Here is a 57671-nt window from a genome sequence, read left to right on the forward strand (position 1 = left end):
AAGGCACGCTGGGGGCTGGCGCGAACTATTCGATAGCCTTTGTGGGCGGCCAGCTGACGATCACGCCGCGCCCGATTACGATCACGGCGGACAACGTGACGCGCGTCTATGGCAATGCCAACCCAGCGCTGACCTTCACGCTTGGCGGGGCGGAGCTGGTGAACGGCGACCAGCTGAGCGGCGCGCTGACGACCACCGCTGGCGCGACCACCGGGGTCGGCAATGTCGCGATTACGCAAGGCACGCTGGGGGCTGGCGCGAACTATTCGGCGAGCTTCACCAATGGCCAGCTGACGATCACGCCGCGCCCGATCGCTGTGACGGCGGACAGCATCTCCCGCATCTATGGCAATGCCAACCCGGCGCTGACCTTCACGGTCGGCGATTTGGGGCTTGTGAACGGCGATCAGCTGACGGGCGCGCTGTCGACCACGGCTGACGTGACCACCGGCATCGGCAACATCGCGATCACGCAGGGCACTTTGGGTGCCAGCTCCAACTATTCCCTGAGCTTTATCGGCGGCCAGCTGACCATCACGCCGCGCCCGATTCAGATCACGGCGGACAACGTGACGCGCATCTATGGCAATGCCAACCCAGCGCTGACCTTCACGCTTGGCGGGTCGGGTCTGGTGAACGGCGACCAGCTGAGCGGCGCGCTGGCGACCACGGCTGGCGTCACCACCGGGGTCGGCAATGTCGCCATCACGCAAGGCACACTGACGGCCGGCGCGAATTACGCGGTGAGCTTCACCAATGGCCAGCTGACGATCACACCGCGCCCGATCACCATCCGGGCGGATGACAAGGACAAGCTGGTTGGCGAGCCTGATCCGCTGTTCACCTTCACCATCGGCGGGAATGGCCTCGTCAAAAATGACCGGCTGACCGGCAGCCTCTCGCGCGATCCCGGAGAGACCCGCGGCATCTTCGTCATCCGGCAAGGCACGCTTGTGGCCGGACCGAACTACATCACCACCTTCGAGCCCGGGGCGCTGACGATCATTGTCCCGCCAACCCCGCTCGCGCTCAACAACCCCACCCTGCTGGAGCCCCTGAACCTCATTGGCGAACCCCTGCCTGCCTTCAGCGCCGAGGAAGAGGACGCCCGCTTCGGCATCGACTTCCCGCAGCGCGCCGATGCGGCGTTGATCTCGGAGGACGAGATGCTCGATGAACCGGTGACCAGCGGCGGCGATGCCTCGCTCTATGGCGGCGGCCAGACACCCCCGACGGGAGGGAAGTGACATGACCCAGTCCAAGGACAAGGCACGCTTCATTCTGCCCGCGCTGGTGGCACTCGCCATGATGGGGGCTTTGCCAGCCAGCCAGACGACCGCGCGTGAGCCAGGCACGGCCAGCCTCAGCCTGCGGGACACCTTCCCGATCGGCTCCAACGGTTTGTGCGAAGCGCAAATCCTCGCCCCCGAGCCGGGCGCTGGGCTGTTTGACCGGCGTTATTCAGTGATCTGTCGCGATGCCGCCGCGCCGGTTGGTACGCTGTGGGTGGTGAAAACGGGCAGCGCCGTACCCGCACCCGCGCGCTTTGCGGGAGCGGATGCGCGCTGCACCGATGGCGTCGGCGATGCAGGCGCCGTGACGGGAATAGCTACTGCGCAACGCTTCTCCTGCGCCAAGGACAGCAGCGTCTTGCGCAACGATCTGTTGATCGGCAACCGCGGCGGGCGCACCTATGCGGCCAGCGGATTGACGGCCTATGCCAAGGCGCTCGAACTCGGCATGGCATCATTGGTGAGCGATACGGTGGTGCCCGGCATCGTCGAAATCCCGCTCACCAGCACCACTGACGCGGTCGCCTTTGCGCGCCAGCAGGCCGAAGCGATTGCAGCGGACCAAGCACTGATCGAAGCCTACCGCCGCAGCAACGCCGGAGAATTTGCCGAAGCAGCGGAATTTTTCGCGGCATCTTCGGCCGCGCTGGCCGGGCCGGGCGCCGCCGAAGCGCGCCTTAATGAAGCGCTGCAACAATCCAATCTCGGCAATTTCGCCGAAAGCCGCCGCCGTTTTGCCGACCTGCGCAGCGTCAGCGCGACCAGCCCGGTGCTGGCTCGCCTGCAACGCAACTACGAAGCGATGGACGCGCTCAACCAGCGGCAGTCGGCGCGCGCGCTCGCGCTGCTCGATGCGCCGCTGCCGATCGAATTCGCCGATAACGAAGCGCTTGCCAGCCTCCAGATCGGGCCTGCGCTGGCGGGTCAGCTGGCCAGCGAAAGCGGGCGGATTACTGGTGAATACGCGCTGAGCCTGACCCCGTTGGAACGCGCGCAGCTGCTCGATGGGCAGCACGCCTATCTCAAGGCCACGGTGCTGCGGCAAATGGGCCGGGCCGAGGACGCCGCGGGCTTCTTGCGCACGGCCGAAGCGATCTTTGGCGATGTGCGCGGCGGACGCGTGGTGTCGATCATGTGGCTGCGAGCGCAGGTGCTGGGTGAGCTTGCCGACCTTGCCGAACGCTCCGGCAAGCAGGGGGAGGCGGAGCGGCTGCACCAGCAGGGGATCACCTTGCTCGAAGCGACCTATCCCGGCTCGCCCGCGTTGGGGACCGCCCGTGCGCAGCTGGCTGGGCTTTATGCGCGTAGCGGTCGCCGTGACGAGGCGCTTACGCTGTACCGCACGATCATCGCCGATGCCGATGGCCGGGCCATGCCGTCGCTCCGCAGCTTGCTGACGCCCTATTTCGGGCTGCTGATCGACGAGGGCCGCGGCAATGCGAGCGCAGCGGGCGATCTGTTCGCCGCCAGCCAGTTGCTCCAGCGCCCCGGCCTTGCGCAGACCCAGGCTGCTTTGGCGCGCGAGCTTTCAGGCGGGAGTGACGAAGCCTCGCAAATGTTCCGCACCGCCACCAATCTCGGCCGCGGGATCGAACAGCTGCGCACCTTGCTGCTCGAACTGGAGACCATACCTGAACCAGACGCTGCCCAGACGGCGCTGATCGCCGAGAGGGCTGCGCGGCTGGAACTGTTGCGGCAGCAGCAGGCTGAAGTGCTGGATAAGCTCGCCGCCTTTCCGCGCTATCGGGCCGTCACCGAACAGGCGATCACGCTGACCGACCTGCAAGCCACGCTCACCGAGGGCGAGGCCTATGTGAAGCTCGCGACACTCGAGAGCGATGCTTATGTCATTTACGCCACCCGCGATGCTGCGATGGCCTGGCGGGCCGATGCCACCCCGGCGCAGCTCGACAGGCTGGTGAGCCAGATCCGTGAGAGCATCGCGGTGGTCGAAGGCGGGCAGGTGCTGACCTATCCTTTCGATATCGTGCGCGCGCGTGAGCTTTACGTTCGCCTGTTCACCCCGGTCGCAGACGAACTGCCCAAGGCCCGCCACATCGTGTTCGAGCCCGATGGCGCGCTGCTCAAACTGCCGATCAACCTGCTGGTCACCGATGATGCCAGCGTTGCGGCCTATCAGGCGCGGATGAGACAGAAGGGCGCCGACGAATATGACCTGCGCGGCACCAAGTGGCTTGGGCGCACCACCCAGATCAGCACCTCGGTGGCCGCTTCGGCGTTCCGCGATGTGCGGGCGGCACCGCCTTCGGATGGCAAGCGCGCCTATCTCGGGCTGGGCGAAAACGCACCGATCGGCACTTCCACGCCCGGCGCGGCACGCACCCGTGCTGCTATGGAGGCGGGCGAGAAGTGCCTGTGGTCGCCCAATATCTGGGCCAATCCGATCAAGGCCGACGAACTGCGCGGCGCAGCGGCCCGCTTTGGCGAGGGCGCTCGGGTCCTGACCGGCGCTGCCTTCACGGACAACGCGATTGCCGCTCTGCCTGACCTGTCCGAATATCGCATTCTGCACTTTGCCACCCACGGCCTGGTCACCGCGCCGCAGCCGCAATGTCCGCCGCGCCCGGCGCTGCTGACCAGCTTCGATAGCGAGGAAGGTTCGGACGGGCTGCTGAGCTTCGCCGAGATATTCGGCCTGCGCATCGATGCCGACCTTGTAATCCTTTCGGCCTGTGACACCGCTGGCAGCGCGACGGTGGGCGCGACCCGCGAGGCCGGCGTCACCGGCGGCGGCGAGTTCGCGCTTGATGGGCTGGTGCGCGCTTTCGTGGGTGCAGGCGGGCGGACCGTGCTGGCGAGCCATTGGCCAGTGCCCGACGATTTCAACGCGACTGGACGCCTGATTGCGGGCCTGTTTGCCGAGGACGGCCGCGCCACAGCCGAAGCGCTTAAGGCCTCGCAGGAAGCGCTGATGGACGATGCCGAGACCTCGCACCCGTTCTACTGGTCGGCCTTTGCCGTGGTGGGCGACGGCGCGGCCAAGCTGGCGCGTTGAGGCGCTGCTGTTGCAATGAACAACAGCGCTGCCGGTGCCGCTGGCTCTGCCTTGCGCCTCGGTTGGCTGGCGCGCGGTTGGCGCAACGTGCGCGAAGCGGGTGGAATGCAGCTGGCTTTGACCGTCATGCTTCTGTGCGTGGCGCTGTTCATCGCGCGCTATAGCTGGGTTCTGCCCGATGGTTCCGAGCCCACCCCGCTCACCAGCGAAGCTGAGCGCGCGTTTTATGATCTCAGGGCCTATTATTCCGCCGACCTGGTCGAGGAAGACAAGCGGGTGGTGCTTGTCGTCTATACCGACCAGACCCTGATCGCCGCACGTAAACGCTCGCCGCTCGACCGGGGCCTGCTCGCCAAGACGCTGCGCACGCTCGACACCTTCGAACCCAAGGCGATCGGGATCGACATCCTGTTCGATCAGCCGCAGGACGAGGACGAGGAGCTGATCGCCACACTGCGCGGGATGAAGACCCCGGTCGCGGTCGCCTATGCCGCCAAGGCGACCAACCCGGACGATATCGAATTCGAACAGCAACAATATCTCGAAGCGTTCATGGCGCGGCTGAAGGGGAGCAAGGCGCGCCCGGCGAGCATTCGGCTCGACAACACATTCGGGGCAACCAGGCTGTGGCCCGATATCCGCGAGGGTCTGCCGCCGCTGCTCGGTCGCGTGATGCTGGCCGATGCCGGCGAGCCTGCCACCGCCTTTGCCGATTACGAAGGCGCGATCGATTACCGGCGGCCCAAGTTCCAGGATTCGGTGCTGTTCCCCCCGGCCCAGATCGATCTCTTCGTCGATCCCGACCCGGAGATCCTGCCCTTCCTCAAGGAGCAATATGCCGGCAAATACATCCTGATCGGCGGCGATATCGTCGACTACGACCGGGTCGAGACGACCTTCACCTCGATCAACGGCGAAGTGCCCCCAGGGATCTCCGTCCATGCCGAGATCATCGCCCAGATGCTCGATGACCGCGTTCTCACCCCGATCCCGACTTGGGTGCTTTGGGCCATGGCGGTTCTGGTGATTATAGTCGCGGTTTTGACCGCATTGCTCGAATGGCCCGCGCGGCGGCTTGCGCTGTTTGGCGTCGCGCAGCTCGTGATTTTTCAGGGAGTGCCGGTGCTGTTGCAGGTTCGCAATGTTGATACATACGGTTTGCCGGTCGTCGGGTGGTTGATCGGGTGGATCATTGTCTTCACCGCCGTTACCACCGCCGCGCGTGCATCAGGCGCGGTGCAGCGCAATTTCGCCACGGGAGCGCTCGGCAAATACATCCCGCGCGACATCGCCTTGGCGATCATCGACAAGCCCGAATTGTTGTCATTGGGCGGCGAAAAGCGCGAGATTTTCGTGCTGTTCAGCGATCTGGAAGGCTTCACCAAGATGAGCCACGCGATTGAGCCGGAAATGGTGGCAAAGCTGCTCAACCGCTATCTTGATCTGCTGAGCCAAGTGGTGCTCGACCATGGCGGCGTGATCGATAAGTTCGTAGGCGATGCGGTGGTGGCCTTCTGGGGCGCGCCGATCAGCCGTCCGGATGATGGCACGCGCGCGGCGCGCGCGGGCTATGCGATGTGGCAAGCGGGAGAGGCGTTTCGGCGTGAGGTGGCAGCGATGGACGCCAGCCTGCCTCCCATCGGCAAAACCCGCGTGGGCCTGCATTTCGGCGAGGCGGTGATCGGGAACTTTGGCGGCGCGACCCGCATCCAGTATACTGCGCTTGGCGACTCAATGAACACGGCTGCGCGGCTCGAAGCGGCCAACAAGGCGCTCGATTCAGCGGTGATGGCCAGCCGCGAATTCGCCGAGGCTTCGGGGCTCGACTGGTGGCGGCCGATGGGGCGGGTGCAATTGCGCGGGCGGGCGCGGGCAGTGGATCTGTTTGAACCCGCGCCCGATTTCCCGGCCGAAGATCGCGCTGAGCTGGCCGAGGCTTGCAAGCTCGTCGCAACGGACCGCGCAACCGCGCTGCGATTGGCGCAGCAGGTGGCCGCGCGCCACCCTAACGATACAGCGCTCAGCAATCTTGCCCGGCGTATGGAAGCAATGGACGAGGGAGGAACCTATGTTCTCGGATAACATCAAATCGCGGCTGACAGCGCTCGCTTTGGCGGGCGCGGCGCTGGCGCTGCCGGTTGCGGCGATGGCCGGGGTGGTGGTGAAGTCCACCGGACCTTCCTCGACCAAGTACCCGGTTGGCACCAAGGTCGATGACAATGCCTCGATCACGCTGAAGGCGGGGGATGTGATCACCGTGCTCACCGCAGACGGCACGCGCGTTATCAAGGGTGCCGGCACCTTCCGCGTGGGCGACCGTCCGCAGGTGGCTACGGACCGCTTCGCCTCCCTCACCCGCAAGCGCGCCGCCACCCGCGTGCGAACCGGGGCCGTGCGCGGCGAGACTGACGAGAACCCAACCAATCCCAGCCTCTGGTATGTCGACGTCACCCGTTCGGGCACGATCTGCCTTTACGACCTCGCCACCGTGCGCCTGTGGCGGCCCGGCACGCCCGGCACCAGCACCTACCGGATGTTCAACCGCGAGAACGGTGCAGCTGTCGATGTCACTTTCGACGACACGGTGATGATCGCCGCACTCGATCCGGCGCGCCTACCTATCGTGGAGGGCGCGCCCTACACCATCACCGGGCCGGACAACGCCACCAGCGCGCAGATCGATTTCGTGTTGCTGCCCGAAGATTACGAGGCGCCCGATGCGCTCGCCGAAGCGCTGATCGCCAAGGGCTGCACGTTGCAGCTCGAAGCGCTGGCCTCCAGCCTTGACGCGTCGGCCGAAGCCAACGGGGGCTGAAACCGCATTGCCTGTTGCATCCCGGCCCCAAGCTTGGGACAAGGGGCAGGGGTCGGCCATACGGGGGAATCGGTAGGCGGACGATCAAACCTGACGCAGGGTTACAAGCATCGCGTGGGGGCGGGGTGCTAGCCTGTTATGGTTTAGGGCAATCCGGCTCTCGGGCATCTCGGGGGGGATGGGATGAGGCGATTTTGGGCGGATGTGATCACAGGCCTAGCGCAGCGGCGTGGAGCCTTGCGCGTCGCGGCGGTGGTGGCATTGGCCGCGCTCTACCCAGCCTCTGGCGCTATCGGTAACGGAACATTCGAAGGCGTCGCCAGCTGCGCCGGATCCACCTGCCACGGCCGGGCCGAAGGCAATGGCGCGGTTGTCCGGCAGGACGAGATCGCGACTTGGCAGGAACCTTCATCCCCCAGCGGCGCCCATTCCCGCGCCTATGCCGTGCTCGGCGGCCGGCGCGGCCAGCAGATCGCAGCGAGCCTCGGGCTAGGTAACGCGCAATCGGCCCCGGCGTGCCTCGGATGCCATTCCACCAACGTTCCCGCCGGCCAGCGCGGTGCGAAGTTCACTGTGACCGACGGGGTCGGGTGCGAAAGCTGCCACGGGCCTTCGGGCGGAACATGGCTGGCAGAGCACTATGCGCTGCCCGCCACCCACGCCTCGAACGTCGCGGCCGGACTCACGCCGCTCGACAATCCCAAGGCGCGGGCCAATGTCTGCCTCGATTGCCATTACGGATCATCGAAGCCGGGTCAGTTCGTCACCCATGCGATGATGGCGGCGGGCCACCCGCGCATCTCATTCGAGCTCGATCTGTTCAGCGCCCTGCAGCAGCACCATAATATCGACGGCGACTACACCGCACGAAAGGCTACGCCCAATTCGGTGCGGTTCTGGGCGGTGGGGCAGGCCGAAGCGGTGCGCCGCGCGACCAGCCTCTTCACGCAGCCCAAATTCGCATACGAGGGCGCCTTCCCGCAGTTCTATTTCTACGATTGCCATTCGTGCCACCGGACGATCACCGATGGTCCGCAGCGCAAGCTCACCTTCGAGACCAATCCCGCGCGGCCGATCCCGTTCGGCAACCCGCCGTTCAATGATGAAAACATGATCATGCTACAGGCGGTCGCAGGCGCGCTGGTGCCGGGTGAGGCGGCGAAGTTCCAGAGCGCTGCGCGCGGCTTCCATGCGGCGATGGGGCAGGGGCCGGGCGAGGCGCTTGCCGCTGCGCAGGCATTGTCAATGCATGCGGGGGTCTTGGCCGATGCATTGTCGGGTCGTGCCTATGCCGATGCGGACGCATTCAAGGTGATCGCGATCATCGCAGGCGAGGCGACGGCGCCGCGCTTCACCGACTATGCCGGATCGGTGCAGGCGGTGATGGCGGTCGATACGCTGCTGAATGCGCTGGTGCGCGAAGGCCGGCTGACGCAGGGCGCAGCTGCGGGCATCCGCGGCGATATCGCCCGGGCATACAAGGCGGTGGAAGAACCCAATGCCTATCGCCCCGCCGATTTTCGCGCCGCGCTCAAATCGGCCAGCGGCGCGATTGGCAGGCTGCAATAACCATGCGCAAGGGGGGGACATTCTGGGTTGCGGCAAGCGCCTTGGTGCTCGCCTCCTGCGGGGGCGGGGGCAGCAGTTCGGGTGGAGGCGGTGCAACCGGCGGCGGGCCAGCACCGACACCCACGCCGCCGCCTGCCGGACAGGTGTTTTCCGTCCCTGCCGCCGAAAGTCTCACCAGCGCGGAGGTCGGCACGATCATCGCCCAAGCCGCCGCCGAGGCACGGGCGCGCGGCGTCGCGGCGACCATTGCGGTGACGGACCGGGTAGGCAATGTCCTCGGCGTCTTCGCCATGCCGGGAGCCGCACCCACCGCGCGCATTCCGTCAGCGCCCGATGGCAGCAATCAGGACGCGCAGGGGCTCACCATCCCCAGCGCAGGCGCCGCAATCGCCAAGGCGATCACGGGCGCCTATCTTTCGAGCGGCGGGAACGCCTTCTCCAGCCGCACGGCGAGCTTCATCGTGCAGGAGCATTTCCCGCCCGCGCCGACCACCGCAGGCCTTGAAAGCGGCCCGCTGTTCGGGGTGCAGTTCAGCCAACTGCCCTGTTCCGACCTCGCCGCGCGGGCGAGCGACGGGTTCATCGGCCCAAAGCGTTCACCCTTGGGCCTCGCGGCCGACCCCGGGGGCTTCCCGCTCTACCAGAACGGCGTGGTGGTCGGCGGCATCGGGGTGATTGCGGACGGCAGCTACAGCTTCGATCCCAACGTGCTCGATCGTGATCCAGATGTGGACGAGGCGATTGCGCTCGCCGGAACGGTGGGGTTCGAAGCTCCGATCAGCATCCGCGCCGATCGCATCACCGCCGATGGCACATCGCTGCGCTATACCGACGTCGAATACTCGCAGATCAGCAATGTCGCGGGCGCCAGCTTTACCGGGACGGCCGGCGCGCTGGTACCGGTGACCGGCTATTACATGGGAACGGCGCTGCTGGCGGGCGCGGCCTATGGCAGTGAGGCTTCGGGCGTGCGCGCGTCGACTGCGGCGGAGTTTGCCAACCGCGATGCCTTCGTGCTCTCCAACGGCGCGGGGGCGAGCCGTTTTCCGGTGCGCGGCGGAACGGATGCGGGCGATGTGGCGAGCCCGCTCACCGCCGCCGAAGCGCGGGTGATCCTTGACGAAGCCTTCACCGTGATGAGCCGCGCGCGGGCGCAGATCCGTCAGCCGCTCGATAGCCGCGCGCAGGTGACGATCAGTCTGGTCGACACGCGGGGCCAGGTGCTGGGCCTTGTCCGGTCACCCGATGCGCCGATCTTCGGGATCGATGTGAGCTTGCAGAAGGCCCGCACCGCCAATTTCTTCTCGGGCGCGTTCGCCGCCAATGAATTGCTGGCGGCAGGCGGTGAGGTGCCACAGTTCGTTGCCCGGACGCGCGCGTTCCTCGGCGATCCCACGGCGCTGACTGGCGGCTTTGCCTTCTCCGATCGGGCGGGCGGCAACCTGTCGCGGCCCTATTTCCCCGATGGCGAGGTGGGCCAGCCCAACGGCCCGTTGTCGCGCCCGATTGCGCGGTTTAACCCGTTCTCGACCGGACTGCAAAGCGCGTTGATCGTCGGCAATCTGGCGCAGCATCTCGCCTTCGTTACCGGAGCCAGCGCGCAGGATACGCCGCGTAGCTGCACCAGCCTGCCGCAGGTGACGGCGGGCGCGACGCGGCTCGACAATGGCATCCAGATTTTCCCCGGTGCAGTCCCGGTCTATCGCGGCAATGTGCTGGTCGGCGGGATCGGGGTGTCGGGCGATGGGATCGATCAGGACGACATGATCAGCTTCCTCGGCCTCAACAACGGCGCACTGCGGGCCAGTGGCGGCCTCAACAACGCGCCGAATGCCATTCGCGCGGACCGGATCGTGGTCGCGGTGGGCTCTCGGCAAGTGCGGCTGCGCTACGTCAATTGTCCCTTTGCGCCGTTCCTCGATACGGCCGCGCAGAACGTGTGCGAGGGGCTGTAGATGAGCTGGCTGCTCCCTGCGCTGCTGCTGCTCCAGGCGAGCCCGCCGCCAGACGAGGTGCAGGCGCAGCCCGCGCCGCCCGGCGAAGAAGCGTCACAGGACTGGGAACAGGACATCCCCCCGGTCGACCCCGCGATTATCGATGGCCGCCAGCGCCCCGGCTATACCGCCCCGCTGCCCGAGCGGATCGAGCAGAATAACGAAGGCGCCATCCGCGCGCCGCCGCCCAGCGCCTTTCCGACCGACCAACTGCCCATCCCCGATCGCTGGCGACTGATCGAGAGCCTTGGGCTGGTCAAAGAGAACCTGCTCGATCCCTACAACCAGAACACCTACAAGGGCGACCGGCCGATCAATCGCGCCAAGGTGCCGTGGCTGCCGATCAAGGAGGATGACTGGTTCTTCGTCGCGAACCTCATCAGCGATAGCGTCTACGAACCGCGCACCTTCCCTATTCCCGTCGGCGTACAGACCACCGAAGACCCGGACCGTAACGACGTGTTCGGGAACGATTTCAGCCAGGTCTTCAGCCAGACCTTCATCGCCGGGTTCGCGCTGCTGAAGGGGTCGACCACCTTCAAGCCGCCGAGCATCGAATACCGAGTCACGCTGGCTTACAACGTCAACTATGTCGATGTGCCCGAACGGCGCGTGCTGTTTGTCGAACCGTCGCGACCCTCGCACCGGCTCGACCATTTCCTCGGGGTGCAGGAAGCCTTCGTCGATTACCACTTCAGCCAGTTCGACAATGACCGGTTCGACTTCATCTCGATCCGGGCAGGCATCCAGCCGTTCCAGTCGGATTTCCGCGGCTTCCTGTTCAATGATCAGCAATTGGGCGTGCGCCTGTTCGGATCGCGCGACAATAATCGCTTCCAGTTCAACCTCGGCGCGTTCTGGCGGCTGGAGAAGGACACCAATTCCGGCCTCAATGCGATCCTGCGCAGCCCGCGTGACGATTTCGTGTTCGTCGCCAATGCCTACCGGCAGGACTTCCTGATCCCGGCACTGACGAGCCAGATCACCGTGGTCTACAACATGAACCGCGAGGCTGACGACATCCAGATCGACACCAACGGCTTCCCGGTGCGCCCGGCGCTGCTCGGCACGCTGCGGGGCCGGGAATATGACGCAGTCTATCTCGGCTACAATGTCGATGGGCGGCTGGGCCGGGTGAACCTCACCGGCAGTTTCTATTGGGCGCTGGGCGAGGATCGGAACAGCTTCTTCACCGACCGCCCCGCCAACATCAACGCGCAATTCGCCGCTGTCGAAGCGAGTTACGACCGCAACTGGATGCGCTTCCGCCTGTCTGCCGCCTATGCCAGCGGGGATTCTGATCCCTATGACGACACCGAGGGCGGGTTCGATGCGATCTTCGAAAACCCGGTGTTTGCGGGCGCGGATACGTCTTACTGGATCCGCCAGACGATCCCCTTTGCAGGCGGTGGCCGGGCGGTCAGCATCAACGGGCGCAACGGCCTGCTGAATTCGCTGCGCTCCTCGAAGGAGCAGGGGCAGAGCAATTTCAACAACCCCGGCCTGATCCTCGCTGGCATCGGCGCGGATTTCGATCTGACGCCGCAGTTTCGCCTGTCGGCCAATGCCAACCACTTGTGGTTCGAGAACACCGCGACGCTGCAAGTGCTGCGCAACGAAGGCTCAATCCCGCGCGAGATCGGCTTTGACCTCTCCGCCGCCGCGATCTGGCGGCCCAAGGCCAATCAGAACCTCGTCTTCCGCCTGTCTGCCGCGACCTTGGTCGCAGGCGACGGCTTCAAGGACCTGTTCACCGCGCGCGGCGGCGGCGGACAGGAGTTTGTTTCGATCCTCGCCAACGTGGTGCTGACCTACTGATGTTGAAGCTTGGCCAATCTCTCACCCGACACTTCGCGCTGCTGGCAGCGGCGCTGGTGCTTGCCGTCTCGCTGTTCGCAGGCACGGGCATCGCGGCGGACAAGGAAAAGCCGGTCAAGCGCGACTACACCGCCGTCTTCGCGCCGCCCGCACCGCAGCGTCAGTCGGTCGCCGAGATGGAAGCTAAGTCCGAAGGCTGCAACACCTGCCACGTCAAGACCGACGCGCCGACCATGCACGTCTCGCCCGCGGTACGGCTGGGCTGCACCGATTGCCACGGCGGCAACCCCAAGGTGCGCGGCAATTCCGAGCTTCCGCACGATCACCCCGATTACGTCGCCGCCCGCGACACCGCCCACGTGCTGCCGACATATCCCGACAGCTGGCACTTCCCGTCCTCGGCCAACCCGAAGCGGTCCTACGCCTTGCTCAACAAGGAAGCGCCGGAGTTCGTGAAGTTCGTGAACCCCTCCGACTACCGCGTCGCGCGCGAGGCCTGCGGATCGTGCCACATTCAGTCGATCGAGGCGGCCGAACGATCCATCATGGCGTCAGGCGCGATGCTGTGGGGCGGGGCGAGCTACAATAACGGGATTCTGCCGTTCAAGAATTACCTGCTGGGCGAGGCCTACACCCGCGATGGGTTGCCCGCGAAGATCACCTCGCCCGGCGCGGGTCCAGGGGGCGTGTTGTCGGAAGATCAAGTCGCACGCGGCGTCTTGGCCGAGATGTATCCGCTCCCCACCTGGCAGGTGATCCCGCCGGGCGATGTGTTCCGCGTGTTCGAACGCGGCGGGCGCACGATCAATTCGCAGTTCCCCGAGATTGGCCTGCCCAATCCATCCGGCGCGATCCAGCGGCTGGAGGAACCCGGACGGCCAGACTTGAAGCAGTCCAATCGCGGCCCCGGCACCGGGCTTCGGGTGGCCATCCCGGCGCTCAACATTCACAAGACCCGTCTCAATGATCCCTTCACCTGGTTCCTCGGGACCAATGACCAGCCCGGCGATTACCGCCATTCGGGCTGCGCAAGCTGCCATGTGGTCTACGCCAATGACCGCGAACCGCGGCACTCGCTGATCTATGCGCAATATGGGCGGGACGGGCAGACGATCACCGCCGATCCGACCATCGCGGAAAAGATCGAGCACGCGGCAGCAGGCCATGACGAGAAGACTAGCGGTCACGGTGCGCTGAAGCAGCCGGGCCATGACGATCACGATCACGAAGCGGCTCCGGGCAAGCGCGCTGACGACGGGCTGACGGTCGGTGGGCAGTTGAAGGAGAAGGGCCACCCGCTCCAGCACGTCTTCACCCGCGCAATCCCGACCAGCCAGTGCATGAACTGCCACATGCACCAGCCCAACATCTTCCTGAACTCGTTCCTCGGCTACACCATGTGGGATTACGAAAGCGACGCGCCCTCGATGTGGCCCGAAAAGCAGAAATACCCCACCGCCGAGGAAGTGCGCGCGATCAATGACCGCAATCCCGAAGCCGCCGCCGCGCGCGGCAAATGGGGCGACATTGAATTCGTGCGCAACGTCTATGACCTCAACCCGAAGCTCAAGGACACCCAGTTCGCCGATTATCACGGCCACGGCTGGAACTTCCGTGCCATCTTCAAGCGCGACCGCGAAGGCAATCTGCTCGATGCGGAGGGCAAGATCGTTGACCCCGACGATCCGGAGAAGTGGCGCAAGGAAGGCGAAGGCAAGTTTGTCCCCGCTGGTGTGAACCCGGGCAAGGCCGTCCACATGATGGACATCCACGCCGAAGTCGGCCTGCAATGCGCCGATTGCCATTTCGAACAGGACAGCCACGGCAATGGCCTGATCTATGGCGAGGTCGCCAACGCGATCGAGATCACCTGCAAGGACTGCCACGGCACGCCCGATGCCTATCCCACCCTGCGCACCAGCGGCCCCGCTGCGCCGCCCGAAGGTCATGACCTCAGCTTGCTACGCAACCCCGATGGCAAGCGCCGGTTCGAATGGCTGGAGGGGGCAGACGGTAGGCGAAAGCTGATCCAGCGGTCCATCGTCGATCCCAAGCTCGAATGGGAGATGAGCCTCGTCAAGGACTCGGTCGATCCCGCGACCCCGCTGTTCAACGCCAAGGCGGCGCGGGCGAAGCTGGTCAGCCGCTATGGCGCGGAGACCGGCAATTTCGAATTCGGCACCGGCATTGGGATCGACGACCGCGCGCACCGCGATCCCGAAATGGCGTGCTTCACCTGCCACCTATCGTGGACGACCTCGTGCGGCGGGTGTCACCTTCCCATCGAGGCCAACTGGAAGACCAAATCGCACCGCTATGAAGGCGGCGAGACGCGCAATTTCGCGACCTACAATCCACAGGTCGCGCGCGACGAGATGTTCCAGCTCGGCAAGCACCAGACCACCAAGGGCAATCAGGTTGCGCCGGTGCGGTCATCCTCGGCGCTGGTGCTGTCGTCGACCAACATCAACCGCGAACGGATCTATGTGCAGCAGCCACCGATTTCGGCCATCGGCTTCTCCAGCCAAGCCTTCGCGCCGCACTTCCCGCACACCGTGCGCAAGACCGAGACCAAGACCTGCACCGATTGCCACCTGTCGGCCAAGGACGACAACAACGCGATCATGGCGCAGCTTTTCCTGCTGGGCACCAACTACGTCAACTTCGTCGGGCTGAATGCCTGGACCGGCCTTGAAGGTGGCTTCCAAGCCACCCGCGTCACCGAATATGACGAGCCGCAAGCGGTGATCGGGTCCTACCTCCACCGCTATGCCTATCCTGATTGGTGGGGGCTGCACGTCGACCAGAACGGGCGCGAGCTGAAGAACTGGGTGCGCGGCAAGACCTTCGACGCCAAGATGAGCGGCGAGACCCAGCCGCTTGAGGAATTCGTCAACGTTCACGAAGGCACCAGCGACCGCGTCGGCTGCCTGCAACTGCGCGGCGAATATATGTTCGTCGCCAGCGGCAAGGGCGGGTTCACCGCCTATGACGTGGCGAGCATCGCCAACAAGGGCACCTCGGAACGCATCCTGAAGGGTCCGTTCTCGGCGCTGGGGCATGACACCAACGTCAAGACTACCAACGCCACCTGTATGGCGCTGCCCACAAATCAGCCGATCGCCCCGACCCGCAGCACGCCCGAAATGCGCGTGATCAATCAGGAACAAGCCTTCCTGCCGATCTATAACTATGCGGTCGTCACCGATGCGGTCGAGGGCCTGATCCTCGTCAACGTCAACACGCTGGCGGAAGGCGAATTCCGCAACAACAAGCTGACCCGCAAGGTGTTCACCGACGGCTCGGACGCGTGGAACCCCGGCGGCGTGCTGACCGGGGCGCGGCATATCGTGCTGGCGGGCGAGGTTGCCTTCATCACGGCGGACAAGGGGCTGGTGGTGGTCGATCTCGCCAATCCCGACGCGCCCAAGGTTGCAGCCGTGCGTGAGCTTCGCGATGCGCGCGCTTCGGCAGTGCAGTTCCGCTACCTCTGGGTCACGGACGCGGACGGGGTGAAGCTGTTCGACATCACCTCGCTGCGCGCGCCGGTGGCGGTGCCGGAGGGCACCGTGCCGCTCGCCGATGCGCGGCGGATGTATATCGCGCGCACCTACGCCTACGTCGCCGCGAAAGGTGAGGGTCTGGTGATCCTCGACGTGAAGAACCCGCGCAGCCCCCGGATTTTCCAGAAGGTGACGCTGGACGGGACTTTGAATGATGCCGAGGATGTGATCGTCGGCACCACCAACGCCTCGCTGTTCGCCTACGTGGCGGACGGGCGGAACGGGATGAAGGTGTTGCAACTCACCAGCCCGGACAGCCAGCGCAATTTCTACGGCTTCAGCCCCGCACCGGTGCCGCAGATGATTGCGTGGGCCAAGACACCCAGCCCTGCGATTGCGCTCTCCAAGGGCCTCGATCGTGACCGTGCGGTGGACGAGACCGGCGGGCAGATGGCGGTGTTCGGGCGCTTGGGCTCGCGGCCTTTCACCCGGCCCGAGATGGAGCGGCTGTTCATGACCCGCTCCGGCGTGCCGTGGAAGGTCAGCGATGATGTCGACATGAAGCGCTGGGTTGGGGTGGCACCGCGCGGGCCGCAGCGGGCGGCAGTGGGGAAGTAGGGCCACCCCCCGCCCCGGGCCTGACCCGGGGTCCAGCTCTCTTTCTCGGCGATGTTGAGTGAGAAGAACAGCGGGGCCCCGGGTCAAGCCCGGGGCGGGGGAGAGAACTAATCCCGCTCCGCAAACATGCCCTCGATCATCGGTTGCAGGCCAGCATGGAACCGCGCCAGCACCTCCCAATCGCCCACGCGCTCATAGTGCGACACCAACCGCACCCCGTCCCAGCGGTGGAGCGCATAGGTCGGCGGCTCGGTGGTGATGAGCTCCCGGTTGTCGGGCACGTCCTTGTCGATCGGGTTCAGATCCATCGCCACCAGCGGCGCGACCGACGGCGTCACGCCGAGCGGGATACCCGCGACCTGCGTGGTGATCTGGCGGTGCAGGTGCCCGCAATGGATCGCCTGCACCTGATGCTGTCCCTCCAGCACCTCGCGCAACCGGATGATCCACGGCTCGTCCGGCGCGGGGTCCATCCAGTCGATCCCGGCGACCACCGGCGGGTGGTGCATGAAGATCAGCGTCGGCGTGTCGGGAGCTTCGGCAAGCCGCGCGGCCAGCCATTCGGCGCGCGCTTCGCAGAAGGCCCCGCCGTGGCGGCCGTCCTCCAGCGTATCGAGGCAGATGATGCGCAGGCCCAGTGGCGCTTCGACCACATAATGCAGAAACCCGCCTTCAGCCGGAGCGACCTGCGGAAAAGCGCTGAGAAGGCCAGCGCGGCTATCGTGATTGCCGACCAGCGGGATGATCGGGCAGGGGCAGTCCTTCAGCAGCTCTGCCGTCTTGGCGAAGCTCTCCAGATCGCCATGATCGGTAATGTCGCCTGATAGCACCAGCAGATCGGGCCGGTTGGGGCCATTGAGCAGCCGCGCCAAAGTCGCGCGGAAGCGGATAAGGTTCAGCTCCTCAGGCCGTTCGTCAGGGGCAAAGCCGACGTGAATGTCGGTCATTTGTGCGATCAGCACAGCACGCCCGGAGGAAGGGGCCGCCCCGCTCATGGCTTTTGTCTCGCGGTGGCCAAAACCGCCGCAACCTTGGTTTTGGCAGGCGAAGGAGCGGCTTGGGGCCGCGGCTTGTAATGCGGCGCGGGGCCTTTGGGCGACCGCAAACCTTGCCATTGCCCGGCAGGCAGGTGATAGGCGTGGCACATCGCGCAATCGCTCGGCACGATCTTTTTGGTCTTCACTGCGGTCGCTCCGAGGTGACAATCTCGGCAGCTCTTCAGGTCCGGGATCAGCAGATCGCTCGCCACCTTGGAGGTGTCCGCCGCGTGGCAATCGGTGCACTTCTCGCGCTTGTGCGCTTCGTGGTTGAAATAGCCGCTGGAGAGGAAGCGGTCGGGCAGGTTGACCGGGAACAGATCGGCCTGCCCGGTCGGGCCGCGGGTCGGCAGGTGACATTCGGTACAGACCCCGCCCGCCGACAACGCGTTTGACAGCCCGATATAGGCGCGCACCGGGCGGCCGAAATCCGCGCGATAGGGTGAGGCGCTGCCGATCTGGCCGGGCCGCTGGCGGGCCGGGCCGACGCGCGCGCGCGGGCCGGACGAAACCCGGGCGAGATCCTCAGCCAGATCCTTGATATCGCCGTGGCGCAGCTTGCTGAAGCCGCCCGCCGCCGTGCGTCCGGAGACCAGACTGTGGCAGCCCTCGCAGGAGTCCTCCATCTTCACCTCCTTGAACGACAATCGGTCGGATGTCAGGATATGACAATCCTTGCATTCCAAGGGCTTACCATATTGTGAAAGGCTTACCGCCATACGCGCCGCGCCGCCGCGGGCGTTCATGTGGACATCGTGCGGGAAGACGAGGCCGGAGCGTTCGACCGGCTTTGCCCCCGGCGCCGCACGCACAGGCTTGGCCGCGCCGAAGCTGGCGAAATAGACCGGACGGAACTGCGGGTGGCCCTTGCCGAAGTCATGCGCGTTCGCCAGCGCCGTATCGGTCAGTCTGGTGTCGAGTTTATTGTGGCAGTCCGAACAGAACGCCTCACCACCGGCGGGCTGGCGCTTGGGGCCTTCATGTTCGGAATGGCACGCAACGCAGCCCAGCGGGCCTTCCTTGCCGAAGCCTTCCGCGATCCGCCATTGGAGCGCGTCGCCCGGCGACAGTGCGGGGCTGCCTTTGGCAAGGCGCGGCATCGGGGCGTGATCGCCGGTGTCCTTGTGGCAAGAGATGCAGGTTTCATCCTGTACGCTCTCGAAGGCATCGACGTGGCAGCTTTCGCAGTTATCCTTGAGGCTGTGGTGCTTCAGCGACAATTCGCCGCTCGTCCACGCGCTGTCCATCAGCACGGTGCCGGGGGTCTTGCCCGTGGGGTCTGGCTTGGCGGGCGAGCGCAGCAGATGGCTGGCGACCGGCACCAGCAGGAGCAATAGCAGGATCGCGCTCGCGAACGCCCAGCTCATCGCGCGCTTGGACGGCAACACGCTGGCGAGCGCAAAGCCGCGCAGGGCGTCGCCTTTGCCTTCATCGGCCACAACCTGCCGGATGGTGATAATCGTCCGCCCATCCGCTTCGCTGGCAACCGCAAACCGCGCTGCGCCGAGTGAAATCTCTCCCCCGGTGCGCGGGTCGATGGTTCCTTCCGTGACCACCCGGCCATCGAGCGCGAAGCCCAGCGTGCCTAGCGCGGCGACCGCCAGCGTCCCATCGCCTTGCAAGTCGATCCGCACATGGTTCTGCTCGACCGCCAGATCGGGCAGGTGGATGTCGTTTTCGGCGGCGCGGCCGATGGTGAGGCTGTTCTGATCGACCACCCGGTCGCGGATGATCTCGCGCCCGGCGGCGGTGAAATCGATGGTGCGGATCAGGAACGCCATGCCGCCTGCCCCCTCACCAATAGTAGAACACGGAGATCACATGCGCGGTCAGCGCGGCGATCAGGGCGATGGTGAGCGGGATGTGGATGAACAGCCAGATTTCCAGCATCGCCCGAATGCGGAGCGCCCCGCGGATCTGGGCCAGCTGATCGCGCCGCCGTTCCAGTAGCGCGGCCACCCGCGTGGTGGCATCCGAACCGCCGCCCATGCCGTTCAAGGCGCGCGCGGTGGCACACCCCGAATAGCTCCCCGTCATCCGCGCGAGTGGGCCGCCGTAGAACACATTTTGGCCAAGGGCTGCGATCACCAGATCGGCCTCGGACCGGCCCAAGGGCTGGGCGGCGCTCTCCAATTGCCGATCAATCGCGGTCAGCGCGTCCAGCATCTGCGCGCGGGTCATTTCCTTACGGTTGGCGCTGAGGCTGGCGGGCAGGGTCGCATAGACCACCACGCCGTAAATCCCCGTCGCAATCACCAGCAGCATCAGCACATAGGCGAGCGTGTGAACGTTCCAGCCGACCTGGAAGCCTGTGTGCAGCGTCCCCACCACCACCAACGACAGGCCGAGATAGACGTGCGCGGAGGTCCATGCCTTGAGGCTCCATGCCCCCGGATTGATCCGCCGCTTCCTCACACCCAACAACGACAGCCATAGGATCAGCCCCACCCCGATGGTGCCGAGCGTGTAGCCGTACCACGTGCCGCCGTTGGGGCGCGGCTCCTGATCAATCAAGACATAGCCTGCGATACTCGCCGCGCTGAGCGCCAGCGCGATCCACAGCCAGCGGAAGCCGCGATGCTTGAGGAAGCTGACATGATCGGAATCGCGCCGCTTCTCGTCCTGCGAGAACCGTCCCGTGCCACCTTTCTCTTGGGCCGCCTTCGTCGCCATTACTCGGCGTCCTCGGTCAGCTTGGTGAAGGTCAGGAACTTGTCGGGGCTGACGCGGATCGCGGCGCCCGTCGGGCAGGCGCGAACGCAGGCGGGGCCGCCGTCGATGCCGGAACACATATCGCACTTGATCGCCTGCTTGGGCTTGGCCGGGCCTTCCTTCTCGGCCGCCTTCTTGCGCCAGCTAGAGGACGCCTCTCCCGGGCCAGGGCCTTTGCCGAACAGCATCCACTGGAGGAGGCTCGGCTTCTTGGGCGGCTTGGCGTCCATGCGGATCACGCCGTAGGGGCAGTTCCTTTGGCAATTGCCGCAGCCGATGCAGGTTTCATCGATGAACACTTCGCCGTCCGGGCCGCGCTTGATCGCGTTGGGCGGGCAATCGGCCATGCAGTGTGGGTGTTCGCAGTGGCGGCATGATGTCGGTACGTGGAGGTGGGCGTAGGTCTTGCCCGCCTCCCGGTCCAAGCGCGACAGGCCGTCATGGCTGTCGGCGCAGGCCTTCTCGCAATTGTCGCAGCCGATGCACAGCTTCTCGTCGATCAGCAGCACGTCGGTCGCCTCACCGATGCCGTTGTCGACGAGGAACTGCGCGGTCTTGGAATAGAGATCGACCGCGCCGGAAAAGCTGTCTTTCTGCCCTTCGATAAAGGCGTTGGTGGCGCGGCGGGTGGCCATGTCGGTCATCGCCCGCTCGCGCAGCTTGGGGTTGTGCGCCAGCAATTCGAGGAAGCCTTCGCCCGGCAGGCGGATCACTTCGGACTTGATCGCGGCCTTGACCGTCGCGGTGCGAGCGCTCCCGTCGATCACCGCCATCTCGCCGAAATATGAGCCTGCGGGGAGGTAGGACAGGAACACCGGCCGGTCGCCGATCTGCTTTTCGACGATCATCGAGCCGCGGCGGATGATGAAGACGTCCTTGTCGTCCGCGCCTTCGGTGACCACCACCTCGCCTGCGCGCTTTTCGATCACCTGCGCCGCATCGACCAGCGGGGCGACATCCTCGCGGGTTAAGCCCGATCCGAACATCTGGAGCAATTGCCGCTCGATCGAGATACGCTGAATCTCCGCCTTGGCCGAGGGCACCTGCGATTGCAGCTTGAGCGCGGCGAGGCGCGAAATTTCGACCACGATAGTGTCTTCCGCCGCGCGGATCGTGGCACCCCGACGGCGGCCCGAAATCAGGCCGACTTCCCCGAAGATCGAGCCTGCCTCAATCGGGATTGTCACCGAAGGATCAGCCGGATTGACCTCGACCGCGACCGATCCGCTGGCAATCCCGAACAGCGATGATCCGGGGGCATTGCGCTCGAAAATCACCTCGCCGGGAGCGAAGAACTTCGCCTCGCTGTCGAGCATGAATTCGCGCATCTGCAAGGGGTTCATGCCGTTGAGGATCGACACATTGGTGCGCAGGAATTCGAGCCATTCGTCCGTGCTGCGATTGCCGGGAAGCCCTGCAAACTTGGCGGCGATGATCGGCTCGTCCGCAGGCTTCAGCGCGGTGTTGCCGTTGATGAATTCGATGACATCGTGGCCTTGGTTCATGCAGTGTTTGATCAGCGGATAGCCCGCCAGCGCACCGATCACGAAGATACCCGGCGCGGTGCTTTCGAACACCGGGGAGAGCTTGGGAAAGGCGCTGCGGTCATCGCTCGAAAATTCGATGCCGCATTCCTCGACGAAGGCGCGCGGCGGGGCGGAGCCGATGCGGGCGATGATCCGGTCACACGGGATGCGGATTTCGCCATCGCGGGTGGTTAGTGTGATGAACCCCGGTTCGATCGACTTGGTCTCGCTCTCGGTACGGATCATCAGCTTGCCGGCTTCGTGGTCGGCGTTCAGCGCCTTGACGTTGGCGTCCTTGGCGGTCGGAAACTCCGTGCCGCGATTGAGGATAGAGACCGTGTTGCGCTGCGCCGGGTCTTCGGCGAGGCCGCGCGCATTCTCGATCCCGGCATCCCCGGTGCCGACGATGATGATGTGCTCGTCGACATACTCGGCCGGGTCATCCAGCTGGTACTGGACGTGCGGCAAGTCCGCTCCGGGACAGCGCATCCGGTTGGGATTGCCCTGCGTGCCGATGGCGAGGATGATGTTTTCCGCCATCACCACCTCGCCGTTCGTCAGCTCAATCGCATAGGGCGGAGCGTGGCGCTGAATCTCGCGCACGGACTTGGTACCGTCCCGCGCGCGGGTGACGAGTTGCTGGACGCTTCCCGGGATCGCTGCGCCAGTGCCGCGGATCGCCTTCGCTTCGGCGTGGTACTTCACATTGACCTTGTGGCCCGCGATCTGCTCGTCCCACAACCCGAGGATCACCTCGCGCTTGCCCGCTTCGAAATCGATGTCGCTGCGCAGCACCAGATTGCTGGGCGTCGCCATGACGTGCTTGCCCTTCTGGTATTTGTAGATCGTGTCCGAGAGGTGGTCGGTCTTTTCGAGCAGCACATGGCTCAGCCCGAGGGCCGCTGCACGCGCGGCTGCGCTTAGCCCGGCAGGGCCAGACCCGATGATCGCGACTGTGTAAACATCGCCCACCTATCCTCCCCCTTGGATAGCGCGCACCCCGAGAGGCACCATACCCAAAACGGTCCCTGACACCAGAGCGAATTGCCCCGCTCGGCCACTGGTGCTAGCCGCTTTGCCATGGCGTCAGACACACAACAGGCAGCGGGCGGAGCGTCCAAGGCAGGCTGGGTTCTGCTGGGAGCGGCATTGCTGCTGGCGGCAGGCTCGATCGGGTTCAATGTGTACCAGGGATCGGGGGGCGAGAACGCGCCTGCGGCCCCGGCGGACGGGACCGCCACGATCGAACAATTGCGCGCTGCGGCTGAGGCATCGAAAGACGACGCCGGGCCGTGGGGCGACCTGGCCTTCGCCTATTTCGGGCAGGGCCAATATGCCGAGGCCGCCGCCGCCTATCGCCGCGCCTTGCAGATCGCCCCGAATGAAGCGGTGCTGTGGTCGGCGTTGGGCGAGACGCTGGTGCTGGCGAGCGAGCGCGATCCGTTGCCGGCCGAGGCTTTGGCCGCGTTCCAGAAAGCGGTCGCGCTGGACGCCACCGATCCGCGCGCGCGGTATTTCCTCGCGGCGAAAAAGGATCTCGACAAGGATCATGAAGGCGCGCTGGCCGCGTGGCTCGATCTGCTCGCCGATAGCCCTCCCGGTGCGCCGTGGGAGACCGATCTGGTGCGGACCATCGAACAGGTCGGCAAGATGAACAGCATCGACGTCTCCGCCCGCATCGCCAAGGCGCAAGCGGCGCGCAAGCCCGCGCTGCTGGCGCCGGGATCGGGCAGCGTCGCGGGTGAAGCGGCGTCACCCGCCTTACGCGGCCCAAGCGCGGCGGATGTCGCGGCGGCAGGCGCGATGAAGCCTAGCGAACAGCGAACCATGGCCGAAGGCATGGTCGCGCAGCTCGAAGCGCGGCTTCAGAGCGAGCCGAAGAATGTCGACGGCTGGGTGATGCTGATGCGCAGCCGCATGACGCTGGGCGAACCGGCCAAGGCCAAGGCCGCGCTGGAAGCGGCGGTGAAGGCGAACCCCGGCGCTGCGGCGGATTTGCGCGCGCAGGCAGCGGGGCTGGGGGTGAAGTAGCCAGCCCGCTCGCCCTGGGCCTGTCGAAGGGCCTGACAGCGGCATGGCGAAGTTGACAAAGTTGACACCCTGTCAAGCGCCGGATTTCAATATTTGTCGTATTAAATCAGATTTTTACGTTGAAGAATCGAAGTTGACACTCCGCCAGTTGCGGGGGGGGGAGGGTCGTGCGCCGGTGGGTGCGCGGGACAACGATGGGAAAGAGCCTGCCTTCTGTAGCGCCGCAAGCCTGTGTAGGAAATCGCGCTGGGCAGCTTTCGGGAAGGGGCGAGACTGGCACTCATGACCGGTGATGGGTGGGCGGCAGTCTTAGCCCTCTCCCCTTGCGGGAGAGGGTTGGGAGAGGGGTCCGGAGCGAAGCTCCGGCCCTGACCCCCTCTCAACTGCGACTAGGCAGCAAGCTGCCAAGTCTTCGTATCTCTCCCGCAAGGGGAGAGAAAAGCCTGGCCGCAACGGGTCGCCGACTGAATTTTCTGCTTTCGGTGGCATCGTGGCTCAAGTGGCCAAGCTGGATGTTAGGACGCCCTTCGCCGCCCCAGCCCGCATTCCCCCCTCCCCGGACTTGATCCGGGGCCCAGCTGCCTTCCATCGCGCGCCAACCCAAAGCAAGCGGGGTCCCGGGTCAAGCCCGGGAAGGCGGTATGAACCTGTGCGCCTTAAACCACCCCGAACGCCAGCATCGCATCAGCGACCTTCTTGAAGCCTGCGATGTTCGCGCCTTTCACGTAATCGATGTACCCGCCGCCCTGATCGCCGTAGCGGATGCAGGATTTGTGGATGCCGGCCATGATGTCTTTCAGCATCTGCTGAAGCTCGTCTTCCTTCCATGAGCGGCGTTCGGAATTCTGGCTCATTTCCAGACCCGAGACCGCAACCCCGCCTGCGTTCGACGCCTTGCCCGGCGCGTAGAGCAGCTTGGCGGCCTTGAAGATATGCACGCCGTCCAAGTCGGTCGGCATGTTCGCGCCTTCGGACACCGCGCGGCAGCCGTTCGCCACCAGCATTTTGGCATCCTCACCTAGCAATTCGTTCTGCGTGGCGCAGGGCAGGGCCATGTCGCAGGGCACGCCCCACGGGGTTTTGCCGGCGTGGAAGGTCGCCTTGGGGAAGGCCTCGACGTATTCTTCGATCCGCCCGCGGCGGTGGGTCTTGTGGGTTTTGACCCAGTCGATCTTGTCCTGCGTGATGCCGTCGGGATCGTGAATGAAGCCGCCGCTGTCGGACAGGGTGAGCACCTTTCCGCCCAATTGCACGATCTTCTCTGCCGCGTGGGTCGCCACGTTGCCCGAGCCCGAGATCACCGCCGTCTTGCCTTCAAGGTTCTCGCCCTTAGTCGCCAGCATATTCTCAAGGAAATAGACTGCGCCGTAACCCGTCGCCTCGGTGCGGATCAGGCTGCCGCCCCATTCCAGCCCCTTGCCGGTGAGCACCCCGGTGAAGTTGTTGGTGATGCGCTTGTACTGGCCGAACATGAAGCCGATCTCGCGCCCGCCCACGCCGATATCGCCCGCCGGAACGTCGATGTCGGCGCCGATGTGGCGGTAGAGTTCAGTCATGAAGCTTTGGCAGAAGCGCATGATCTCGCGCACGCTCTTGCCCTTGGGATTGAAGTTGGATCCGCCCTTGCCGCCGCCCATTGGCAGGCCGGTGAGCGCGTTCTTGAAGGTCTGTTCAAAGGCGAGGAACTTCAGCACGCTTTCGGTCACCGAAGGGTGGAAGCGGATGCCGCCCTTGTAGGGGCCGATGGCGTTGTTGTTCTGGACGCGCCAGCCGCGCTGCACGCGGATGTTGCCGGCATCATCTTCCCAGCACACCCGGAAGGACACCACGCGGTCGGGTTCGGCGATGCGGCGGAGGATCTGCTGGGAGTGATACTCCTCCTTGTCCTCCATGAATTCGAAGATGTCTTCGGCCACTTCCTGGACCGCTTGCACAAATTCCGGCTGGTGCGGATTGCGCTTCTTCACGCCCTCCATGAAGCCATTCAGGTCGACGTGATCGGTGACTGCCATGATATTCCCCCCCAGATATTGCGTGTATGCGCCCGATAGAGACTCCGCTTGTCGTTTTGCGGCAAACTATCAGGGCAAATTGCAATTCATGCAAGGAGTGAGGCTTGCAGTCGAATGGCGGTCAAATGGCCGAGCTGAAACTGCGTTGATTGGCAGCGCGGTAGCTGTCGAACATGGCGGCGATAACGCGGGCATAGGGCAGCCCGCCGGGCAGAATGGTGAGCCGGTTGCCATCGAGCCGCGCCAGCCCGGTTTCGGTGAAGGGGCCCAGCCGGTCCTGCACCTCGGCCAGCAGGCAGGGCGAAAGCTCGGCCTCGCCCTGGCACAGCAGCGCTTCGATCACGCCGCCACGCAGACGATCTTGCGGTTTGCGCAAGATTCCGTGGTTTGCGGACAGGCGACCTTCGCCCGAAAGCTGGCGATAGCGTCCAGTGTGCTTTTCATTCTGGGCGAGGAGGCCCGGAAAGCCGCTGACCGCGCTTGCGCCCATGCCGATCAGCACGTCTGACGGGTCATCGGTGAAGCCCTGGAAGTTGCGCCGCAGCGTCCCTTCGCGCACCGCGCGGGCCATCGGATCATGCGGCAGCGCGAAGTGATCGAACCCGATGGCGTCATAGCCGTGCCCGGTCAGCATCGCATGGGCTTGACTTGCCATCGTGAAGCGCGCCGCGGCGCCGGGCAGAGCGTCCTCGGGGATCATCGCCTGACGCGGCACCAGATGCGGGACATGGGCATAGCCAAACACCGCAACCCGGTCCGCACCGAGCTTGCGGGTGTATTCCAGGCTGTCTTCAAGATCAGCCTCGCTCTGGTGCGGCAACCCGTACATCAGATCGAAATTGAGGCTGGTGACGCCTGCGCCCCGCAGCAGCTCAACGCTGCGGCAGATCATGGTGAGCGATTGTTCGCGCCCGATCGCCTTCTGGCAATGCGCGGCGAAGGTCTGCACCCCCATGCTGGCGCGGGTGAAGCCGACGTCGCCCAGCACTGGCGCCCATTCGGGGGTGAGGCTGCGCGGATCGAGTTCAATCGACCAAGACGGCGCGTAGAGCGGAAAGTGCGCGTGGATCGCATCGACGAGGCTCAGGAATTCACCCGGTTCGATGGCGTTCGGGCTGCCGCCGCCAAAGGCGATCCGCCGCACCCGCGTGCCTTGCGGCAAGAGGCTGGCGACCGTGGCGATTTCCTGATGCAGCGCGGCGAGGTAACTTTCCACCCGCGCGCGCTTGCCCGAAGCGCCGGTGTTGCAGCCGCAATAGTAGCAGATCTTCTCGCAGAACGGGATGTGGAGGTAGAGCGAGATGTCTCCCGATGCACCGGCAATGGCGCGCTCGATCTGGCCGCCCTCCAGCGGACCGAAATCGGCGGCGGTGGGGTAGCTGGTGTAACGCGGCACCGGCGTGGCGAGGAGGTTGGGGTGATAGGTCCACATAAGGCGCTTAAAGCGCAGCGGCAGTCGCCCGTCTTTGCGCGAGATCAAATCGTCCGTTTCGGGCCTTTTTGTCCGCTCTTTTCGCGGCAGGTTCCTGCGTGGCAGCCCTTGGGGTGGCAGTAGCCGCTATCGTCCGCGGGCGCATCATCGCCGAGCGAGATGGTGATCGTGCCGCCATTGCACAGGGTCGCGGTGATCGCCGTGTGCTCGGCGGGAGCCGGGCCGAGCATCACCGGCACCAGCGCGGCGAGCGCCAAGGGGAGGGCGGTGCTCATGCGTCCTCCTCCAGCGGCTCGTCATCGTCGATCAGGATGCGGTTGGCCGCACCGTCCATGTCGTCATACTGCCCCTCCCGCATCGACCATAGGAAGGCGACAAGGCCGAGCAATCCCATGCCCAGCGCGATGGGAATAAGGAAGGCGAGGCCGGTCATTTGGCAGCCCCTGCCAAGCGCAGCGAATTGGCGACCACCACCAGCGAGCTCACCGACATGGCAATCGCCGCGATCAGCGGGGTGACGAGGCCGAACACCGCCAGCGGCACAGCGAGGAGGTTATAGGCAATCGAGAAGCCGAAGTTCTGCCGCACGATCCGCATCGTCGCCTTGGCGACCCGCACTGCGAGCGCGACTGGCATCAGCCCCTCGCCGATGAACACGGCGTCGGCGGCCTGCTGGCTCGCATCGGATGCGGTGCCGGGCGCGATCGAGGCGTGGGCGGCGGCGAGCGCGGGGCCATCGTTCAGCCCGTCGCCCACCATCAGCGGGCGGCGGCCTTGCGATTTGAGCGCTTCCAGCGCGGCGAGTTTCGCCTGCGGGCTCGCCTCGGCCTGCGCGGTCAGACCCAGCGCTCGGCCCATCGCTTCGACCGGCGCGGCGCGGTCGCCCGAGAGGATGCTGGCGGTGATTCCATCCGCGCGAAGGGCGGCGAGGGTTGCGGCGGCATCGCTGCGCATGGGGTCGGCAAAGATGATGATCTGCGCAGCGTCCCCGATGCGCAAGGTGGTGGCGAGCGCCTGTGCCTCACCTTCGGGCTTCTCCAGCGCGACCGCCACGCCCTGCCATGTGGCGGTGAGGCCGATGCCGCTTTCTTCGCGGATGTTATCAATGGTGGCGGGCTGCACCCCTTCGCGCAATAGCGCAGCGGCGAGGCCGCGGCTCAAGGGATGGCGGCTCGCCTGCGCGAGGCCGAGCGCCACGGCGCGAGCCTCGGTGCCCAACGCGGTCACATCGGCGCGCGGTTCGCCCAGCGTCAGGGTGCCGGTCTTGTCGAGCAGCGCGATGTCCACTTCAGCAAGGCGTTCCAGCGCGCTCCCGTCCTTCACCAGCAAGCCCCGGCGCAGCAGCGCGCCGCTAGCGACAACCTGAGCAGCGGGCACGGCGAGACCCATGGCGCAGGGGCAGGTGATGATCAGCACCGCAATCGCGATGGTCAGCGACTGGTGCACGCCTGCGCCCGCGATCATCCAGCCGATGAAAGCCAGCGCAGCGAGACTGTGTACCACCGGCGCATAGAGCCGCGAGGCGCGGTCGGCGATGCGGACATAGTGGCTGCGCGATTGCCCCGCCTCGTCCATCAGCCGCGCGATTTCGGCAATTGCGGTGTCTTCGGCCACGCGGGTCAGCGCCACGCGGATCGGTGCGGAGAGGTTGATTGCGCCAGCATGGACCGCGCTCCCCGGCCCGACGGGCTCGGGCGCGCTTTCGCCGGTGAGCATGGCGTTGTCGATGGCGCTGATTCCGTCCACCACCTCGCCATCAGCCGCGAGAGCCTCGCCAGCGGCGACCAGCACCAGCATTCCGGGTTCCAGATCCTTGGCGGCGACGCGGCGGGTGGTGCCGTCCGGCGCGATCACCGAGGCGCTCTTGCCCATCCGCCCCAGCAGCGCACCGATCCCGGCGCGCGTCCGGGTGCGCATTTCGGCATCGAGTGCGCGGCCTGCGAGCAGGAAGAACAATAGCATCACCGCGCTGTCGAAATAGGCGTGCGCGCCGCCGGTGATGGTCTCGTAGAGGCTGAGGCAGGTCGCGAGGATCACGCCAATCGAAATCGGCACGTCCATGTTGGTGCGCTTGTGGCTCAGCGCCATCCATGCCGAGGCGAAGAATGGGCGGCCCGAATAGGCGATCACTGGCAGTGCGATCAGTGCCGAGAGCCAGTGGAACAGCTCGCGCGTCGCCCCGTCCGCGCCCGACCAGACGCTGACCGAGAGCAGCATGACATTCATCATGCCAAAGCCCGCTACGCCCAGCGCGCGGTTAAGGCGTTTGCGCTCCTCAACCTCGACGCCCATCGGATTGTCGGCAACTGGCTGCGCTTCAAAGCCCAGTGCCAGCAGCGCCGCCGTCAGCGCATCTTCGCCCAGCGCCGGATCATGGCTGATCGCCACCCGCTTGGCGGAGAAGTTCGCCCGCGCGGCGGAGATGCCTGCGAGCTTGGGCAATTCGCGCTCAATCTTGCCGATGCACCCGGCGCATTTCATGCCCGGCACGGTGAAGCGGGTCGAGACCAGCGGGCGGGCGTCATCCGGAGTGAGGAGAGCGGGGGCGTTCATCGCAGAGCGCTTTCCCCGGCCCATTCCTGCACGCCTGCGCGGATTGCGATGTGGATTTGCCAACGGCCTGCGCCCAGCGTCTCGTTGGATAGCCAGCGGCCCTGGCCCTGCGGCGCGAAGGTCAGGCGCGCAGCCTCGCGCGCACCTAGCGGGCGTTCGGCCTCGGCAGTGATCGCCGCTTCGGCGGGCACAGCGAGGGTTTCGAGTACCACCCGACCATCCGCGCGGCGCTGAGGGATCGCCTGCCAGCCCAAGGCCTTGGAAGCTTCGGCCTTGTGGATCCAGCCATTGTAGTTCTGGCTGGCAACATAGGAATTGTCGACCACGGTTCCGTGGAAGCTGCCAACGGCATAGCTCGCCATGACGAGGTTGACCGCGATCACCACGCCGAACCCGCCAATGAAGACTGCGGCCATGTGCTTGCCGGTGAAGGGTGCGGGTTTGCTGGTCATTCGTCGTCCTCGGGCATGGCAAAGGTGGTTTCGGCGATGTCCTGCTCGCCCTGTTCGTCGAGCGAGGTCAGGCGGAAGGCGAAGTGTTCGCTGTCATCCTCGTCTGTCCCCGGCGGCAGCATCACATAAGCGCGAACGATCTTGGTCTCGTTGGCGGGCACGGCGATGACCTGCACCGGCGCGGCGTTTTCGACGCTGACGGCATCGGTCCACATCACCGCGCCGCGCGGCAGGCCGAGCATGGCGATTTCCATGTCGCGCGGGCGAGCCTCCATGTTGCGCAGCCGCAGGGTGTAGGCGTTGCGGACCGATCCGTCCTTCAACAGCATGTAGGGCGGATTGCGATCGGGCGAGACCGTGAGGTCAGTGTGCGTGCGAGTGCCGAGCGCGAACAGCAGGCCTGCACCAATGGCGCCCCAGACGCCGAAATAGATGAAGATGCGCGGGCGCAGCAGGGCTTTCCATGCCGGCGTCGCAGGCGCGCCCGCCGCTTCGGCCTTGCACTGGTCAAGCGTGGCATAGTCGATGAGGCCCCGTGGGCGGCCGACCTCTGCCATGACCTTGTCGCAGGCGTCGATGCACAGCCCGCAGGTGATGCAGCCGATCTGCTGGCCTTCGCGGATATCGACCCCGGTCGGGCAGACCGCGACGCACATGTTGCAATCGATGCAGTCGCCAAATTGGTCTGGGTTCTTGGCCGCTTTCTTCAGGCTGCCGCGCTGCTCGCCGCGCCAGTCCTTGTAGGTGACGATCAGCGATTTTTCGTCCAGCATTGCGGTCTGGATGCGCGGCCAGGGGCACATGTAGATGCAGACCTGTTCGCGCATGAACCCGCCAAGCCAGAAGGTCGTGCCGGTCAGGATCGCCACGGTCGCATAGGCGACCGGCGCGGCGTTGCCCGTCCAGAAATCCACAGTGAGGGTGGGTGCGTCGGCGAAATACATGATCCACGCGCCGCCGGTCCAGAAGGCGATGGCGAGGTAGACCGCCCATTTTGCGAGCCGCCGCGCAGTCTTGGAGACGGTCCACGGCGCCTTGTCCAACCGCGCGCGGGCGTTGCGGTCGCCGTCGAAGAAGCGGTCGACGTGCTGGAACACATCGGTCCACACTGTCTGGGGGCAGGCATAGCCGCACCATGCCCGGCCGACCGCCGAGGTGACGATGAACAACCCGATGCCGGCCATGATCAGCATCCCGGCGACGAAATAGAATTCGTGCGGCCAGATCTCGATATCGAACATGTAGAACCGGCGATTGGCGAGATCGATCAGCACGGCTTGGTCGGGCGCGTAGGGCCCACGGTCCCAGCGGATCCACGGGGTGATGTAATAGATCGCCAGCGTCACCAGCATCACCAGCCACTTGAAGCGGCGGAAGGGGCCGTCGATCCGCTTGTTGTGGACCGTCTTGCCCTTTTCATACAGCGCGCTGCCCATAAAGCCTGCGTCCTCTGCCGTGACAGCAGAGGCAGGGCCAGCAGGCGCAGCGTCAGTAACGGACCCGAGCGCACCCGACCAGTCGCGGGGCTGGCCCGCTTGGGGTTGGGGGCGCGCGAGGTCCTTGGGATCAGCCATCGGTTTTGGCCTTCTCGGCGGTCTGGGCGACAGCGCCCGTGGTCGCAGGGGTGGGCGTGGTGTCAGGCTGGGCCGGAGCCGCCTTCTGCCCGCCGCCGCGCGAGTGCACGTAGGCCGCCAGCATCTTGATCGTCACCGGATCGAGCCGGTCTTTCCATGCGGGCATCACGCCGTGACGGGGGGCGAGAATCTGCTTACGCACCGCCGCCTCAGTCCCGCCATAGAGCCAGATCGCGTCATTCAGCGCAGGCGCGCCCATCGCGGGCATTCCGGCCCCGACAGGGCCATGGCAGGCGGCGCAGTTTTCGGTGAACAGCTGCGCGCCGATCGAATTGGCTTTGGCCTTGCCGCTAAGCGAGAGCACGTGGTTCGCCACGGCGCCGATCTGGCTCTGATCGAGCACGCCTTCGAAAGCTGGCATGTAATTCACGCGGGTATCGGCAGCGTTCTGCCAGCGGATGCCGTGGGTCAGGGTGTATTCGATATCCGTCAGCGTGCCGCCCCAGATCCAGTCATCATCATTGAGGTTGGGGTAGCCGAACTGCTGATAGCCTGCCGCGCCCGCGCCGTGGCACTGGACGCAATTGACCTTGAACGCCGCTGCCCCGCCGGATACCGCCGCCTGCATCAGCTCGGGCGAGCCGGGGAGCTTTTCGATATCGGTCGCCGCGATCTTTTCGAACACGCTCTGACGAGCCATGTCCGCCGCGGTCATCTCCTTGGCGAGATCGCCGCGGCTCGACCAGCCGAGCGTTCCGGCGGTCGCCTTGTCGATCATCGGCCAGGCCGGGTAGAGCACGACATAGACCGCGCTGAACGCGATGCAGGCGTAGAAGGTCCACAGCCACCAGCGCGGCAGCGGGGTGTTGAGCTCCTCGATCCCGTCCCATTCATGGCCGACGGTTTCGGTGCCGGTGGGTTGGTCAATCCGCTTATTGGCCATCTTCGTCATCCTTGAAAATCGATTGCTTCGCAGCGGCCACGTGGGGACTTGCCCCCGGGCGGAAGTGCCACAGGCACAGCGTCAGATAGAGCGCGACAATCACCGCCAGCCCGTAGCTGTCGGCAAAGTGGCGAAGCGCGGTGTAGAGGGTCATTGGCCCTGCTCCCCACCCTGACTGGATTTCGTCAGCACTTCCTGTGCGGCTGCGCTGTTCACATCGACCAGCGTGCCGAGCATCTGGAGATAGGCGACCAGCGCATCCATCTCGGTCACGCGCTTCGGATCACCGTCAAAGTCGCGGACCTGCGCCTTGGGGTAACGGGTGGCGAGATCGCCCGCGTCGGCATCGGGATCGGCCTGCGCCATCAGATCGGTGCTGGCCTGCGCGATGTCGGTGTCAGAGTAAGGCACGCCCACGCGGCGCAGCGCGGTGAGGTTTGCTGCCGGATCGGCCACATGCAACTCGGCTTCGGCAAGGAAGCTGTAATTGGGCATGATGCTTTCCGGCACGACAGAGCGCGGCGCTTTCAGGTGCTGGACGTGCCAGTCATCCGAATACTTGCCGCCGACCCGCGCAAGGTCAGGCCCGGTGCGCTTCGATCCCCATTGGAAGGGGTGGTCATACATGCTTTCGGCTGCGAGGCTGTAATGGCCATAACGTTCGACCTCGTCCCGGAAGGGCCGGATCATCTGGCTGTGACAGGTGTAGCAGCCTTCGCGGACATAGATGTCCCGCCCTGCCTGTTCCAGCGGGGTGTAGGGCCGCATCCCCTCCACCTTCTCAATCGTGTTGTCGATCCAGAAAAGGGGCGCGATTTCGACGATCCCGCCGATGGCGACCACCAACAGGGTGGCGGCGGCAAGGAGGGTGACGTTCTTCTCGAGCCTCTTGTGGCCCTCGAAAACGTCGCTGTGGGGTGCATTCTTGCTCATGGCTGTGTTCCTACGATGAGCGCTTATTCAGCGGGCTGGGCGACAATGGGGCGGTCATTGGCTTCATCATGGGCGGTGTCACCCATTGGAGCCTCGACCCGCTGCTTGCCAGCGATGGTCATCCAGACGTTGTAGGCCATGATGATCGCACCGCTGAGGTACATCAGCCCGCCGACAGCCCGCAGGATATACATCGGGTGGAGCGCCGCGACGGTGTCGACGAAGCTGTTCACCAGGTATCCGTCAGACCCATATTCGCGCCACATCAGGCCCTGCGTGATCCCGGCGACCCACATCGAGGAGGCGTAGAAAACGATCCCCAAAGTCGCGAGCCAGAAGTGCCAGTTGATCATGCGCAAGCTGTAGAGCCGCTCCTTCTGCCACAGGCGCGGCACGAGGTAGTAGACGCAGGCGAAGGTGATCATCCCGTTCCACCCCAGCGCGCCGGAATGGACATGGCCGATGGTCCAGTCGGTGTAGTGCGACAGGCTGTTGACCGCCTTGATCGACAGCATCGGGCCTTCGAAGGTGCTCATGCCGTAGAAGGCGAGCGCGAGGACCATCATGCGGATGATCGGATCGGTGCGGACCTTGTCCCACGCGCCGTTGAGCGTCATCAGACCGTTGATCATCCCGCCCCAGCTCGGCATCCACAGCATCACGCTGAACACCATGCCCAAGGTCTGCGCCCAATCAGGCAGGGCGGTGTAGTGCAAGTGGTGCGGCCCAGCCCAAATATAGAGGAAGATCAGCGACCAGAAGTGGATGATCGACAGGCGGTAGGAGTACACCGGCCGCCCGGCCTGCTTCGGCACGAAGTAATACATCATGGCGAGGAAGCCGGCGGTGAGGAAGAAGCCCACGGCGTTGTGGCCATACCACCACTGCGTCAGCGCATCCTGCACACCGGCAAAGGCAGAGTAGCTCTTGCCGCCCAGCAGGCTCACCGGCATCGCCAGATTGTTGACCACGTGCAGCATCGCGATGGTCACGATGAAGGCGAGGTAGAACCAGTTCGCCACATAGATATGCGGTTCATGGCGGCGCAGCAGCGTGCCCACGAACACGGCGAGATAGCAAAGCCACACCACCGTCAGCCACAGATCGACATACCATTCGGGCTCGGCATATTCCTTGCCCTGGCTGATGCCGAGCAGGTAGCCAGTCGCGGCCAGCACGATGAACAGCTGGTATCCCCAGAACACGAAACGGGCCATGCCGGGGAAGGCCAGCGTGGTGCGGCAGGTGCGCTGCACGACATAAAAGCTCGTCGCGAGCAGCGCATTGCCGCCAAACGCGAAGATCACCGCGCTGGTGTGCAGCGGGCGCACCCGGCCGAAGTTCAGGTACGGCTCGAAGTTCAGCTGCGGGAAGGCGAGCTGGGCGGCGATGAACACGCCCGCCAGCAATCCTGCCAGCCCCCAGAACATCGTCGCGATCACGCCCCAGCGGATCACGTCATCGTCATAGCGCGATGGGCCGGGAGGCATTTTGAAGATGCCCTGGGCCTTGGCCATCGGGTCATAGCTGGTGGCCGTGACCGCGATCAGGATCACGGCGACCAGCGCCACGATCCCCATGTGAATGGCAAAACCGCTATCGGGCGTAAGCGCGATAGCAGCAATCGCTGCGAGTAGGACAAGCGCCCATACCCCCAGCCGCTTAACGACTGATTCCATGATAATTTATCCCTTCCGTCGGCCCGGCTTATACCGGACCCCCGCAGTGCTTGTGTTTGACCGAAATCAAATTTGATGCGTTTTTGCCAAAACCTCGGTGGGATGGCGCGATTGCCGCCCGGCGAGCCGGGCGAGCGCTGTCACATCGGACAGGCAGACTTTTGAACGACCCTCGGTTGCAACGAGGCCGGCCTCGCGCAGTTCGGTCAGCTGGCGGCTGACCGTCTCGATGGTAAGACCCAGGCTGTCGCCGATATCGCGGCGGCTCATCGGCAAGGAAAAGGCGCAGGCGCCTGCTGTGCAGTCCGCCAAGCGTTCGGCCATTGAGACTAGGAAGTCAGCGATCCGCGCTCCTGCGGATTTGTGCCCCATCTGCATCATGCGGGTGCGACTGCGGTGTAGGGCTTGCAGTGAGCGTGTCAACACGGACCGCAGCACGGCGGGATCGCCTTGGGCCACGTCGAGAAATTGGTCGGCGGGGAAGATCACCAGATCGCTGTCTGTCAGCGCCGCCAGCCGCAAATCGCCCCACGATTCCTGAGCGCTCTGGCGCAGCACCGAAACGAGATCGCCCGCGAAGTGAAACGCCAGCACTTGCCCGCCCGGTGTTCCTGCCACAGCGGGCGCGACCAGTTTGACCGCGCCATCGGCAATCCACACCAGCCGGTCGTTATTCGCATCGGGCCAGAGCTGCGCCCCGCGCGCCAGATGCGCCGCCTCGCCCAGTGCGCAGAGCCGGTCTGCGGTGACCGCGTCGCCCGTTCCCGCAGGCAGCGCAGCGCGGAATGCCGCCAGATAATGCGTGAGCTCGAGGTCGGGCGGTGGGGGGCTGATCGTCGCCATGATGTTGCGGCAATGGCGCACAACAAAGCAAAGGTCTTTGATCCGGATCAATGAGTGCAAGGCCGTTCAGGTTCTATCCGGCCCTCACAGGCAGCAAACAACCTGGGCCACGGAGGGTGGCCACTGCTGCCGATGAAGGACAATACAATGAAGACTCTTCTGATGCTTGCCAATACTGCTTTGGGCGGCGCAGCTGCAATGTTGGCCGCAACGCCTGCAATGGCGCAGGATGATGACCGCGCTGGCGACATCCAGGTCAAGCTGCTCGCCACTGCGGTTCTGCCCGATGGCAAGATCACGGACATCAACGTCAACCTGCCCGGCCTGCCCGCGAGTTTGCAGACCAAGGCCAATGACAATGTGACGCCGACCATCGCGATCGAATATTTCGTGACCAACAATATCTCGATCGAGACGATCGCGGGCATGACCCAGCACGATGTCGACACCACCGCCGGGCTTCCCGCCGGGGCCGAACTGGTGTCGAACGCCAAGCTGATTCCGGCGACGGTGACTGCGAAGTATCACTTCGATCTGGGCGGGTTGAAGCCCTATGTGGGCGCCGGTCCGGCCTACTTCCTGTGGGTTGCCGATGATCCGGGCGCAGCAACCTTGCCGCTGGGCGTGACGGAGACCAACCTGTCGAACGAGCTTGGTCTGGCGTTGCAAGCGGGCTTCGATTTGCCGGTCAATGACAAGGGTCTGGGGATCAGCGTCGATGTGAAGCGCTACTTCATTGACACCACCGCGCGCTGGTTCGTCGGCAACACGCTGGCGATCGAGACCGAGCATAAGCTCGATCCGTGGGTGATCAGCGCGGGCCTGTCCTACCGCTTCTGAGACGCTCACGATCAAGAGAGACCCCGCTGGCCATTGGCGGCTGGCGGGGTTTCGTTTGGGCTGTGCCTTGGTTGATCGATTGCGTACAATCCAATCCGGCAATGGTTCACGTGAAAAATTACCAGATTGGTAAATTGAGAGAGCTAGAAATTGTAGCGGGTGGAAATCATCAGCCGCCGCAGATCGCCTGTGCGGCCATCCTCAAGCGTACGTTCGGCGTAGAGCAACTCGATCCCGATATCGAGCGGGTCGACCGGGTTCCAGATCAGGTTGGCGAATCCGTTCCAGCTTTCGTCGGTCACCTGCCGCGTGGTCAGCGTCACCGGATTGTCCGCCTTGAAATAGGATCCCGCCACGCTCGACCGCAGGCGGCCACCCCAATGGTGCTGGTAGGCGGCAAAGCCCGACCAGGTGAAGATCGGATCGAGCTTTCCGGCCGCATCCAGAGCCGCATCATTGACGATATTGAGCCCGATATAGCGCCCCAGACCATCCCCTGCGGTCGCCATGAAGCGAATGTCGTCCTTCTCCCCCACCTTGATCTTGCCCGATACGCTCAGGCCGTAAGCCATCGCGCTATCCGTGCCGGTGCCGAAATCATCGTCGGAAATCCGCAGGGTGCGCACGATGCCCGCCGCCGTCAGTGAACCCCACGGGCGGTTCAGATTGTACCGGGCAACCACATCTGGGATCGTGTCATCCCCGGCCATGATCCGTGCCCCGGTGCGCGTGGTGACGGTTGTCTCGGGCTGTTCGAGCGCGATTTGCCAGCCGTTCTTGCTCCAGCGGATCATCGGCTGGCGATCGAACACGGTCCCCGGTGTCACCCCGATGAAGTCGAGGCTGTCGGGCAGGGCGGCGATGTTCTGGAAGGTCGACCATGCTTGCCCGAACAGCCAATTGTCATAGGTGATGAAGGCCTGCCGCAGACGCGGGACATAGGAGTTGGTGGTGCGTTCGTCCCCGCCATCGGTGACGTTGAAATCCAGCTCGATATGCGAATTGAGCGTATGCGCCGCGCCGACATCGGTCGCGGTCTTGAGGATGAAGCGGGTCTGCCGGGCGCTGTAATCGGTGTCATAACCCGAAGCCGTGCCGCCGACCGGGATCAGCGCCGGAATGAGGAAATCCCGCCCGATGGAATTGTCCGGCATCTGCCCGCCACTGGTGCGCTGCACCAGCGTATCGAGCTTCACATACCCGGCATAGGCCACCGTGGTCTTGCCCACGCGGAAGCCCTTGTCCTCCTGCCCCTTGGGCACGGCGATCTGCTGGGCGAGTTCGGCCTGGCGGTCCTTCAGATCGCGGGTGGCGGCGAGCAGCGCGGCGCTCTGTTCGCGGATCTCCGCTTCCTCGACCTGATGGGTTGTCGCCTCGGCATCCAGCCGCGCGATCAGGCCTTCAACCAGCCGCTCCAGGCGGTCGAGCCGCGCATCCGTGCTCTGCTCCTGCGCCAGCACCGGCGTGGCGGTCAGCACGCTCGCCGTCAGCAGCAACGCCCGCAAGCTGCGGACCGCCCTCTTGTGATCCATGAAACCCTCCCTTCCCGTTCTTATCCCTGCAAGAATGCGCGCTTGGGTGGATGACGGACAGCTAGCGGATGGTCGTAAGACCTTTGTCTGAGAGGGCGGGGCGTGTAGCCTGATGTAAAAGCAGGCGCAGATTAGGGAGAGTCGAGATGATCCACGCCGTTGAGCGGCCCCAGGCCCACACGCCCACCCATTGCACTGCTGAGCAATATGCCGAGATGTACCGCGCGTCGGTGGAAACGCCGGACGCCTTCTGGCTGGAACAGGCGCAGAGGCTGGATTGGGTCAAGGCGCCGACCAAAGGCGGGGAGTGGTCCTATGATCCGGTCGGGATCAGCTGGTTTGCTGATGGCCAGCTCAACCTCTGCCACAATGCGGTGGACCGGCATCTGCCGCAGCACGCCGACCGCACGGCGCTGATTTTCGAGCCCGACGATCCGGCCTCGCCCGGCCGCAGCCTCACTTATGGGCAGCTCCACACCGAAGTGGTGCGGATGGCCAATGCGCTCAAAAAGCTGGGCGTGAAGCGCGGCGACCGGGTGACGCTTTACCTGCCGATGATCCTTGAAGGCGTCACCGCGATGCTCGCCTGCGCACGGCTGGGCGCGGTGCATTCGGTGGTGTTCGGCGGCTTTTCGCCCGAGGCGCTCGCGGGCCGGATCGAGGATTGCGGCAGCCGCTTTGTCATCACCGCCGATGAAGGTCTGCGCGGCGGCAAGCACGTGCCGCTCAAGGCGAATGTCGATGCGGCGCTAGCCCTGACCGCGCACGCCACGCCGGTCGACGGCGTGCTGGTGATCCGCCACACCGGCGGCGCGATTGCGATGCAGGAGGGCCGCGACCATTGGCTGGAAGACCTCGCCAGCGACGATGATTGCCCCTGCGAGGTGATGGGCGCGGAAGACCCGCTGTTCATCCTCTACACCTCGGGCTCGACCGGCAAGCCCAAGGGCGTGCTCCACACCACCGGCGGTTACGGCGTGTGGACGGCGACGACCTTCCACTACATCTTCGACTACCAACCGGGCGAGGTGTTCTGGTGCACCGCCGATATCGGCTGGGTCACGGGGCATAGCTACGTGGTCTACGGCCCGCTGTTCAACGCGGCGACCGCCGTGGTGTTCGAAGGCGTGCCCAATTACCCCGATCACGGCCGGTTCTGGGACGTGGTGGACAAGCATCAGGTCAACATCATCTACACCGCCCCGACCGCGATCCGCGCCCTGATGCGCGAGGGCGATCACCATGTGACGTGCCGCTCGCGCGCGTCCTTGCGTCTGCTCGGCTCGGTCGGCGAACCGATCAATCCCGAAGCATGGCGCTGGTATTTCGACACCGTGGGCGAGGGCCGCTGCCCGATCATCGACACCTGGTGGCAGACTGAAACCGGCGGCTGCATGATCACCACGCTCCCCGGCGCGCATGACATGAAGCCCGGGAGCGCAGGCCTGCCGTTCTTCGGCATCCGCCCTGAGCTGGTCGACAGCGAGGGCGGGGTGCTCGACGGTGCAGCGGAGGGCAACCTGTGCATCACGCACTCATGGCCCGGTCAGGCGCGCACGATCTATGGCGATCATGAACGCTTCGGGCAGACCTATTTCAGTACCTATGCCGGGAAATACTTCACCGGCGACGGCTGCAAGCGCGACGCTGACGGGTACTACTGGATCACAGGCCGCGTGGACGATGTCATCAACGTCTCGGGCCACCGCATGGGCACGGCGGAAGTCGAAAGCGCGCTGGTGCTCCACCCCAAGGTCGCCGAGGCCGCAGTGGTCGGCTACCCGCACGATATCAAGGGGCAGGGCATCTATTGCTACGTCACCCTGAAAGCGGGCGAGGATGGCAGTGACGCGCTGCTGGCGGAATTGAAGGCCCATGTCCGCAAGGAAATCGGCCCGATCGCCACGCCCGATATCATCCACTTCACAGATGGCCTGCCCAAGACCCGTTCGGGCAAGATCATGCGCCGCATCCTGCGCAAGATCGCCGAGAACGACTTCGGCGCTTTGGGCGATACTTCGACCCTGGCCGACCCCTCGCTGGTCGAGCGGCTGATCGAGGGACGGCAGAACGCCTGACGATATGACCGCAAGGATCATCATTGCCGATGACCACCCGCTGTTCCGCAGCGCGCTCGCCCATGCGGTGGGCAAGGTGTGGCCCGAGGCGGCGATTATCGAGGCCAGCTCCGCCGCCGAAGCGCGCGCTGCGCTGGCTGAAGGTGCGGCGGAAGCCCTGTTGCTCGATCTGCACATGGCGGACTCCACCGGCCTGTCGGTGCTGATGGACCTGCGGCAGGACTATCCCGCGCTGCCCATCGTGATCGTCTCGGCGAGCGAGGAACCGCGCGTGGCGGCGGCGGCGGCGCAATTGGGGGCGGCGGGGTTTATTCCCAAATCCTCCAGCCTCGATGCCATGCGCGAAGGGCTGAGCGCGGTGCGGGACGGGGACGGGTGGTTTCCCGAGGCACACGCAGGGGCGGACGACGATCTCGCCCGCATTGCCAGCCTGACGCCGGCCCAGCGCCGTATCCTTGCCGCGATCCGGCAGGGATTGCTCAACAAGCAGATCGCCTATGAACTCGCCATTTCCGAGGCGACGGTGAAGGCGCACATCACCGCAATCCTGCGCAAGCTCGGCGTGAACAGCCGGACGCAGGCAGTATTGCTCGCCGCCAAGCTCGACGTCGATCAGCCGGTGGCGGATTCCGCAAGAGCCTGAACTTTCGCCTCGCGGCCCTGTGCCAGCGCCGTTGCGATCAGGGCGCGCAAGGCGGCGGGTGGGGCCGGTTTGAGCAAGCGGTTGGCCCCCATCCGCGCGGCGGCGGCTTCGGTTTCCTCGGAGCTTTCCGCCGTCAACAGGATCGCAGGCGGGCGCTGGCCCCAGCCTTCGCACAGCATAGCATAGGCGGCATCGCCGCGTTCGTCCCCATCGAGGCGGTAGTCCATGATCGCGATATCAGGCGCGTGGCGCATGGCCGCAGCCGCATTGGCCCCGCTGGCGGCGCAGGTCACGGTCAGCCCCCACTTGCCGAGCAAGGCGGCGGTTGCGGCAAGGACGGCGGGATCATTGTCGACCACCAGCACCTGGCCCTCGCCGAGCCCTGCAATGGTGCGGACAGGAGCAGGGCGGGGCGCAGGTGCCGCCTCGCGTCGCAGCACGGGGAAGGCCAGCGCAAAGCGGCTCCCGCGCCCCAGCGACGAGGTGGTCTCAACTTCGACCCCGAGCAGTCGCGCTGCCCGCCGAACGATGGCGAGGCCCAATCCCAGTCCATCCCGGTCGGTCGAAGCGCCGCGTTCGAACTCGCCGAAGATGCGCTCAATGTCATCAGGCGCGATCCCGCGCCCGGTGTCGTGGATGCAGATCAGCACCTCCGCCCCGCGCCGCCGCACCCCGATCAGCACGCCGCCCTTGGCGGTGTAGCGCACCGCGTTGCTCATCAGGTTGCGCAGCACCGCCGTCAGCAACGCGCGGTCGGCCAGCACCCAAGCATCGGTACGCACCCGCTTGAGCTGCAGTCCCTTAGCCTGCGCTTGCAGCATGAATTCGCGCGCCACATCCTCGAACAACTGGTCGAGCGCAATGGGCTCCGGCGCTGGCACCACCCCGCCGCTGTCGAGCTTGGAAATCTCCAGCAGCACCCGGATCAGCCGGTCCGCCGAGACGATCGAGCCATCCAGATCGGCCACCAGGCGTTCCAGCGCCGGGCTGCCCTCAACCTCCTCTCCCAATGCCGAAGCAAACAGGCGCGCGGCGTTCAGCGGCTGGATTAAATCGTGGCTCGCGGCAGCGAGGAAACGGGTCTTGGACTTCGTCGCCTGCGCCAAGGCCTCGTTCGCGGTGCTCAGCTGGCGGGTGCGGACGGCGACCTTGTCCTCCAGCGCCTGTTCGGCCATCCGGTCAGCGGTGATGTCGGTGTATGAGGTGGTGTAGCCGCCGCCGGGCGTGGGCGCGCCGACGATCCTGAGCACGCGGCCATCGTGCTGCACCCGCTCGATCCGGTGCTCGGTGCCGGCCCGCATATAGGCGAGGCGGCGCTCGACCTGTTCGGTGATGGCGGCTTCGGACAGCGCCCCGCGCGCAAGGTTGAAGCGAATCAGATCGGCAATCGGCGTGCCGACGCTGACTAGCCGGTCAGGCAGGTCGAAGATTTCCTGATAGCGGGTGTTCCACGCCACCAGTCGCATGTCGGCATCCACCAGCGCGATGCCTTGATCGATGGACTCGATCGCGGTCTGGAGGAGGTCGGCGGAGAAGGAGAGGCGGCGGTGCGTCTCGTCGAACATGGCGACGACTTCGGGGAGCGGGATGGGATCGCCGCCCGCCCATGACCCCACCAGCATCCGCGCGGACGATGTGCCGATCACGCCCGAAATCACCCGCTCGGCCAGTTCCAGCACCGCCGCGCCTGCCGGGTCGCCATTGCGCAGGTGGAGCGGGGCGAGGGCGGTATCGGCCCGCTCGCGCCCGACAAACTGGGTCAGCAGCGCGCGAACATCGCCCACGCGCTTGGCGGTGGCATGGCGCGGCAATTCTCCGGGCGTGGGTGTGCCGACAAAAGCTGCGGCCTGCGCCTGATCCAGCAGCGAGGGCCGCACCAGCGCCGAGACCAGCCAGTAGAGCGCGGTATTGACCCCAAGGCTCAGGATTACGCCCGAGACCAGCGGATCGGGGTGGATGCTGACGAAGGGCGCGGTGCCGCTTGCCGCCGGAACGATCAGCAGCGCCAGCCACAGTGCGAAGCCGCTCGCAAGGCCCGTCAGCATCCCGGCGCGGTTGCCGTGCTGGCTCAGCATTCCCAGCACCAGACCCGGCGCGAATTGCGCGGCCGCCGCGAAGGCGAGGGTGCCGAGGCCCGCCAGATCGGTGATCCCGGCAAAGCCGCGATAGAACACGTAAGCCGCGCCAAGCAGCGCAGCGATCACCATGCGGCGGATCAGCAGCAGGCGCCCTGGCACGCGGCTGCGGTCGCCCCGTCCGGCCAGTGCGCGGCGCAGCAGCAAGGGGGCGATGAGGTCATTGGTGATCATGATCGACAGCGCGACGCTCGCCACCACGATCATGCCGGTCGCTGCCGAAAACCCGCCGATGAACACCAGCACAGCGAGCATCGGCGTCCCGCTCGCCAAGGGGAGGGCGAGCACGATGGTGTCGGGATCGGTCCCGGCGGGCAGCACCGCCTGTCCTGCCAGCACGATCGGCACGATCACGGCTGCGGTGAGCGCAAGATAGGCCGGGAACACCCAGCGCATTGACCGGGTGGCGCGTTCTCCCGGCGCTTCGATGAAGCTCATGTGGAACTGGCGCGGCAGGCACAGCGCGGCCGCCGCCGCGATCAGCGTCAGCACCACAAAGCGCGCATCAATTGGATCAGGGGCGAACAGGGCCGGGGTGGCAGGGACCGTTGGCCCGTCGCTCGCCACGAGCCACCACACCGCCAGTGCGCCGACCGCGAGCAAGGCGGCGAGCTTTACCACCGCCTCCACCGCAATCGTCAGCACCAACCCGGCATTTTCCCCTGCTCGGTCCGCGCGGCGTGATCCGAACAGGATCGCGAACAGACCCATCAGAGCCGCGACGATCAGCACCAGTTCGTCCGTCGCGACCTGCGTGCGCAGCTCCGGGTCGAGCACCAGTAGCGTGGTGCCGACGGAATCCAGCTGGAGTGCCATGTAGGGCAGCGTCCCGCAGGTCGCGATCACCGTCACCAGCGCGGCGAGGCTGGCGCTCTTGCCATAGCGGGCCGAGAGGAAGTCGGCGATCGAGGTCGAATGCTGCGCCTTGGCCTGCGCGAGGATCCGGCGCACCAGCCCGAAGCCCAGCGTGAAGACGAGGATCGGCCCGAGATAGATCGGCAGGTAATCAAGGCCCGATGCCGCCGCCGTGCCGACCCCGCCAAAGAACGTCCAGCTGGTGCAATAGACCGCAAGGCTGAGGCCATAGACGCTGCCGGAATGGCGCAGCAGCGCGGGCGCTGGCGTGCGATCTCGCCATGCCGCGAGCCAGAACAAGGCGCCAAGGTAGATCATGGCGGCGACCAGCGCCGCGCCCAGCATCATGTCCCGCTTCCCTCTTTCCCGGCGTGCAAACTACGACAAGCGTGGCGCAAAGCAAAGGGGCGGCACCATGTGGCACCGCCCCTCCTGCGACTCATTGGCTCGCGGGTTTAGTCGTCGATATTGCGGCGGAAGGTTTCGGGCAGGAACAGCAGCCCGATCACCACAGTGGCCGCGCAAATCGCTACCGGATACCACAACCCGAAGTAGATATTCCCCGTCGCCGCCACCATCGCAAAGGCGGTGGTGGGCAGGAACCCCCCGAACCAGCCATTGCCGATGTGATAGGGCAGACTCATCGCGGTGTAGCGGATGCGAGTGGGGAACAGTTCCACCAGCAGCGCCGCAATCGGCCCGTAAACCATCGTCACCAGCAGCACGAGATAGGTGAGGATCGCGATCACCACCGGGGTGTCGATGGCGTCCGGATCGGCTTTGGAGGGGTAGCCCGCCGTGGCCAGCGCCGCCTTCAATTCGTCCTGATAGGTGGTGATGGCGGCTTTCCGCTCATCGCCCGTAACCAGCGCGGGATCGGGCGCGACGAAGGTTTGCGCCCCGATTGTGATCTGCGCGATGGCCCCTGCTTCTGCCTCGACCTTGGAGTAGCTGACGCCGCTCTTCGCGAGGAAGGATTTGGCGATGTCGCAGCTCTTGGCGTCGAACTTGTTCTTGCCGATGGGGTCGAACTGCACCGAGCAATCGGCATCATTGACGATCACACTGACCGGAGCCGTCGCCTGCGCCTTGGCGAGCGCCGGATTGGCCGCTTCGGTGAGGGCGTGGAAGGCCGGGAAGAACGTCACCGCCGCCAGCGCGCAGCCGGAAAGAATGATCGGCTTGCGCCCGATCCGGTCCGACAGCCAGCCGAAGAAGATGAAGAACGGTGTCCCGATGGCAAGCGCCACCGCGATCAGGATGTTCGTTGTCGCCCCGTCCACCATCAGGACTTTTTCAAGGAAGAACAGCGCATAGAACTGGCCGGTGTACCATACCACCGCTTGCCCCGCGACCGCACCGAGCAGCGCGATCAGCGCCCAGCGGCCGTTCTTCCAGTTGCCGAAAGCTTCGGAAATAGGCGCTTTGGAATTGGTGCCTTCGTCCTTCATCTTCTGGAAGACCGGGCTTTCCTGCAATTGCAGCCGGATCCACAGCGACACGCCGAGCAGCAGCGAAGAAATCAGGAACGGCACGCGCCAGCCCCACTCTTTGAAGGCTTCCTCGCCGATCATGGTGCGGGTGCCGATCACTACCAGCAGCGCGGCAAACAGGCCGAGTGTCGCGGTGGTCTGGATGAAGCTGGTGTAGAGCCCGCGCTTGTTGTTGGGGGCGTGTTCGGCCACGTACGTTGCCGCCCCGCCATATTCACCGCCCAGCGCAAGGCCCTGCACCAACCGCAGCACCACCAGCATGACCGGAGCGGCCACCCCGATGCTGGCGTAATTGGGCAGCAGGCCGACGGTGAAGGTCGCAAAGCCCATCAGGCCCATCGTCACCAGGAAGGTGTATTTGCGCCCGACCATGTCGCCCAGCCGCCCGAACACCAGCGCGCCAAACGGGCGGACCGCAAAGCCCGCCGCAAACGCCGCCAGCGCGAAGATAAAGCCGGTGGTCTCGTTTACGCCGGAGAAGAACTGCGCCGAAATGATCGTGGCCAGCAGGCCATAGAGGTAGAAATCATACCATTCGAAAACCGTGCCCAGCGACGAGGCGAGGATGACGCGTCTTTCCGTCCCCGTGACCTTGTGATGCTTGGGCAGGGCGTCATCATATGTCGTCGCCATTGTCCGTCTCCCGCTTGTCCGCTCGATCCCCTGACCGGCAGGCAGGCCCTGCGCCTGCATCATGCCGGTCCTGTCGAGGAATGCAAAGTCGCGCGTTACGGGCGGCAGCGATAGCTAGACCATCGTCGTAGCCGGGGAGGGGTAGCGGGGGAGGGCTTACTCGGCGGCGGCGAAGGTGAGGCGCAGCTCGGGCGTTTCCAGCACCAGCTGGCGACCGTCGAGCGTAGTGGTGTAACGCAGGGCCTGTTCCAGTGCGCCTGCCAGATCATTGCCGAAGCTGGGGGCGGGGCAGGCCATACGGGTGCCCGCCACCGGACCGAAGCTGATATTGCCAGCGCCGTTCATCGGCTGGCCCGCGGTCCAGGTCGACCGACCGCGGTTGCAATCGAGCTGAAGCTGCACCTCACCGCCATTGATGAAGGCGAGGGTGTGGCGGCGCTGTAAGGTGGGGGTGAGCGAAGTGGTGCTGCCCGAAGTGTCGATCGCGGTCAGCTGCCATTCGGTCCCGGCGAGCGGGTGGCTATCGGGAATGGTCATGCAGCCTCCCAAGGCAAGCGTGGTGGCAGTGGCGATAATGGCGGCGCGAAAAGACATCCCTGATGCTCCCAAGTCGTGACGCCCTTTCCATAGCGCAGGATCCTGAATGCAGCCAATCCGGCAAAGGATGCGGGCACGAAAAAGTCGCCGGAGCGCTGGGCTCCGGCGGCTTTCTGTAACTCAGGCCGAAGCGATTACGCTTCGCGGGTGCCCGACAGCGGCATCGCGCCGAAAGCGCCCGCATTGACCGAACCGGTCAGCGTGTCGCCGTCAATGGTCGCTTCGCAATCGAGCGTCATCGGCATCGGCACGACCATGTTCATCTTCCACGAGATGGTGTTGCCGCTGACAGTGCCGCCAGCAATGTCCATCGAGCCGAGGCTGCCGACCAGCGAGCCGCTGAAGGTGTCGCCATCGGGAACCACGGTGAGGGTGCCGGTCTGGTCGCCCATCGGGCTCTTGACGATGGTCTTGTAAGTACCTGCAACAGACATATTCAACTCCTCCGGTGAGCGTGCGGACCTTTGGCGACCCGGCACTTGTGGTCTCGTTATTTACACTGATGTCAGCGCGCTTCAACCGCTTTCCGACTGAAGCGCGCTGAGATTAACCCACTTATTCCCCTTCCATCTCGCGCTGCTCGATCGGCAGGCCGAGCGGTTCGAGCTGTGCGCGGACCACGTTGGCATCGCCGACCACGACCCAGACGAACTTGTCAGCGTCAATGCTTGCGCGGGCGATGGCATCGAGGGTTGCAGGGGTCTGCGCGGTGTAGATGCTGGCGAGGGTTTCCTGATAATTGTCCGGCCGCCCGAACAGCGCATTGCTCTGCATCGCGCCGAGCACGGCGGGCGAGGTTTCGAACCGGCCCGGCAGTGAGCCGACATCCGAGGCGACATTGCGCTCCAGCTCTTCGGGGGTGACGCCCTTGATGGTCAGGAACTCCTTGGTCTCACGCAGCATTTCAGCCAGCGAATCCCCGGTGCGATCCGCCTGGACCCCGCCCGAGATCGAATAGACCACGGCATTCTCGCGCGCCTGCGCGCCGCCGCGCACGCCGTAGCTCCAGCCCTTGGTCTCACGCAGGTTCATGTTGAGCCGTGCGAGGAAATCGCCGCCCAACGACTTGTTGGCGCTGCCAAAGGCGACAAATGCCGGATCGCCCGCATCAACCGGCGTGATCTGCGAGCCGAGGATGAAGCTCTGCGGCGAATTGGGGCGGTTGACGAGGATGATGCGGTTGCCGTTGGCGCCCATGTTGTCGGCGAACTGCTTGGTGCCCTTGGGCGTGGCAGGCGCGCTCCAGTCGCCGAAGGCGGCGTTGAGCGCGGTCACGATCTCGGCCAGCGGCTTGTCGGAGATGACGAAGACCTCGCCATTATCCGGGCGAATCCAGCTGTCCTTGTGGGCGATCAGGTCATCGCGGGTGATGCTGCTGACGCTCGCCACCGTCGGCACGCGGCCATAGGGGCTGTTGGCACCGAACAGTTCCGGGGTCAGCGTCAGCTGGGCGATGCCCTGCGGCGACTTCATGGCCTGGCGAAGACCGGTGATGGTCTGGTTGCGGACCCGCTCAAGGTCTTCAGGATTGAAGGCCGGTTCGCGCATGATCTGACGCATCAGATCCAAGCTGGGCGCAAGGTTGGCCGTGAGCGCTGAGAGCGTGAAGGTTGACCGGTCATCGCCCCCGCCAACCGAAACGGTCGCGCCGAGCCGTTCCCCCGCCTCGGCGATCTGCTGCGCCGACAGGCTCTTCGTGCCTTCATCGAACAGCGACAAGGTGAGGCCGTCGAGCCCGGTCTTGCCCGCCGGATCGGCCGCGCCGCCAGCGTTGAAGGCCATCGACACATAGGTCGCCGGAACCGCGGTGCGGCGGGCATAGGTAACCTTCATGCCGTTCTTCAGGGTCGCGCGCTCGACATCGGGGAAATCGAGCTGCGCAATCGAATCAATCGGCGGGGCCGGACGGACGGCCGAGACGCTGATTGTCTCGGCAGCGCGGTCCCGCTCGGACGCGTTTGCACCTTCGGCGGCCACCGATGCGGCTTCCTCGTAGGTCGCATCGCGTGCGCCGGGCTCCAGAACCACGGTCATCGCCGGGCGGGTCATCCAGCTGCCCAGCGCCGCCTTGACGTCAGCTGGGGTGAGCTTGGCGAGAGCTTCGAACTCGCGCGCGTAGAACTGGGGATCACCGGCCAACACTTCGCCTTCGGCCAGGGTCTGTGCCTTGCCGCTGAAACCGCCGACCTGTTCCAACCCGCGGATCGTGCGGGCGAGATTGCTGGTCACTGCGCGGCGCACTTCGTCTTCGGTCGGGCCTTCCGCGATCAGCTGGGCGACCACTTCGTCCATCCGCTTTTCCAGCACGGCAAGATCGACGCCTGTCTTGGCGGTCGCTTCGACGCTGAGGATACCGATGCGCTGGAACGAGGAATTGCTCGACGACACACTCACAGCCAGCTGCTCGTCGCGCACCAGCACGTTGTCGAGCCGGCTTGAGGCAAGGCCGCCGAGGATCGAGGCACCCACGTCAAGCGCGATGCGATCCTTGCCGGTCAGGCCCTCGACCGGCCAGTAGCGCGTCACGTTGGTCGCGGCGACCTGATCCTTGAAGGTCTTGCGCACGGGCTCGGCCAGGGTCGGGACCGGGGCCTGCGCCGGGTCATTGACCGGGCCGCGCGCGATCGTGCCGAAATACTTCTCGACCAGCGGCTTGGCTTCTTCGGCAGAAATATCGCCCGCGATCACCAGCGTGGCGTTGTTGGGGCCGTAATTCTCGGTGAACCACGCCTTCACATCCTCCATCGAGGCGGAATCGAGGTCGGCCATCGAACCGATCGCTTCGTGCTGGTAGGGGTGGCCATCGGGGAACAGAGTCTTGAGCACGTCGTAGAACACCAGACCGCCCGGCTCATTATCGCCCTGACGCTTTTCGTTCTGCACCACGCCGCGCTGGTTATCGAGCTTGCCTTGCGTCACCGCGCCCAGCAGGTAGCCCATGCGGTCGCTTTCCAGCCACAGCGCGCGTTCTAGAGCGGGGCGGGGAACGGTCTGGAAGTAGTTGGTGCGGTCGAACCAGGTCGTGCCGTTGTAATCGGTAGCGCCCATTTCCGCGAGATACTTGAAGTAGTCATCCGGCGCGTTTTCCGAGCCGTTGAACATCAGGTGTTCGAACAGGTGGGCAAAGCCGGTCTTGCCTTCCGGCTCGTCCTTGGAGCCGACATTGTACCACACCGTCACGTTGACGATCGGGGCCTTGCGGTCTTCGTGCACCAGCACGGTGAGGCCATTTGCCAGCTCAAACTGCTGATAGGGGATCGTCACCTGGCTCACGAGGGTCGGCAGATCGGCGGTCGCCTGCGGGGCGGCGCTGGCGGCGGGTGCGGTCTGGGCGAGCGCGGGGGCGAACGGCACGGCAAGCGCAAGGGCGAGCGCCGAAAGGCTGGCGGCGGCAAAACGGTGGGTCATGGACGAAGGCTCCGGTGAAACATCATGCGAGAGGAAAGCGCCAGTCAGCGCGCGTTGGTGACAGTGGTTGTCACGGCGCGCAGATTGCTGGCATTCGCCAGCAAATCATCGCGCCAAAAGTGCACAGGCTTCAGCTTATGATCGACGAACAGCTGCATCTGGTCGGTGTAATGCGCGCTGGCAGGCCGAGTGGTGGCCGCGCCGAAGGGCTGGATCGAACGTGAGGTAACCCGCTGACCGGGCTGCCATTCGATCCACATGATGAAGCTGTCCCCATGCTTGAGGCTGAGGCGCCCATCTTCGGCCACGTCCCAGGTGGTCGAAGCACGAAGGGTGTCCGAGCCGCCGTCGAGCGGCAGGTCAAGCTCGCCCTGCCGCAGACGCAGCAGATCGCCCATCGGCGGATCGAGCCGGCCGAAGTGGGTGGTGAGGTGGTCGGCGGCGGCTTGCAGTTTTTCGGCGACGTCAGGGAAGGGCTTGTTGTTGTAATCGGCCGCCATGAAGTCGCGGATGATCAGCAGCGCGATGGCATCGGCAGCGCCCTTGTTGTCGGCGGTGAAATCCCAACTGAGCAGCAGATCGCGCGCCTCAGCCAGCTGGCCTTCTGCCTTCAGTCCCTCCAGCGTGTTGAACAATCGGTCGACATAGCCGAGGCGCTCATAGCCGGTGTCATACTTGATCCGCTCCAGCGCCGCGCGGTCGAGCACGCTTGCTTCCGACAGAAGCTTGTAGGCGCGCCATGAGCGGTTGGTCTGCTTGAGTTCGATACCCATCAGCGGCGCAAACGCTTGGACGTCAAGATCGCTCCCGGCTCCCGCGGCGGTGTAGGGGGTGTTGTTCGAATTGTAGAGCCACCCGCTCGCCGGGTTCACGATCTTGGGAAGGGTCGCGTAGTCGACCGCGCCCTGCCAGATCAGGTCGGAGCGGTTGCCGGGCAGAACACTGCGCCAGTCGGCCTTCACGCCTTCGGGCCGGCGGGGGATTGCGGCGTTATAGACATAGGCGATGGTGCCCGCCTCGTCAGCGTAGATGAAGTTGGTCGAGGGGATCGCGAGGCGCGAAAGCTGCGATTCCCACTCAGCGAAATTGGTCGCCTTGTTGATGCGGTAATAGGCGTCAAGCTGGCCGAGCTGCCCGATCCCGCCATAGCGGATGGCAAAGGCGCCCTTGGCGTTGCGGATCACCGGGCCATGGACCGACCGCAGCACTTCCTTACGGATCGGCAGCACCACCGGGCCAATCTTGACCGGTAGCGTCACCCACTTGCTCTCCAGATCGCGCCACTCGCCATCGAGTTTGTAGCGGGTGCCGGTCTCGTCGAGCTCCAACTGATAGACGTCGATCATGTCGGGCGTGTTGACCGTGTTGGTCCAGCCCAAATGCTCGTTATGGCCGAGGAAGGGGAAGGGCGATCCGGGGAAATTCGCGCCGGCGAAGTGCCAGCCTTCGCCGCTTTCGACCACGAGTTCGTACCACGCCACCCCGCCGCGCAGGGGCTGGTGCGAATTGGAGATCAGGGTGGTCGGCCCGCCCGATTTCTTCGGCGCGACGGCAAAGGCGTTGGAGCCGAGGTGTTCGGCATCCTCTCCCATCGGCAGAACCATGCGGCGCGCCTGATCGGTTGCACTGGCTGCGGGCGCGGTTTGCGCAGGCCCGGCACCCGGCAGCGGCGGGCGCGGGAAGCCGGGGATGTCGGGGCCATGCTCGCGGCGCAGTTCCTCGCCTGCCACGAGCGGGCCGATCACGCCGTCCAGCCCGAAGAAGAACGGCTGGCGCAGCGCGAAACCGGCGGCCACATCCATGCCGTTCACGGGGAACAGATTAGCGAGCTTGACCTCGCCCGAATGCTCGGCGGCATATTGGTTGAGGCCCGCGGCATAGGCTTCGAACAATGCGCGGGTATCGGCGGGGAGTTTCGGGTATTCCCGCTCCGCCGTGCCGCGCGCGTCGATCAGGTGGTAGGCATAATCGATCTGCGCGCCTTCCTCGCCTGCGATGGCACCGTAACGTCCGCGCGCCATCGCGACGACATCTTGCAGGGTGAAGAAATCATCCTCGGCATGGGCGATGGCCACGCCGTAAGCCGTGTCGGCATCGGTCTTGCCATAGATATGGGGCACGCCGAATTCGTCGCGGATGATTTCTGCCGTGTAGGTCCGACCCGGTGCTGGGGTGGCTGCGCTGGCGACAAACGGCTCCCACGTGGCAAGCACAATCACCGCCAGCAAAAGCACACCCACCAGCGCAAATGCGCCGCGCTTGACCCAGATCATGTCCGATTTCTCTCCCAAATCGCGTGAAAGCTCCATCGCTTGGCGCTCGAACGAGGTCAAGGCTCGCGCGGCCTCTTGCCTTGGAGCATGATTGAACCCACCTACTCGGGTAACACACCGACGCGCGATATTTGCCCTTGGGGTCTTGTGTGGCCAATGTGCAACACTATCTCGAGGTGGTAACCTTTGGAGGGGTTAGACGACATGAATCTCGAAAAGTTCACCGACCGGGCCAAGGGCTTCCTGCAAGCCGCGCAAACCGTCGCCATCCGAATGAACCACCAGCGCATCACCCCGCTGCATATCGCCAAGGCTTTGCTGGAAGATAGCGAGGGCATGGCCGCCGGGCTGATCCAGCGCGCGGGCGGGCAGGCCCCGCTGGCGGTGACCGCGATTGACGTGGGCCTTTCGAAGGTTCCGGCCGTGACCGGTAGCGGCGCGCAGGCGACGCCGGGACTGGATAATGATGCCGTGCGGGTGCTCGACCAGGCCGAACAGCTCGCCGACAAGGCCGGCGACAGCTACGTCACGGTCGAGCGGATGCTGACCGCGCTCGCTCTGTCGCCGGGTGCCGCAGCGGAGGGCCTGAAGGCCGCAGGGGTCACACCGCAAAGCCTCAACACCGCGATCGAACAGCTGCGCGGCGGCAAGCGCGCTGACAGCGCGAGCGCCGAGAACACTTATGACGCGATGCAGAAATTCGCCCGCGACCTGACGCAGGCGGCGCGTGACGGGAAGCTCGATCCGGTGATCGGCCGTGATGAGGAAATCCGCCGCACCATCCAGATCCTCGCCCGCCGCACCAAGAACAACCCGGCCCTGATCGGCGAACCGGGCACCGGCAAGACCGCGATTGCCGAAGGCCTCGCGCTGCGCATCGCCAACGGCGACGTACCCGACAGCTTGAAGGGCCGCACGCTTATGAGCCTCGACATGGGCTCGCTGATCGCGGGCGCGAAGTATCGCGGCGAGTTTGAGGAGCGGCTGAAGTCCGTGCTCGACGAGGTCAAGAACGCCGACGGCCAAATCATCCTGTTCATCGACGAGATGCACACCCTGATCGGCGCTGGCGCGTCCGAAGGTTCGATGGATGCCTCTAACCTGCTGAAACCCGCCCTGTCGCGCGGCGAGTTGCACTGCATCGGCGCCACCACGCTCGACGAATATCAGAAATATGTCGAGAAAGACCCCGCGCTCCAGCGGCGCTTCCAGCCGGTGTTCATCGCCGAGCCGACCGTCGAGGACACGATCTCAATCCTGCGCGGGATCAAGGACAAGTACGAACTCCACCACGGCGTGCGCATCACCGACGGCGCGATTGTCGCGGCGGCGAAGCTGTCTGACCGCTACATCCAGAACCGCTTCCTTCCCGACAAGGCCATCGACCTGATGGACGAGGCCGCCAGCCGCATCCGTATGGAGGTGGAGTCCAAGCCCGAGGAGATCGAGGCGCTCGACCGGCGGATCATCCAGCTCAAGATCGAGGAATCGGCGCTCCAGAAGGAGACCGACCAGAATTCCAAGGACCGCCTCGTCGCTCTGCGCGAGGAACTGGCGAACCTTGAGCAACAGTCGGCCGAACTCACCACCCGCTGGCAGAACGAGCGCGACAAGATCGAGGCCGAGGGCAAGATCAAGGAAAAGCTCGACCACGCCCGGCTGGAGCTTGAGCAGGCGCAGCGCGAAGGCGATTTGGCCAAGGCTGGCGAGCTTTCTTACGGCACAATCCCTGCGCTCGAAAAGCAGCTCGCCGAAGCCCAAGGGCAGGCCGCCAACGCCATGCTGCGCGAGGAAGTGACCGAAGAAGACATCGCCGGCGTCGTAAGCCGCTGGACCGGGATTCCGGTCGACCGGATGATGGCGGGCGAGCGCGAAAAGCTGTTGGCGATGGAGAGCATCCTCGGCAAGCGGGTGATCGGGCAGTCGCAGGCCATTGCTGCGGTGTCCAAGGCCGTCCGCCGCGCGCGGGCCGGTTTGCAGGATCCGGGCCGACCGCTCGGCAGCTTCCTGTTCCTCGGCCCCACGGGGGTCGGCAAGACCGAGCTGACCAAGGCGCTCGCCGGGTTCCTGTTCGACGATGACAGCGCGATGGTGCGCATCGACATGAGCGAATTCATGGAAAAGCACGCCGTCGCCCGCCTGATCGGCGCGCCTCCGGGCTATGTCGGCTATGAAGAGGGCGGGGTGCTGACCGAAGCCGTTCGCCGCCGTCCCTATCAGGTGGTGCTGTTCGACGAGGTCGAGAAGGCGCACTCCGATGTCTTCAACGTGCTGCTGCAGGTGCTCGATGATGGCCGCCTGACCGACGGGCAGGGCCGGGTGGTCGACTTTGCCAACACGCTGATCATCCTAACCTCGAACCTTGGTAGCCAGTATCTCGCCAACCTGCCCGACGGCGCGGAGCCCGCGACGGTCGAGAAGGACGTGATGGACGTGGTGCGCGGGCACTTCCGGCCCGAGTTCCTCAACCGTCTCGATGAGATCATCCTGTTCCACCGCCTCGCGCAGGAACACATGGCGCCGATCGTCGAGATTCAGGTGGGCCGCGTGCAGAAGCTGCTCGCCGACCGCAAGATCACGCTCGACCTGACCGATGCCGCGCTGCGCTGGCTCGGGCGGGTGGGGTATGATCCGGTCTATGGCGCTCGGCCGCTGAAGCGTGCTGTGCAGCGCTACTTGCAGGATCCGCTGGCGGAAATGCTGCTCGAAGGAAAATTGCCCGATGGCGCGACATTGCTGATCGATGAAGGGGATGGACAACTCAGCATGACGATTCGCTGATTTGACGTTGAAAAATCCACTTTCGGCGATTTCAGGCCAATTCCGGCGGCGCGCAAGATTGTAAGCATGCTTCGTTCGATTTGATAAGCGGGGCGGTTTGTTGCGTGCAAACCTGCCTACCTTTTAATATTCGCAAAGCCACAATCGAACAATGTTGCGGCGGACTCCCTGCCAATCCCCTGAATGTGGGATTAACGCAACACCGCCCGGAAAAGTTCAGGGCGGCGAGCGGGCGCTTTGACATCATACTTACGTCATTGCACAAAACGGTCACTGCGGGGACTGAATTGGACAACCTTTGAAGCGCTTTCCCACCACATGGGGCAATTATGTGGTGGGGGCGCAGGGTTGTCGTAACGTCTCCGGTTCGGGCAACTGGAGTGACCATGAAGAAATTTCACAGCAATTCGATCAAGGCTCTGGCCTTTTCCGCATCGGCGATCGCGTTTGTGATTGCCAACCCTGCTTATGCGCAGGACGCTGAAGAGCCGACCCAAGAAGAAGAAGAGCAAGTCGATGTGACCGCAGGTGAGGCAGCCGAACCGGAAGCCAAGACCGGCAACATCACCGTCACCGGTTCGCGCATCGTTCGCGACACGTACAGCTCGATTTCGCCGCTGCAGGTACTCACCACCGAAAATCAGCAGGCGGTTGGCGCGTTCGATCCTTCACAGATCCTCCAGCGCTCGGAAGCGGCCGCCGGTCAGCAGATCGATGCGACCTTCAACGGCTTCGTGCTCGACAACGGTCCGGGGTCGCAGACCCTGAACCTGCGCGGCCTCGGTGCTGACCGCACACTGCTCCTCGTCAACGGCCGTCGTCTTTCGCCCGCGGGCGTGGAAGGCGCTCCGTCGAACCCCTCGATCAACCTGATCCCGGCAACGCTCGTTGATCGCTTCGACATTCTGACTGACGGCGCTTCGTCGGTTTACGGCTCGGACGCGGTTGCTGGCGTGGTCAACGTCATTCTGCGCAAGGACTTCGATGGTCTCGAAGTCCAGGCGAACGGCGACATCAACCCGCAAGGTGGTGGTGAAGACTTCACCTTGAGCGCAGCCTGGGGCTTCAATACTGACCGTGCCGTGTTCGGCATCGGTGCTGAATGGCGCCGTACCGACGCCATCCTGTTTGACGACCGCGATTTCTTCGCGGGCTGCAACAAGCACTACGAAATCGATCAGAACGGCAATATCCGCACGAACGACCTTCAGACCGACGCTGTGGCGCGCAGCCGCAGCAACGGCCAGATCGGCACTCAGATCCAGCCGTGTAAGTTCGGTAACATCGGTGGCCGTATCCAGCTCAACAACACCCGCCTCGGCGACGTGTACTTCGATGGTCGTCAGTACGGCCTGACCCGCGGCGGTCAGCCGATCGCGGGCAACACCGGCGTGCCGTTCTTCTCGGACAACGCCAACGCGTTCCTGACGCCGATCGACCGGAACGGCGATCGTCTCCAGGACGTTGACTTCATCAACTATGCGCAGGTCGAGCCGGGCCGTACCTTCATCCCGCAGCAGGATGTGTACAACCTCTTCGCGTACGGCGAGTATACCTTCGAAGGCGATGCCAACCTCACGCCTTTCTTCGAAGCGAGCTACAGCCGGTCGGACGTGGCCGTTCCGAACAGCGGTACGCCGCAGTTCTTCCCGTGGGTTCCGGCGGAAAACCGCTTCAACCCCTGCAACCAGGCAGCTGGCGGCGTCGATTGCCGTGCAATCGACAACAACTTCCAGCAAATCCTGCCGGGTCAGCCCAATGTCGGTCGTCTTGCACCGCTTGGCTCGCTCACTTCGGTTGCTGTGCGCCCGATCCCGTTCGTCCGCGGCGACCGTAACAATTTCGATGTGACGCAGGAGCAGTACCGTGGCGTTCTCGGCGTGCGCGGCGACCTGCCGTTCATCGGCTCGAGCTGGACCTTCGAAGCTTCGGGCGTTTACTCGCGCTCGATCGGCAAGTCGGTTCGTCGCGGTATCCGCGAAGACAAGCTGGCTTTCGCGCTCGGCATCGACCCGACTGCCGACTTCGGCGGCAGCCCGCCGAACACCTTC

The 57671-nt window shown here is 64.9% G+C and carries 37 protein-coding genes (1 of these 37 cut by a window edge); 14 read left to right on the forward strand and 23 right to left on the reverse strand.

The window, feature by feature from the left end:
- The 8 genes from GRI59_RS15680 to GRI59_RS13290 form a co-directional block, all read left to right on the forward strand.
- The coding region (locus GRI59_RS15680) for an MBG domain-containing protein (protein WP_272917032.1) at positions 1 to 1247 on the forward strand (1247 nt) is incomplete at its 5' end.
- Position 1248: 1 nt separating this feature from the next.
- Positions 1249 to 4308: a CHAT domain-containing protein gene (locus tag GRI59_RS13260; RefSeq protein WP_160761724.1), complete on the forward strand. Its 3060-nt coding sequence runs from the start codon at positions 1249 to 1251 to the stop codon at positions 4306 to 4308.
- 15 nt (positions 4309 to 4323) lie between these two features.
- Positions 4324 to 6390, forward strand: a complete 2067-nt coding sequence (locus GRI59_RS13265; RefSeq protein WP_160761725.1) for an adenylate/guanylate cyclase domain-containing protein — start codon at positions 4324 to 4326, stop codon at positions 6388 to 6390.
- Positions 6377 to 7123, forward strand: coding sequence for a hypothetical protein (locus tag GRI59_RS13270; RefSeq protein ID WP_160761726.1), 747 nt, complete (start codon positions 6377 to 6379; stop codon positions 7121 to 7123). Before GRI59_RS13265 ends, GRI59_RS13270 begins: the two co-directional genes overlap by 14 nt.
- 183 nt (positions 7124 to 7306) lie before the next feature.
- Positions 7307 to 8692, forward strand: coding sequence for a multiheme c-type cytochrome (locus GRI59_RS13275; RefSeq protein WP_160761727.1), 1386 nt, complete (start codon positions 7307 to 7309; stop codon positions 8690 to 8692).
- 2 nt (positions 8693 to 8694) lie between these two features.
- A complete protein-coding gene (locus GRI59_RS13280) occupies positions 8695 to 10647 on the forward strand; it encodes a heme-binding protein (RefSeq protein WP_160761728.1) in 1953 nt (650 codons plus the stop codon).
- Positions 10648 to 12504: a hypothetical protein gene (locus GRI59_RS13285; protein ID WP_160761729.1), complete on the forward strand. Its 1857-nt coding sequence runs from the start codon at positions 10648 to 10650 to the stop codon at positions 12502 to 12504.
- Positions 12504 to 16625 carry an LVIVD repeat-containing protein gene (locus GRI59_RS13290; protein WP_160761730.1) on the forward strand — a complete coding sequence of 1374 codons (4122 nt, stop codon included), beginning with the start codon at positions 12504 to 12506 and terminating at the stop codon, positions 16623 to 16625. Before GRI59_RS13285 ends, GRI59_RS13290 begins: the two co-directional genes overlap by 1 nt.
- Before the next feature lie 107 nt (positions 16626 to 16732).
- On the opposite strand, the gene GRI59_RS13295 is transcribed toward GRI59_RS13290, so the two are convergent.
- Genes GRI59_RS13295 through GRI59_RS13310 form a run of 4 tightly spaced genes read right to left on the reverse strand, consistent with a single transcriptional unit; the run spans position 16733 to position 22872 of the window.
- Positions 16733 to 17572, reverse strand: coding sequence for a metallophosphoesterase (locus tag GRI59_RS13295; protein ID WP_237440848.1), 840 nt, complete (start codon positions 17570 to 17572; stop codon positions 16733 to 16735).
- Positions 17573 to 17616: 44 nt separating this feature from the next.
- A complete protein-coding gene (locus GRI59_RS13300) occupies positions 17617 to 19443 on the reverse strand; it encodes a cytochrome c3 family protein (RefSeq protein ID WP_160761731.1) in 1827 nt (608 codons plus the stop codon).
- A 13-nt stretch (positions 19444 to 19456) separates the two neighbouring features.
- On the reverse strand, positions 19457 to 20335 hold the full coding sequence (locus GRI59_RS13305; RefSeq protein WP_160761732.1) for a hypothetical protein: 879 nt from the start codon (positions 20333 to 20335) through the stop codon (positions 19457 to 19459).
- Positions 20335 to 22872, reverse strand: coding sequence for a cyclic nucleotide-binding domain-containing protein (locus GRI59_RS13310; RefSeq protein ID WP_160761733.1), 2538 nt, complete (start codon positions 22870 to 22872; stop codon positions 20335 to 20337). Before GRI59_RS13310 ends, GRI59_RS13305 begins: the two co-directional genes overlap by 1 nt.
- Positions 22873 to 22980: 108 nt before the next feature.
- On the opposite strand from GRI59_RS13310, the gene GRI59_RS13315 reads away from it, so the two are divergent.
- Positions 22981 to 23931, forward strand: a complete 951-nt coding sequence (locus GRI59_RS13315) for a tetratricopeptide repeat protein (protein ID WP_160761734.1) — start codon at positions 22981 to 22983, stop codon at positions 23929 to 23931.
- 656 nt (positions 23932 to 24587) lie between these two features.
- On the opposite strand, the gene gdhA is transcribed toward GRI59_RS13315, so the two are convergent.
- From gdhA to GRI59_RS13375, 12 genes are all read right to left on the reverse strand, one after another.
- Positions 24588 to 25943: an NADP-specific glutamate dehydrogenase gene (gene gdhA / locus GRI59_RS13320; RefSeq protein WP_160761735.1), complete on the reverse strand. Its 1356-nt coding sequence runs from the start codon at positions 25941 to 25943 to the stop codon at positions 24588 to 24590.
- A 121-nt stretch (positions 25944 to 26064) separates the two neighbouring features.
- Positions 26065 to 27375, reverse strand: coding sequence for an oxygen-independent coproporphyrinogen III oxidase (gene hemN, locus GRI59_RS13325; protein WP_160761736.1), 1311 nt, complete (start codon positions 27373 to 27375; stop codon positions 26065 to 26067).
- 44 nt (positions 27376 to 27419) lie between these two features.
- Positions 27420 to 27650: a hypothetical protein gene (locus GRI59_RS13330; protein ID WP_160761737.1), complete on the reverse strand. Its 231-nt coding sequence runs from the start codon at positions 27648 to 27650 to the stop codon at positions 27420 to 27422.
- Positions 27647 to 27808, reverse strand: a complete 162-nt coding sequence (gene ccoS / locus GRI59_RS13335; protein WP_160761738.1) for a cbb3-type cytochrome oxidase assembly protein CcoS — start codon at positions 27806 to 27808, stop codon at positions 27647 to 27649. Before ccoS ends, GRI59_RS13330 begins: the two co-directional genes overlap by 4 nt.
- Complete coding sequence (locus GRI59_RS13340; protein WP_160761739.1) at positions 27805 to 29928, reverse strand: heavy metal translocating P-type ATPase; 2124 nt, start codon at positions 29926 to 29928, stop codon at positions 27805 to 27807. The genes ccoS and GRI59_RS13340 overlap by 4 nt, the downstream gene beginning before the upstream one ends.
- The gene (locus GRI59_RS13345) at positions 29925 to 30380 is read right to left on the reverse strand and encodes a FixH family protein (protein ID WP_160761740.1); all 456 of its coding nucleotides are present in this window, start codon (positions 30378 to 30380) and stop codon (positions 29925 to 29927) included. Before GRI59_RS13345 ends, GRI59_RS13340 begins: the two co-directional genes overlap by 4 nt.
- Positions 30377 to 31816, reverse strand: a complete 1440-nt coding sequence (ccoG, locus tag GRI59_RS13350) for a cytochrome c oxidase accessory protein CcoG (protein WP_237440857.1) — start codon at positions 31814 to 31816, stop codon at positions 30377 to 30379. The genes GRI59_RS13345 and ccoG overlap by 4 nt, the downstream gene beginning before the upstream one ends.
- 130 nt (positions 31817 to 31946) lie before the next feature.
- Entirely contained in the window at positions 31947 to 32897 is a 951-nt protein-coding gene (ccoP, locus tag GRI59_RS13355) for a cytochrome-c oxidase, cbb3-type subunit III (RefSeq protein ID WP_160761742.1), read from the reverse strand.
- Positions 32887 to 33051, reverse strand: coding sequence for a cbb3-type cytochrome c oxidase subunit 3 (locus GRI59_RS13360; protein WP_160761743.1), 165 nt, complete (start codon positions 33049 to 33051; stop codon positions 32887 to 32889). The genes ccoP and GRI59_RS13360 overlap by 11 nt, the downstream gene beginning before the upstream one ends.
- Entirely contained in the window at positions 33048 to 33830 is a 783-nt protein-coding gene (gene ccoO / locus GRI59_RS13365; protein ID WP_160761744.1) for a cytochrome-c oxidase, cbb3-type subunit II, read from the reverse strand. Before ccoO ends, GRI59_RS13360 begins: the two co-directional genes overlap by 4 nt.
- 23 nt (positions 33831 to 33853) lie before the next feature.
- Positions 33854 to 35509: a cytochrome-c oxidase, cbb3-type subunit I gene (ccoN, locus tag GRI59_RS13370; protein WP_160761745.1), complete on the reverse strand. Its 1656-nt coding sequence runs from the start codon at positions 35507 to 35509 to the stop codon at positions 33854 to 33856.
- A gap of 66 nt (positions 35510 to 35575) precedes the next feature.
- Positions 35576 to 36352: a helix-turn-helix domain-containing protein gene (locus GRI59_RS13375; RefSeq protein WP_160761746.1), complete on the reverse strand. Its 777-nt coding sequence runs from the start codon at positions 36350 to 36352 to the stop codon at positions 35576 to 35578.
- 147 nt (positions 36353 to 36499) lie between these two features.
- On the opposite strand from GRI59_RS13375, the gene GRI59_RS13380 reads away from it, so the two are divergent.
- Entirely contained in the window at positions 36500 to 37192 is a 693-nt protein-coding gene (locus GRI59_RS13380; protein ID WP_160761747.1) for an OmpW/AlkL family protein, read from the forward strand.
- 143 nt (positions 37193 to 37335) lie between these two features.
- Here GRI59_RS13380 and GRI59_RS13385 read toward each other — a convergent pair whose 3' ends face one another.
- Positions 37336 to 38724, reverse strand: coding sequence for a DcaP family trimeric outer membrane transporter (locus tag GRI59_RS13385; protein ID WP_160761748.1), 1389 nt, complete (start codon positions 38722 to 38724; stop codon positions 37336 to 37338).
- Between the two features lie 146 nt (positions 38725 to 38870).
- Here GRI59_RS13385 and acs point away from each other — a divergent pair, with 146 nt between their 5' ends.
- The gene (acs, locus tag GRI59_RS13390; protein WP_160761749.1) at positions 38871 to 40802 is read left to right on the forward strand and encodes an acetate--CoA ligase; all 1932 of its coding nucleotides are present in this window, start codon (positions 38871 to 38873) and stop codon (positions 40800 to 40802) included.
- A 4-nt stretch (positions 40803 to 40806) separates the two neighbouring features.
- Positions 40807 to 41445, forward strand: coding sequence for a LuxR family transcriptional regulator (locus GRI59_RS13395; RefSeq protein WP_160761750.1), 639 nt, complete (start codon positions 40807 to 40809; stop codon positions 41443 to 41445).
- On the opposite strand, the gene GRI59_RS13400 is transcribed toward GRI59_RS13395, so the two are convergent.
- The 6 genes from GRI59_RS13400 to GRI59_RS13425 all read right to left on the reverse strand — a co-directional run bounded on the left by GRI59_RS13400 (position 41415) and on the right by GRI59_RS13425 (position 52839).
- Positions 41415 to 44783, reverse strand: coding sequence for a sensor histidine kinase (locus tag GRI59_RS13400; protein ID WP_160761751.1), 3369 nt, complete (start codon positions 44781 to 44783; stop codon positions 41415 to 41417). The genes GRI59_RS13395 and GRI59_RS13400 overlap by 31 nt on opposite strands.
- A gap of 107 nt (positions 44784 to 44890) precedes the next feature.
- Positions 44891 to 46561, reverse strand: coding sequence for an MFS transporter (locus GRI59_RS13405; protein WP_160761752.1), 1671 nt, complete (start codon positions 46559 to 46561; stop codon positions 44891 to 44893).
- Positions 46562 to 46717: 156 nt separating this feature from the next.
- Complete coding sequence (locus tag GRI59_RS13410) at positions 46718 to 47155, reverse strand: META domain-containing protein (protein WP_160761753.1); 438 nt, start codon at positions 47153 to 47155, stop codon at positions 46718 to 46720.
- Positions 47156 to 47292: 137 nt separating this feature from the next.
- Entirely contained in the window at positions 47293 to 47592 is a 300-nt protein-coding gene (locus GRI59_RS13415; protein ID WP_101791671.1) for a lipocalin/fatty acid-binding family protein, read from the reverse strand.
- Positions 47593 to 47713: 121 nt separating this feature from the next.
- Positions 47714 to 50566, reverse strand: a complete 2853-nt coding sequence (locus tag GRI59_RS13420; protein ID WP_160761754.1) for a M16 family metallopeptidase — start codon at positions 50564 to 50566, stop codon at positions 47714 to 47716.
- 44 nt (positions 50567 to 50610) lie between these two features.
- Positions 50611 to 52839 carry an acylase gene (locus tag GRI59_RS13425; protein WP_160761869.1) on the reverse strand — a complete coding sequence of 743 codons (2229 nt, stop codon included), beginning with the start codon at positions 52837 to 52839 and terminating at the stop codon, positions 50611 to 50613.
- A gap of 204 nt (positions 52840 to 53043) precedes the next feature.
- On the opposite strand from GRI59_RS13425, the gene clpB reads away from it, so the two are divergent.
- Both clpB and GRI59_RS13435 read left to right on the forward strand, forming a co-directional pair.
- Positions 53044 to 55620: an ATP-dependent chaperone ClpB gene (clpB, locus tag GRI59_RS13430; protein ID WP_160761755.1), complete on the forward strand. Its 2577-nt coding sequence runs from the start codon at positions 53044 to 53046 to the stop codon at positions 55618 to 55620.
- Between the two features lie 386 nt (positions 55621 to 56006).
- Positions 56007 to 57671: the start of a TonB-dependent receptor gene (locus tag GRI59_RS13435; protein ID WP_160761756.1), read on the forward strand. 1812 nt of this gene lie beyond the right edge of the window; only the first 1665 of its 3477 coding nucleotides appear in the window; it begins with the start codon at positions 56007 to 56009; its stop codon lies beyond the right edge, outside the window.

Origin of the sequence: Erythrobacter ramosus, assembly GCF_009828055.1 — a bacterium.
GTDB lineage: Bacteria > Pseudomonadota > Alphaproteobacteria > Sphingomonadales > Sphingomonadaceae > Erythrobacter > Erythrobacter ramosus.

What these genes read in the sequence shown, in the direction of transcription:
- GRI59_RS13260 (WP_160761724.1), top strand. Translation starts at nt 1,249, where the DNA reads ATGACCCAGTCCAAGGACAAGGCACGCTTCATTCTGCCCGCGCTGGTG.
- GRI59_RS13275 (WP_160761727.1), top strand. Translation starts at nt 7,307, where the DNA reads ATGAGGCGATTTTGGGCGGATGTGATCACAGGCCTAGCGCAGCGGCGT.
- gdhA (WP_160761735.1), bottom strand. Translation starts at nt 25,943, where the DNA reads ATGGCAGTCACCGATCACGTCGACCTGAATGGCTTCATGGAGGGCGTG.
- GRI59_RS13280 (WP_160761728.1), top strand. Translation starts at nt 8,695, where the DNA reads ATGCGCAAGGGGGGGACATTCTGGGTTGCGGCAAGCGCCTTGGTGCTC.
- GRI59_RS13315 (WP_160761734.1), top strand. Translation starts at nt 22,981, where the DNA reads ATGGCGTCAGACACACAACAGGCAGCGGGCGGAGCGTCCAAGGCAGGC.
- acs (WP_160761749.1), top strand. Translation starts at nt 38,871, where the DNA reads ATGATCCACGCCGTTGAGCGGCCCCAGGCCCACACGCCCACCCATTGC.
- clpB (WP_160761755.1), top strand. Translation starts at nt 53,044, where the DNA reads ATGAATCTCGAAAAGTTCACCGACCGGGCCAAGGGCTTCCTGCAAGCC.
- ccoP (WP_160761742.1), bottom strand. Translation starts at nt 32,897, where the DNA reads ATGGCCAATAAGCGGATTGACCAACCCACCGGCACCGAAACCGTCGGC.
- GRI59_RS13395 (WP_160761750.1), top strand. Translation starts at nt 40,807, where the DNA reads ATGACCGCAAGGATCATCATTGCCGATGACCACCCGCTGTTCCGCAGC.
- GRI59_RS13265 (WP_160761725.1), top strand. Translation starts at nt 4,324, where the DNA reads ATGAACAACAGCGCTGCCGGTGCCGCTGGCTCTGCCTTGCGCCTCGGT.
- GRI59_RS13405 (WP_160761752.1), bottom strand. Translation starts at nt 46,561, where the DNA reads ATGGCGACGACATATGATGACGCCCTGCCCAAGCATCACAAGGTCACG.
- GRI59_RS13360 (WP_160761743.1), bottom strand. Translation starts at nt 33,051, where the DNA reads ATGACCCTCTACACCGCGCTTCGCCACTTTGCCGACAGCTACGGGCTG.
- GRI59_RS13270 (WP_160761726.1), top strand. Translation starts at nt 6,377, where the DNA reads ATGTTCTCGGATAACATCAAATCGCGGCTGACAGCGCTCGCTTTGGCG.
- GRI59_RS13290 (WP_160761730.1), top strand. Translation starts at nt 12,504, where the DNA reads ATGTTGAAGCTTGGCCAATCTCTCACCCGACACTTCGCGCTGCTGGCA.
- ccoO (WP_160761744.1), bottom strand. Translation starts at nt 33,830, where the DNA reads ATGAGCAAGAATGCACCCCACAGCGACGTTTTCGAGGGCCACAAGAGG.
- ccoG (WP_237440857.1), bottom strand. Translation starts at nt 31,816, where the DNA reads ATGGGCAGCGCGCTGTATGAAAAGGGCAAGACGGTCCACAACAAGCGG.
- GRI59_RS13380 (WP_160761747.1), top strand. Translation starts at nt 36,500, where the DNA reads ATGAAGACTCTTCTGATGCTTGCCAATACTGCTTTGGGCGGCGCAGCT.
- GRI59_RS13300 (WP_160761731.1), bottom strand. Translation starts at nt 19,443, where the DNA reads ATGGCGTTCCTGATCCGCACCATCGATTTCACCGCCGCCGGGCGCGAG.
- GRI59_RS13415 (WP_101791671.1), bottom strand. Translation starts at nt 47,592, where the DNA reads ATGTCTGTTGCAGGTACTTACAAGACCATCGTCAAGAGCCCGATGGGC.
- GRI59_RS13330 (WP_160761737.1), bottom strand. Translation starts at nt 27,650, where the DNA reads ATGAGCACCGCCCTCCCCTTGGCGCTCGCCGCGCTGGTGCCGGTGATG.
- hemN (WP_160761736.1), bottom strand. Translation starts at nt 27,375, where the DNA reads ATGTGGACCTATCACCCCAACCTCCTCGCCACGCCGGTGCCGCGTTAC.
- GRI59_RS13425 (WP_160761869.1), bottom strand. Translation starts at nt 52,839, where the DNA reads ATGATCTGGGTCAAGCGCGGCGCATTTGCGCTGGTGGGTGTGCTTTTG.
- GRI59_RS13420 (WP_160761754.1), bottom strand. Translation starts at nt 50,566, where the DNA reads ATGACCCACCGTTTTGCCGCCGCCAGCCTTTCGGCGCTCGCCCTTGCG.
- GRI59_RS13410 (WP_160761753.1), bottom strand. Translation starts at nt 47,155, where the DNA reads ATGTCTTTTCGCGCCGCCATTATCGCCACTGCCACCACGCTTGCCTTG.
- GRI59_RS13295 (WP_237440848.1), bottom strand. Translation starts at nt 17,572, where the DNA reads ATGACCGACATTCACGTCGGCTTTGCCCCTGACGAACGGCCTGAGGAG.
- GRI59_RS13400 (WP_160761751.1), bottom strand. Translation starts at nt 44,783, where the DNA reads ATGATGCTGGGCGCGGCGCTGGTCGCCGCCATGATCTACCTTGGCGCC.
- GRI59_RS13375 (WP_160761746.1), bottom strand. Translation starts at nt 36,352, where the DNA reads ATGGCGACGATCAGCCCCCCACCGCCCGACCTCGAGCTCACGCATTAT.
- GRI59_RS13285 (WP_160761729.1), top strand. Translation starts at nt 10,648, where the DNA reads ATGAGCTGGCTGCTCCCTGCGCTGCTGCTGCTCCAGGCGAGCCCGCCG.
- GRI59_RS13345 (WP_160761740.1), bottom strand. Translation starts at nt 30,380, where the DNA reads ATGACCAGCAAACCCGCACCCTTCACCGGCAAGCACATGGCCGCAGTC.
- ccoN (WP_160761745.1), bottom strand. Translation starts at nt 35,509, where the DNA reads ATGGAATCAGTCGTTAAGCGGCTGGGGGTATGGGCGCTTGTCCTACTC.
- GRI59_RS13340 (WP_160761739.1), bottom strand. Translation starts at nt 29,928, where the DNA reads ATGAACGCCCCCGCTCTCCTCACTCCGGATGACGCCCGCCCGCTGGTC.
- GRI59_RS13385 (WP_160761748.1), bottom strand. Translation starts at nt 38,724, where the DNA reads ATGGATCACAAGAGGGCGGTCCGCAGCTTGCGGGCGTTGCTGCTGACG.
- GRI59_RS13305 (WP_160761732.1), bottom strand. Translation starts at nt 20,335, where the DNA reads ATGGCGACGAAGGCGGCCCAAGAGAAAGGTGGCACGGGACGGTTCTCG.
- ccoS (WP_160761738.1), bottom strand. Translation starts at nt 27,808, where the DNA reads ATGACCGGCCTCGCCTTCCTTATTCCCATCGCGCTGGGCATGGGATTG.